General features: G+C 66.2%; 43 protein-coding genes and 1 pseudogene. 24 read left to right on the top strand and 20 right to left on the bottom strand.

Translation table 11 applies throughout. The annotated features are described in order from the left end of the window. The 3 genes from AC1DWT_RS26500 to AC1DWT_RS26490 all read left to right on the top strand — a co-directional run. Positions 1-332: calcium-binding protein (locus tag AC1DWT_RS26500; protein WP_477922919.1), on the top strand; the 332-nt coding region annotated here is incomplete at its 5' end. Then, positions 329-1,675, top strand: a complete 1,347-nt coding sequence (locus AC1DWT_RS26495) for a helicase-associated domain-containing protein (protein ID WP_095870751.1) — start codon at positions 329-331, stop codon at positions 1,673-1,675. The genes AC1DWT_RS26500 and AC1DWT_RS26495, both read left to right, overlap by 4 nt. A 205-nt stretch (positions 1,676-1,880) precedes the next feature. Further along, on the top strand, positions 1,881-2,507 hold the full coding sequence (locus tag AC1DWT_RS26490; protein WP_477922917.1) for a hypothetical protein: 627 nt from the start codon (positions 1,881-1,883) through the stop codon (positions 2,505-2,507). Here AC1DWT_RS26490 and AC1DWT_RS26485 read toward each other — a convergent pair. Together AC1DWT_RS26485 and AC1DWT_RS26480 are read right to left on the bottom strand one after the other, a co-directional pair. After that, on the bottom strand, positions 2,491-2,676 hold the full coding sequence (locus AC1DWT_RS26485) for a hypothetical protein (protein WP_120661685.1): 186 nt from the start codon (positions 2,674-2,676) through the stop codon (positions 2,491-2,493). The two genes, AC1DWT_RS26490 and AC1DWT_RS26485, sit on opposite strands and share 17 nt — an antisense overlap. A gap of 107 nt (positions 2,677-2,783) precedes the next feature. Continuing rightward, the gene (locus AC1DWT_RS26480) at positions 2,784-3,011 is read right to left on the bottom strand and encodes a hypothetical protein (RefSeq protein WP_120661684.1); all 228 of its coding nucleotides are present in this window, start codon (positions 3,009-3,011) and stop codon (positions 2,784-2,786) included. 273 nt (positions 3,012-3,284) lie between these two features. On the opposite strand from AC1DWT_RS26480, the gene AC1DWT_RS26475 reads away from it, so the two are divergent. After that, positions 3,285-4,223: a phospholipase D family protein gene (locus AC1DWT_RS26475; protein WP_477922916.1), complete on the top strand. Its 939-nt coding sequence runs from the start codon at positions 3,285-3,287 to the stop codon at positions 4,221-4,223. 209 nt (positions 4,224-4,432) lie between these two features. Here AC1DWT_RS26475 and AC1DWT_RS26470 read toward each other — a convergent pair whose 3' ends face one another. From AC1DWT_RS26470 to AC1DWT_RS26415, 12 genes are all read right to left on the bottom strand, one after another. After that, on the bottom strand, positions 4,433-4,687 hold the full coding sequence (locus AC1DWT_RS26470) for a hypothetical protein (protein ID WP_095870747.1): 255 nt from the start codon (positions 4,685-4,687) through the stop codon (positions 4,433-4,435). A gap of 133 nt (positions 4,688-4,820) precedes the next feature. Beyond that, a complete protein-coding gene (locus AC1DWT_RS26465; protein WP_477922915.1) occupies positions 4,821-5,996 on the bottom strand; it encodes an alpha/beta hydrolase family protein in 1,176 nt (391 codons plus the stop codon). 301 nt (positions 5,997-6,297) lie between these two features. Then, entirely contained in the window at positions 6,298-6,537 is a 240-nt protein-coding gene (locus AC1DWT_RS26460; RefSeq protein ID WP_477922914.1) for a hypothetical protein, read from the bottom strand. Next, positions 6,534-6,821: a hypothetical protein gene (locus AC1DWT_RS26455; protein ID WP_477922913.1), complete on the bottom strand. Its 288-nt coding sequence runs from the start codon at positions 6,819-6,821 to the stop codon at positions 6,534-6,536. The genes AC1DWT_RS26460 and AC1DWT_RS26455 overlap by 4 nt, the downstream gene beginning before the upstream one ends. Before the next feature lie 41 nt (positions 6,822-6,862). Beyond that, complete coding sequence (locus tag AC1DWT_RS26450) at positions 6,863-8,803, bottom strand: cutinase family protein (protein ID WP_477922923.1); 1,941 nt, start codon at positions 8,801-8,803, stop codon at positions 6,863-6,865. A 1,086-nt stretch (positions 8,804-9,889) separates the two neighbouring features. Further along, positions 9,890-11,104: a DUF2637 domain-containing protein gene (locus AC1DWT_RS26445; protein ID WP_477922911.1), complete on the bottom strand. Its 1,215-nt coding sequence runs from the start codon at positions 11,102-11,104 to the stop codon at positions 9,890-9,892. 409 nt (positions 11,105-11,513) lie between these two features. Continuing rightward, positions 11,514-12,224 (bottom strand): DUF8176 domain-containing protein, encoded by a 711-nt coding sequence (locus AC1DWT_RS26440; protein WP_317570434.1) that lies wholly within the window; start codon positions 12,222-12,224, stop codon positions 11,514-11,516. Positions 12,225-12,248: 24 nt separating this feature from the next. Next, positions 12,249-13,472 (bottom strand): insoluble domain protein, encoded by a 1,224-nt coding sequence (locus tag AC1DWT_RS26435; RefSeq protein WP_477922909.1) that lies wholly within the window; start codon positions 13,470-13,472, stop codon positions 12,249-12,251. A 108-nt stretch (positions 13,473-13,580) separates the two neighbouring features. Next, positions 13,581-14,978: a nucleotide-binding protein gene (locus tag AC1DWT_RS26430; RefSeq protein ID WP_477922907.1), complete on the bottom strand. Its 1,398-nt coding sequence runs from the start codon at positions 14,976-14,978 to the stop codon at positions 13,581-13,583. Beyond that, entirely contained in the window at positions 14,978-15,334 is a 357-nt protein-coding gene (locus AC1DWT_RS26425; RefSeq protein WP_242323922.1) for a hypothetical protein, read from the bottom strand. Before AC1DWT_RS26425 ends, AC1DWT_RS26430 begins: the two co-directional genes overlap by 1 nt. A gap of 58 nt (positions 15,335-15,392) precedes the next feature. After that, entirely contained in the window at positions 15,393-17,138 is a 1,746-nt protein-coding gene (locus tag AC1DWT_RS26420; protein WP_477922906.1) for an FtsK/SpoIIIE domain-containing protein, read from the bottom strand. Continuing rightward, complete coding sequence (locus AC1DWT_RS26415; RefSeq protein ID WP_269591550.1) at positions 17,135-17,803, bottom strand: hypothetical protein; 669 nt, start codon at positions 17,801-17,803, stop codon at positions 17,135-17,137. Before AC1DWT_RS26415 ends, AC1DWT_RS26420 begins: the two co-directional genes overlap by 4 nt. Before the next feature lie 631 nt (positions 17,804-18,434). Here AC1DWT_RS26415 and AC1DWT_RS26410 point away from each other — a divergent pair. The 8 genes from AC1DWT_RS26410 to AC1DWT_RS26375 all read left to right on the top strand — a co-directional run bounded on the left by AC1DWT_RS26410 (position 18,435) and on the right by AC1DWT_RS26375 (position 28,231). After that, positions 18,435-18,722, top strand: a complete 288-nt coding sequence (locus tag AC1DWT_RS26410; protein WP_061045636.1) for a hypothetical protein — start codon at positions 18,435-18,437, stop codon at positions 18,720-18,722. Positions 18,723-18,874: 152 nt separating this feature from the next. Continuing rightward, on the top strand, positions 18,875-19,297 hold the full coding sequence (locus AC1DWT_RS26405; protein ID WP_477922905.1) for a hypothetical protein: 423 nt from the start codon (positions 18,875-18,877) through the stop codon (positions 19,295-19,297). Between the two features lie 3 nt (positions 19,298-19,300). After that, positions 19,301-22,411, top strand: a complete 3,111-nt coding sequence (locus AC1DWT_RS26400; protein WP_477922904.1) for an ATP-binding protein — start codon at positions 19,301-19,303, stop codon at positions 22,409-22,411. 25 nt (positions 22,412-22,436) lie between these two features. Next, positions 22,437-24,593, top strand: a complete 2,157-nt coding sequence (locus AC1DWT_RS26395; protein WP_477922902.1) for a hypothetical protein — start codon at positions 22,437-22,439, stop codon at positions 24,591-24,593. Further along, positions 24,590-25,414 carry a hypothetical protein gene (locus AC1DWT_RS26390; protein ID WP_283336408.1) on the top strand — a complete coding sequence of 275 codons (825 nt, stop codon included), beginning with the start codon at positions 24,590-24,592 and terminating at the stop codon, positions 25,412-25,414. The genes AC1DWT_RS26395 and AC1DWT_RS26390 overlap by 4 nt, the downstream gene beginning before the upstream one ends. Beyond that, complete coding sequence (locus tag AC1DWT_RS26385; RefSeq protein ID WP_477922900.1) at positions 25,411-27,003, top strand: peptidoglycan DD-metalloendopeptidase family protein; 1,593 nt, start codon at positions 25,411-25,413, stop codon at positions 27,001-27,003. The genes AC1DWT_RS26390 and AC1DWT_RS26385 overlap by 4 nt, the downstream gene beginning before the upstream one ends. 19 nt (positions 27,004-27,022) lie before the next feature. Further along, positions 27,023-27,598: a hypothetical protein gene (locus AC1DWT_RS26380; RefSeq protein WP_283336410.1), complete on the top strand. Its 576-nt coding sequence runs from the start codon at positions 27,023-27,025 to the stop codon at positions 27,596-27,598. A gap of 27 nt (positions 27,599-27,625) precedes the next feature. Next, the gene (locus AC1DWT_RS26375; RefSeq protein ID WP_283336411.1) at positions 27,626-28,231 is read left to right on the top strand and encodes a hypothetical protein; all 606 of its coding nucleotides are present in this window, start codon (positions 27,626-27,628) and stop codon (positions 28,229-28,231) included. Between the two features lie 109 nt (positions 28,232-28,340). On the opposite strand, the gene AC1DWT_RS26370 is transcribed toward AC1DWT_RS26375, so the two are convergent. After that, on the bottom strand, positions 28,341-28,871 hold the full coding sequence (locus AC1DWT_RS26370) for a GNAT family N-acetyltransferase (RefSeq protein WP_477922921.1): 531 nt from the start codon (positions 28,869-28,871) through the stop codon (positions 28,341-28,343). 119 nt (positions 28,872-28,990) lie between these two features. On the opposite strand from AC1DWT_RS26370, the gene AC1DWT_RS26365 reads away from it, so the two are divergent. Both AC1DWT_RS26365 and AC1DWT_RS26360 read left to right on the top strand, forming a co-directional pair. Beyond that, positions 28,991-30,154, top strand: coding sequence for a cytochrome P450 family protein (locus tag AC1DWT_RS26365; protein WP_477922898.1), 1,164 nt, complete (start codon positions 28,991-28,993; stop codon positions 30,152-30,154). Positions 30,155-30,257: 103 nt separating this feature from the next. Continuing rightward, positions 30,258-31,331, top strand: coding sequence for a GAF domain-containing protein (locus tag AC1DWT_RS26360; protein ID WP_283336414.1), 1,074 nt, complete (start codon positions 30,258-30,260; stop codon positions 31,329-31,331). Between the two features lie 346 nt (positions 31,332-31,677). Here AC1DWT_RS26360 and AC1DWT_RS26355 read toward each other — a convergent pair whose 3' ends face one another. Beyond that, positions 31,678-32,199: a helix-turn-helix domain-containing protein gene (locus tag AC1DWT_RS26355; protein ID WP_477922897.1), complete on the bottom strand. Its 522-nt coding sequence runs from the start codon at positions 32,197-32,199 to the stop codon at positions 31,678-31,680. Between the two features lie 329 nt (positions 32,200-32,528). On the opposite strand from AC1DWT_RS26355, the gene AC1DWT_RS26350 reads away from it, so the two are divergent. From AC1DWT_RS26350 to AC1DWT_RS26305, 10 genes are all read left to right on the top strand, one after another. Continuing rightward, on the top strand, positions 32,529-32,939 hold the full coding sequence (locus AC1DWT_RS26350) for a hypothetical protein (protein WP_477922896.1): 411 nt from the start codon (positions 32,529-32,531) through the stop codon (positions 32,937-32,939). A 307-nt stretch (positions 32,940-33,246) separates the two neighbouring features. After that, complete coding sequence (locus AC1DWT_RS26345; RefSeq protein ID WP_477922895.1) at positions 33,247-33,741, top strand: hypothetical protein; 495 nt, start codon at positions 33,247-33,249, stop codon at positions 33,739-33,741. Beyond that, positions 33,738-34,055, top strand: a complete 318-nt coding sequence (locus tag AC1DWT_RS26340) for a hypothetical protein (RefSeq protein WP_283336418.1) — start codon at positions 33,738-33,740, stop codon at positions 34,053-34,055. Before AC1DWT_RS26345 ends, AC1DWT_RS26340 begins: the two co-directional genes overlap by 4 nt. 736 nt (positions 34,056-34,791) lie before the next feature. Further along, positions 34,792-35,742 (top strand): Rep protein, encoded by a 951-nt coding sequence (locus tag AC1DWT_RS26335; protein ID WP_477922893.1) that lies wholly within the window; start codon positions 34,792-34,794, stop codon positions 35,740-35,742. 257 nt (positions 35,743-35,999) lie between these two features. Continuing rightward, on the top strand, positions 36,000-37,004 hold the full coding sequence (locus AC1DWT_RS26330; RefSeq protein WP_477922892.1) for an acyl-CoA dehydrogenase family protein: 1,005 nt from the start codon (positions 36,000-36,002) through the stop codon (positions 37,002-37,004). Positions 37,005-37,659: 655 nt separating this feature from the next. After that, on the top strand, positions 37,660-38,043 hold the full coding sequence (locus AC1DWT_RS26325; protein WP_206016785.1) for a TA system antitoxin ParD family protein: 384 nt from the start codon (positions 37,660-37,662) through the stop codon (positions 38,041-38,043). Beyond that, positions 38,040-38,630: an ATPase gene (locus tag AC1DWT_RS26320; RefSeq protein WP_477922891.1), complete on the top strand. Its 591-nt coding sequence runs from the start codon at positions 38,040-38,042 to the stop codon at positions 38,628-38,630. The genes AC1DWT_RS26325 and AC1DWT_RS26320 overlap by 4 nt, the downstream gene beginning before the upstream one ends. 136 nt (positions 38,631-38,766) lie before the next feature. Next, the gene (locus tag AC1DWT_RS26315; RefSeq protein WP_477922890.1) at positions 38,767-39,024 is read left to right on the top strand and encodes a hypothetical protein; all 258 of its coding nucleotides are present in this window, start codon (positions 38,767-38,769) and stop codon (positions 39,022-39,024) included. 54 nt (positions 39,025-39,078) lie between these two features. Beyond that, the gene (locus AC1DWT_RS26310) at positions 39,079-40,050 is read left to right on the top strand and encodes a hypothetical protein (RefSeq protein WP_477922888.1); all 972 of its coding nucleotides are present in this window, start codon (positions 39,079-39,081) and stop codon (positions 40,048-40,050) included. A gap of 38 nt (positions 40,051-40,088) precedes the next feature. Next, positions 40,089-40,457 carry an antitoxin Xre/MbcA/ParS toxin-binding domain-containing protein gene (locus AC1DWT_RS26305; protein WP_206016783.1) on the top strand — a complete coding sequence of 123 codons (369 nt, stop codon included), beginning with the start codon at positions 40,089-40,091 and terminating at the stop codon, positions 40,455-40,457. 533 nt (positions 40,458-40,990) lie between these two features. Here AC1DWT_RS26305 and AC1DWT_RS26300 read toward each other — a convergent pair. The 4 genes and pseudogenes from AC1DWT_RS26300 to AC1DWT_RS26285 all read right to left on the bottom strand — a co-directional run. Next, positions 40,991-44,239 carry a protein kinase domain-containing protein gene (locus AC1DWT_RS26300; protein WP_477922887.1) on the bottom strand — a complete coding sequence of 1,083 codons (3,249 nt, stop codon included), beginning with the start codon at positions 44,237-44,239 and terminating at the stop codon, positions 40,991-40,993. Between the two features lie 425 nt (positions 44,240-44,664). Next, positions 44,665-46,257, bottom strand: coding sequence for an AMP-binding protein (locus AC1DWT_RS26295; RefSeq protein WP_477922920.1), 1,593 nt, complete (start codon positions 46,255-46,257; stop codon positions 44,665-44,667). A 63-nt stretch (positions 46,258-46,320) separates the two neighbouring features. Continuing rightward, positions 46,321-46,474, bottom strand: a pseudogene (locus tag AC1DWT_RS26290) (nitronate monooxygenase); the annotation flags it as partial. A 64-nt stretch (positions 46,475-46,538) separates the two neighbouring features. Further along, the coding region (locus tag AC1DWT_RS26285) for a hypothetical protein (protein ID WP_477922886.1) at positions 46,539-46,735 on the bottom strand (197 nt) is incomplete at its 5' end.

The following is a 46,735-nucleotide window of genomic DNA, read 5'->3' as shown; positions in this document are numbered from 1 at the left end:
TCCTCGGCGCGGTGAGGTCACCGAATCGTGCGGCGCTCGCGGCCCTGGTCGCCGAGGCCACCGTCGACTGCTACAACGACAGCGAATGCGTCACGGGTTTCTACACCATGCTCGACGAGCATCTCGAGCTGCCGTTCCAGACATCTTTGTTGGGGACCGAGGTCACCGTGTCGGGCATCGACCTGGCCGACGAGCACATCGTGGTGATCTGCGCTCGTGGCCGGTCGCGACAGCGCATCCCCATCCTCGATCTGCCGTTGCCGACGCCTCCGCCCGCCGGTGCGCAGTGGATCGAGGCATACCGCCACTGGCTGAGGTACGTGAGGGCATGAGTGTGAACACCGGCAACACCGGACCCCTGGGCGTGATTGGCGAGCACCGGATACGAGCGACCGAGCAGGAAGCCTCGCTGAACCTGCACACGGTGCTGCAGCTATGCGCGGCGGGTGAACTGCGGTGCAGCGAGAAGACCCGCCGCCCCTCCGCGGCGACGGTCGCTGCCGTGGGCTCTCAGCTCGTGCACGGCGACTTCTACCTGCACGACCCGATCGCGTCGTTCGCTTGGCCGCTGATCATCCAGGCCGGTGGGTTCGCCAAGATCGAGGGCGGGCGCCTCCAGCTGACGCCCAAGGGCCGCACCGCCCTGCGTCGGCCGCCGGCCGAGGTCATCCGGCAACTGTGGCAGCGCTGGCTCACCCACGCCGTGATCGACGAGTTCAGCCGAATCGAGCAGATCAAGGGCCAGCGCGCACGCAATGTCCTCACCTCGGCCAAGACTCGCCGACAGACGGTCGCGCAGGGACTGGCAAGCTGCCCACCCGGAGAGTGGATCAGCGTGGACTCCCTGTTCACGACCATGCGGCGGAAAGGGATGAGTCCCACCGTCGCCCGCAGCGAGATGGCGCTGTGGAAGCTCTATCTCGTCGACTCCCAGTACGGCGGTCTGGGCTACGACGGCTACCACCGGTGGGAGATCCTCGAGGGCCGCTACACGGCCGCGGTGCTGTTCGAGTACGCCGGCACGCTGGGACTGCTCGACCTCGAATACCTCCACCCCACCGGCGCCCGATCGGACTTCCACGACAACTGGGGCGGCGACGATCTGGACGCGCTGAGCAGGTACGACGGACTGCAGTCGATCCGGCTCACCGCCCTGGGCTGCTACGCCCTGGGCCTGACCGACACCTACCACGCGCCCACCGACGACGAGACCACCGCGGTGCTCAAGGTCCTGCCCAACCTCGACGTCGTCGCCACCGGAACCCTGTCCCCCGGTGATCAGCTTCTCCTGTCCGCCTACGCCGCGCACACCGCGGACCGGGTCTGGACCATCTCCGCCGCGAGTCTGCTGACGGCGATCGATACCGGCCGCAACCTCGAGGACCTCACCACCTTCCTCGCCCAGCGGACCGAGCACGAGTTGCCCGGCTCGCTGACGACGCTCATCACCGACGTCACCCGCCGAACCACCCAGCTGACCGACCACGGCCACGCCCGGGTGATCGAATGCACCGATGACGCACTGGCCGCGCTCGTCACCCGCGACCGCGCACTCCGCAGGCTGTGCCGCCCGATCGGCGACCGCCATCTCGCGGTCCCACCCGAACACGAACTGAAATTCCGCAGGGCCCTGTTGAAACTCGGCTACGTCCTGCCGAGACAGACCACCCCCTGAGCGACGTCGTCACACACCGCCAGCTCTGCACCCCATTCTTCCGGAGCTGCGCCGTCRCGATGGCCGAGTTCGTCTGGTACAGGCGAGCGTTGACGGTGAACGCCCCCGTCCGCCCCCGTCGATGACCATCGCATTCGACGTCACGACGGAATCCGGGTAGGTCGTCGTAGCCGCGACCATCGGCGTCGTCCGCGTCGCAGTCGCGGTGTTGTACATCGATGAGACCACAGCCTTCATCGATTTCATTTGCACAGCAGCCACGGTCGGCGTGCTCATGGCAGCCATGGCCGTTGCCTTGGCTGCGGGGACTGTCGAGGACGCGGACCGAGCCGGAGCAGCTGCCGCAGCGGACGCGATCATCACCGGAGCGGCGACCTTCGAGCCGCCGGGACGACCGGTGCAGGGAAGGGTCGCGGACGCCGTCATCACCGGTGCAGCGACGGTCGCGGTTCCGGTCGCTGTCACGACGGCCGCAGACATCGCCGCCGTTGCAGTCATCGTGGGCGGCCGCAGGTTGGCAACTACCGACACGGCGTGGTCGCCGATCGCCGCGGTCGCGGTCATCGCAACAGCCGAGTCGTGCACCCACGAAGGGGACCACCTCTCCCCGCACCCACACATTACTGAACTGCTCGGGCACGTCGACCCGAGGAGACCGTCATGGCCCCGGCATCCCGGATTCGGTGCCCCCTTGGTCGAATGCACTCGGTTGCTGCGGTCGGTTCCGATGGGCGGGCGTCACGCGTGGTTCCATGACCACCGCAGCTTCCTCGCGAAACCGAAGGCGGCGGTCCTGCAGGATCAGGCCGGACACGTCATTCCACCAGCGTGATCGGCACCCCGGGGGTGATGAACAGGTGGTGCCGGGCGCCGTCATGGGTGAGCGACATCGCCACTCCCAGGGTGTGTCCCTCGGCGAACCGTGCGAGCAGCTCGCGGGTGGCCTCGAACCTGGTCTGGCTGATGCCGTAGGTAACACCGTTGACGATGAGGCTGGGCAACCTACCTCCTTTGCTGACGGTGGATCGTTGCCGAAAGTTTCGCTGACACCGACTCCTCCCCGAGGACGGACACACCGTCGCGCCGACGGAGACATCTGGAGGCGGGGTCACCAGCGGTGGACGACACTCGGGTTCGGCTCGTCGCTGCCCCGAATCGCGACCGGAGTCGCCGGCGTGATCAGCAGGCGAACCGTCGTGTTCTGGCTGACGAAACCGACGAATCCACCATTGCCGTTGTCTTCGAAGAGGCCCCGGATGTCGTCTTCAAGGCCGTGGGCGGCGGCCGCATCGGCGAGCGGGTAACGGACCCCGTCGTAGATCGCTTCGTAACTCATGATCCTTCTCCCGCCGGTCTCGTCTCGTGGTGCCCATAGCGTACGAGCGCCGGGCCGCCGGTCGGGGCCGACGCCGACACCGACGCCGACACGTTGTCCGCAACCGAGAATCGACCGGATCGCTGCACCCCAGGCGACCGCGGTCAACCCGCCCCCGCGCCGCCGTCGACCTCACCGGGGCACGCCGGACCGACGGCGCCCCCGTTGAGCTTCTTTTGGCGTTGCCAGGGACCGCCACCCGGCACAAGGCCTGGCCGGTTACCGTCTGTCGGTATGGGGACCACCTTCCACGGGCCGAGCCCGTGGCCACACATCACCCGCGCCATCCGCACCCGCGGCGCCCGATACGCCGCGATCGGCTACCTCGGACAGGACGCACCCGACCTGCTCCCGCTGCGCGCCGGGGACCTGTTGGTCGTCAACGCCTCCAAGGCCGCGATCCGGGCGCACGCCACCTCCCCCGCCGCCCTCGCCCACTACCTGAACAAGGGAGTACGGGTGCTGTCCTCGCCGACCCTGCACGCCAAGGTGATCGTCACCAACACCCGGGCGGTGATCGGGTCGGCGAACGCATCCGAGAACTCCACCCTCGCCGACGACGCCGTGGTCATCACCGACGACCCCGACATCATCGCCTCCGTGCGGAAGTTCATCGACAGCCTCGACGAGATCACCGAGGTCGATCAGGTGTTCCTCGACGACGCGATCCTGGAGTGGGAGATCGGCCGCGCGGTCCCACTGCCCGGGGTCACCGGCCGCGTTCGCACCGAGACAGATTTCCTGCCGAGACCGGTGACCCGGATGTTCGTCAAACACGCCGTCGACTACGAACCCACCCACACCGAACAACAGGTCCTCGACGAACAGCGGGGCCGGCACCACAGCCGCGGCGGCCCGGCGGCGAAGTATCAGCTCGAATCGCTTCGCCTCGACAAGCCCAGCGGGGTGAAGCGGGGCGACGTGATCGTCCTCGCGGATGACGAGTGGATTTACGCACCGGCGGTCGTGGTGTCCGACCCGATGAAGATCCCGCGGTCCGGTGGAGCGGTTCTGTACTTCCTGCGCCTGCGCACCGGCCTGTCCCCGCTCCCCCTCCCAGGCGCCGAGAAGGCGCTGACCGATCTCGGGCACCCCGGGTCACGGCTGCGGACCGACCACTACGTCCGCTCCCCTGGCCTTAGGTCCGCGTTGTTGGGGTTGTGGGACCTGTGATCCTCAGCGAGCCTCTGGCAGTGTGAGAGTCAGCTGCCTTGGTGGATCCACCCCAGAGCTCGCGTTGGTTTGCCGCGACCACTGGCAGGCGGGGCTGCCCTACCGTCGGAACCGCGCCGTCGGAGGTCTCGCAGAGCAGCACGCGGCTCAACAAACTCATTCGACATGTCAGCTCCAGACACTTCCCGCTCATCGGTGCGGACTACCGATCACCGCTCCTCGCTCGCCCCTCGCTGGGCGGCGGACCTGGTGACAACACCGAGAACAATGTTGCACAGCAGCACCAGACCCACTGCAACGCCGACCGTCGCAGCCCACGGCACGCTGAGCGGAGTTGTCAGCGTTGCGGACCCAGCTGCGACGATCGCGAGCGCCCCGTATCCGATCGCGACGCGGGTCGCCGGGCGGTGCCCCATCGGGCTGCGGTGCACCACCGCGGCCGTGAGGACAGGGACGACAGCCACCAGGACGTCATCCCGAACAGATATCTGTCGGCATGCGGGACCCCGGTGATATCGGCGTAGGTCATCTCATTCCATTCTCGTGCTGTCGGCGTGGCCCCCGTAACCAGACCCCACCTCCGCGTGGCGGGTGCGCTCAGTGCAGTACGCGGGCGGCGAAGTCCAGCGATTCGGGCATCGAGGCGGTGAGGGTGTGGGCATGGTCCGTTCCGGAAAGCTGCTGGAACTCGACGTCGACACCGCCGGAGCGCATTTCGGTGAGTTGTGCCCAGGTCAGCGGGATCGGGACCTTGGTGTCGGCGAGGCTGTGCACGACCCGGATAGGTCGGTCGAACCCGTCAGTGGGGACATGCTGCATCTGGTCGAGCACACCGCGTAGATCCGGGGAGTCGAGTGGGGTGGTGAACAGCTCCGCAACGGTAACCGGGTGAGCGCTCAGATATTCGTTCAGGTCGTTGCTACAGGTTGCCTTCGCCTTTTCCATCAACCCGATTCCGGTAGGGGTCAGATATTGACGGATTCCGTGTTCCGGGCGGCCGTCGTCGAGTCCGGCGAGGGTGTAGAGCACGTAGTGGGCGATCCCGGCGACCGGCACGGAAGGGAAGTTCGGTCCGGCCAGCAGGAAGAGCTGGTCGAGGTGGGTGGGGGCGGCGACGGCGATTGCGCCGCGGAAGTCGAGTTCGGGTGTGCGGGTGGTGGCCTGGTGGGCGGCGAAGTAGCTGGCGTGACCGCCTTGGGACAGGCCGGTGACGATCCACCGGTCGCTGAGTTGGTCGCCGTAGAGCGTGTGGGCGGCGCGGACGATGTCAACGGCGTTGGCGCCGGCTGCGGGTCCATCGGTGTACGCGTTGACTCCGTCGGTACCGATCCCGGCGTAGTCGGTGGCCGCGACCGCATATCCGGCGGCGAGCCAGTGCTGCATGAATTCTTGTTCGACGTCACTGGATCCGGTGACCGACGGTGCACACTCGTCGTCGATTCCGACGTTGCCATGCGCGTAGGACACGACGGGCCATCCACCGGCAGGTGGTGCGCCCTGTGGCAGGAACACCGATCCGGTGGACTCACCGGCTTCGGTCGCGGTACGCAAGGTGGAATAGCGGATGACAGCGCTGGTATCCGCGGCACCGACTGGGAGAACCGCAGTGGTGACAGGCTGCTCGGCGAGCAACGCGCCCGCCGGGTGCATGTCGTCAGGCAGGGCGGCGGCGGGTGCGGCAGTGAGAACTATCCCGCCTATGCACACGGCGACGGCCAGTACGGACTGTCGCCTCAGACGTGTGCCTCTTGGCGAGCCAGCGAACATTGACATCGACGATCCCCTCCGATGAACTCCGTGCCCGTTCCCCGACGAACACGAAGCGGATCGTACCGATCGATCAGATGTCCACACCCACCAGTCCGGCACACGATGAGGCGACGAGTGCTGGATTGTCTCCACTACTCATGCCATCGAGTCTCGACGCAGCACCGTGAGAGAGCTGCTCGAGGGTATGTGGTCTCTCATGACTCGCCCCGGTCGAGAATGTCGAGTTGGACGCGGTTGCGGTGGCTGATTTCCCGCCGGCCGGTTTCGAGGTCGTCGAGGAGGTCGCGGCACCGCTCATCGGTGCTCACGTCCACGCTTGCCCGATCACGTTGATCGGGCCGCGGATTCCGTTCCGCCAGTCGATGACGGTGTAGACGAAGTCCCCTGTGGTGGCGAAGTCGCGTTGGCGGGTGCAGAGGACGAAGTGCTCCGAGAGTGTGCGGACGGTGTAGGGGCGGCGGGGTTCGATGCCGAAGCGGATTCGGTCGCCGGGGTCGAGTGGGATCGGGGTGGTGGGTGATCCCTTGGCGTTGATCAGGGTCACCGCGCACCCCCGGCTGTGAACCTGCCTTCGGAGAGTGCCGTCCGCTGATTGTCGGCGAGCGTGTCGCGGTCGATGGCGCCGCGGCCCAACCCTTCTGGCCGGTGCCCGACGTGGAAGCGGTCGCCGTCCTGGTCTTGGTGTGGGCAGGGGTAGATCGACAGGCCCTGTCGCTTTTCGTGATGGGTGCGTGCTGCGCGGGCGTCCTTGCGTGTGAAGTAGGTGCGTTTGTCGCAGTGCGGGCAGGTCACCCAGCAGGAGGTGGGGCGGTGTACTCGAGCGGCCAATTTTCCGGTGCTCCTCTTCGACTTCGGATGCGGTCGGATCGTCAGACGGCGCGGGTGATCTGCAGGTTCAGCCAATCCGAGACCCACTGGATGGCGTTGCGGCCGGCGTTGTCGACGACGAGGTTCTGGTAGCTCTGGTGTGCACCGGAGGCGAAGAAGCTGGCCGCGTTCAGGCCCTCGCCGACTACCGCGGCGAGATCCTCGGCCCCCTGCGACTGCGCCATCGTCGACACCGACCCGGCGAGTCCTGCGAGGTCGAGGGTCTGCGCCTGCGTGGTGATCGCGTTGCCCACGGGATTGGTCTGCTTGCCGAGCAGCGCGGGGTCGGTCTTGCTGGCTTTGCCGGTGAGCATGTTCGCGGCCACCGAGGCGAGGTCGAGGCCGAATGGGATCAACGCCGTGGTCTGCGCGGCAGCACCGACCGGGTCGGGTAGTACCCCGGGCGGGGGAAAGAGCTTGTCCGCGGCGGCCCACGCAATTTCCTGGGCTTGACCGGCGATGTTGGCCAGCTTGATCACGTCGACGTTGCCGAGGATGCTGGTGACCAGCGCYGCGATCTGGGTGTATCCGGACGGGTCCGGGATGATCGCGAGGATCTGGGAGATCCACYTGAGGTCGACACCGGCGACCATCTTCACTATGGGCTCGAACTGCACGTTCAGCTCKCGGGCGGTATCGCGGGCGGCGCGGACATCGCCGGCGGCRATYYTYTGCGGGAGCACGATCAGGTTGTGCAGGATCTTCGGAATATCGAGGGCAGTGACGCCGGTGASGACGTTCAGGGCYTGGTCGACGACGACTTTCGGTTTGAGGACCGACAGCACGCTCGACGCGGAGGAGAGGGCATCTGCCGGGGTGGCGGCGACGGGTGCGATTTGGCTACCGAGTGATGCGGCKGTGCCCGMGAGTTGAGAGATTTCGGGTGCGGTGGCCGGCAGTGTGGTGGCGCCGTTATTGGCGAGTTTGGCTGCGGTGTTCGCGATCGTGGCCGCCGAGTCGAGTGCACCGGTCAGGTTCGCGTGGCTGGCTGTGGTGAGGACTTGTGCGGCCGCGTTTTCCGGTGTGCCCACTGGGGCTGCAGCCAGGCGCGCGGTGGCGGCGGTGTTCGCGGCGCCGGACTGCAGCAGGTCGACGAGGGGGCTGAGTGTCTTGCTCAGCGAGGTCGCTGTGTCGGCGATCTGGTTCACATCGATCGAGCCGCCGGTGTCGGTGCCGCGCAGTTGCTTTCCGAGCGCGTCGACATTCGATCCGAGACCGGGCAGGTCTGCGTCGGTGAAATACGAGGTCAGTGCGGTGGCGACCGCCGCGTTACCTCCCCCGGCACCGGTGCTGGTGTTGCCGGGGGTTTTCGACAGGATCGACCCGAGCGATCCGAGGAAGGGGTTGGTGCCCTTGCGGATCGAGCAGTACAGGTCTTTCGGATCGCAGATCGAGGCGACCCGCCCCGACAGTTTGCCCATGCCCTGCGACCGGGGGCCGGCGATCCCCTCCCCCGACGTCGTCGGTCCGACCGTTGCGGCGCCCTTCGTGCCGGCACCCGGGTCGGCGATCAGTGCCACACCGAGGACCTGGTCCGCATCGACCGGACCTTGATCGTTTCCGATCGCCGACGCGAGATCGCCTGCAGCGTCAGCGCCTTGGGAGTATCCGGTGATCGTGATCTTCGCGCCCCGGCATTTGTCGGCGTAGGACGTCAACACGGCGGTGGCCTTGCTGACCGCGTCGGTCTTGCTGTCGGCGTAGGTGTGGCCATTGTCGAATGCGCGCGCCATGTACGGCAGCGTGTATATCTGCGCGCGGGCACCATTCTGTGCCTTGATCGCCTCCGCGACCGGGGCGATCATGCCTACGGGCTGGTTCGGGTCGGCGTTCTCGTTGGTCTCCCACGTGCCGGGGATAAACAAGTTGAATGTCGACGCACAGTTGGCCGGGTTGGCATGGGCGATCACCGGCCCGGTGAGCAGCGCAGTCCCGCACAGCATAGTGGTGGTGACCGCCGCGAGCCCACGTCTCGCTAACCATGCCATGTGCGGACTCCTATCGCGCTGCAGCCTGTGGCTTCCGGCTGTCAGTCTCGGTCGCAGTCCGTCTACCAGCAACGACCCCCGCACGCGGTCGGGCGTGTCGGTGGAGCGCCGACGTTCTGACGTACGGCGGTTGGGCGCCCACATCCAACAAGTGGAAGTCGACGAAACCTCAGGCGCCCGGCCGTCGTGGTCGACGCGGCCCAGAGATCGGCTGATCTGCCGCTGTGCTCGGTCGAAGCCATTGCGGAGTAGTCGAGGGTGGCGTGCGGCTCCCGGCACCGCAACGATGCGGGCGCTGGTGTCGTTAGGAGGCTGCCAAGTTCGTGGGCCCTCGTCCTGAACGTGGTGTCGGAGTTCGCGAACTGGAACGCGGTAGTCATGCCCGACCTCGGACCGTTGTGCACGGCCACATCACCTTTGACTCTGACCGCGGCCTTCGCCCCGCTACCGTCCGGCCGAGGGCCTGTCCGCTTCGAGGACTCCTACGCGGGCCTGGTCGAGTTTCTGGCTGGCCGGCCCGTGCAGATGTTGGGTTTTCGCGAGCCCGCTCACAGTTGAGCGGGAAACGGCCGATCAGCGCGGCGACGGCATCGACACCACCCTGACGGGCCGTATGCAGCGCGGCGTTGCGCCCACTCGGCAACGTCCGCATGCACGCTGCTGCCCTGTGGCACCCTCCGGCGAAGAACGCGGTCAGACAGGGGATTGCGTGCAAGCTGACCTCCTCCCCGCTGGCAACGGCCTCCCACACCGCTGAGACGTTGCCTGCGCCGCACCGCAACGCCGGTGCCCGTCGGCAACGAGATCCGGCATTGCGGCGTCGGCCTCGTCACCGACGTTGCGTTGCACTCTCGGGCCTTTCGTACGACCTCAGCCGACCGGTCTGCAACATCGTCCCGCGTTAGGCAAAAGTTCCTGGACGTGTTGCGGATCGCTGTTCACCGGTGCCGGCGGAATTCTTCTGTCGCCTATTGATCGGCCTTCTCGCACTCAGGCTGCAGTGCAGGAACTGGTCCTCACCGCACTTACCAGGGCAGGTCATCACCGTGCCCCCACCAAGGTGTACTGGTGGTCAAGCGTTGCCGCATTGCGTTCCTCGGCAATGTCCTCATGCTCGGGCAACGGAGGCCTCCGGAAACCGGCCTCCACGGCGCGTTGCGCGACCTTGTCGAAGCGGCGCATTGCCGTGCTCGCGGCCTTGGCTTTGGTGAGCGTGGCGATCTCGGCGTAGCTGCGCTGCTCAGTTATCCGCAGCCGGGCCGTCTCCTTGACTACCGGTTCGAAGTCGGCGCAGGTATCGATGAAGGCGAGGAGGTTGTCGATGGTCTGGGCCTTGTCCGGCATTACGAACCGCTCCTGCGAACCCTTCGGCGGATTGCCGATTTCTGGCGCGTGGGCATTGCCACTGTCCGTTGCATTGCGTGCAAGGTGCTCCTCGTGTTCCTTGGCGTGGGCTCTAACATCGGTGAGTTCACCAGGCTTCGCAGTGGTCGGTTGTGGGGCGTCCGCAACAGCAAGACGACCCTCCGGCTCCGGAGCGGTGGTTTCCGTACGGTCGTCGAGAGCGGATGAATCGGGTGCCGACGCAGCGAAGACGATGGGTGCAACGGTCGGGTCAACGGACGGCGCAATGCGTCCGGCGTTGCGGTTGACCGACGACATCGGCCCTGGGGCCGTCATTCGGTAGTCGGTCGCGGTGTCCTGGTCGGACCGCTGCTGTTTACGGTGTCGGGCGTCGCGCACGACCGCGGTGCACTCGGTGTGGGCGGTGCCGATGGCCTTGATGAGGATGCCGACACCGTGGGTGAAGGCCAACACCAGCAACGGCGGAATGATTGCAATGAGCGAGGCGCCGGTCGGCGACAGCGGGGCGTAACCGAGGTCGATGCCGGCTGCAATGGTGGTCGCGGCGGCTTGCCCGGAGCGGTGTGCGTGGTAGGCGTTGCCGAAGACGCTGATGAAGACCACGACTACGGCGAGCCAGAGGAAGAACCGTTTTCCCGTTGCGCTGCCGCCGATTTTACTCAATGCAACGACCGCGATCGTTGCGCCGAGGATTGCGCCGTCGACGATGGCCGGGAAGATCCAGGTGAGGTATTGCGGGATGCCCGCCTGCAATGCCAGGTCACGTTGCACGGCGAAGGACAGTACAAAGGCGCCTGTGGTGATGCCGATCGCAATGGCGATCGCAACGATGAGGGCCGCGATCAGGGCGTGAAGTTGGATTCGTGCTGCTCGGATATTGAGGTCGATCATGCTCGGGGTCTCCTTCCACGGGGTCCCACTCGATTAGCCCCGCTGGTTGCTGCCGGTGGGTTTCCTGTGTGGCATTGCGGACGGTCGTTGCGGTGTTGCGGAGGGTGTTTGCGGTGTTGCACTGTCCACCGGGGCACCACTTCACACGCGGCAATGCGTGTTATCGCAGCTGGCAGTGCTGGCCCATTTACCAGCAACGGCCCGTCCGAGGTCGGGTGCGTCGGAGGGCGGGGCGACGACGTTCTGGCGCACGGTGGCCCGCCGCTCGTCAGCGCTGCGCCGAGCACATCGTGTGCGGAACTCCCGCGCCCACGGCGCAATTGCGGCTGTGCTGATGATGCGCGTGCTCTGCACGGGATACGTCCTCGTTCGCTCGGGTCCGTTAGCACTCCGCCTCGGAGCTAGGGACTCAGGTGAAGACATCGACGTACCAGCGCCCGTCGATCTTGTGGGTGGTGACGGTCTGGGTGCCGCGTTTGACTGGCTGGGCGGGCTGCATCACGGACAGATCGACCAGGTAGACCCCGTCGGACAGTTCGACGGTGCGGAGGCAATAGTTGGTGCCGATCGGGACCGCGTCGATGACCTTCTGCAGCTCGGGGCCTGGCAGCACTGATGAGCTCGGTGTTGCGAGCGCTCGGGCGGCTTCACCGTTGCGCAAGCTGTAGTACGCAAAATTGAACGCTGCGATCACGCCCGCCCCGCTCTTCTGGTCACCGCGGTCGGCCCGGCACTCCCCGTCCGACGCGGATGTCTGTTCGACCTGTTCGGGTTCGGGCAGGTTGAGGGCGGGCAGCCCGTTCTCCTCAGCCTCTGCGGTGGCGCTGGTTGTGGCCGCGGTAGACGCGGTTTCACTGTCTCCGCTGCGCAGCTGGCTGACGGCTACCCCGGCGGCCACGGCGACGGCGACCGCTGCGACGGCGGCCATCGTCTTCTTTCCCGTCCCGCGGCCGCCGCGGGGGGACGGCAGAGGCGACCGGGGTGGGGGCGGTGGTGTGGCCGGGCCGCCGCGCGCCGTGGTGCGGGCGCCCGGCGGGTGGTCGGCGGTGGGTGTGGTGCCGAGAAGGTCGATCACGGCGGGATGCCGCGGCGTCGATCGGCCGAGGGTCGGCTTCTTCATGGTGTGCACCCGCCTTCTTCGGTGTCAGTTCGCGGCCGGAATGCCGCCGCCGATGGCGCCCGACAACAGGTTTCCGGCCAGGCCGGGCGTGGCGTCGGTGAAGAACGTGTTCAGGGTGGTGTCGACCTGCTCGATGATCTGCTCGCCGCCGGGCTGGGCAGCGACGAAATCGCGGGCCTGCTGGTCGATCGCGGGCGCAGCTTCGACCGTGTCCTGTACGGCGTCGGCGGCCGCCTGCCCCACGGGGCCGGAGTTCTCCCAGTCGGTGAGCACGGTCTCGGTCTGGGCGGTCACGGCTTCGGAGTCGATGTCCGGTACCTCGATCTCGCGCGGTTCTCCCTTGTCGCCGGCAGCGATCGGGGTCACCGCCGCGACGGCGGCCGCGCCGCCGACGACCGCTCCGGCCGCAGCGACGGGGATACCCACCGCGGCACCGAGGCCGGCACCCGCGGCGGTGCCGACGATCCCGGCGGGTACCCACCCGAGTCCGGGAAGGAAGACGTTGCCTGCGGTCATTCCGGCGAGGCCACCGATGGTGCCACCGACCAGTGCGCCCGCGGTGGCTGCCGCCCCGCCTGTGGTGACTGCGCCGAGCGCTGCCCCGGCGGCACCGGCACCGACCTGTGCGGCGGCGATCCGGTCGGCCCGAGACGTTTCCACACCGATCGAGCGCCAACCTGTCGAAACCCCGGCCTGGACCACGGAGAGGGTGTTGTTGGTGCGGTCCCGGTCGCCGTCGCTGATCCAGTTCGGCTGTTTGAGATGGATTTCGCCGATGCGAAGGGTGTCGCGTGGGGCGATGAACGGGGCGGTCGGTTCCACCGGCGTGGGCAGGTGCAGCTGGTCGAGCTGCACCGGCTCGATCGAGTAGTTCTCCGGCTCGACATACGCATTGGTTTCGTAGTCGTAGTTCGGGAGCGGCTGGTACTCGATGTTCTGGTACTCGGCGGGCGGCTCGACCCAGTACACCGGTTCCGTGGGGGTTTCGGGCACGTAGGCGGTCTCGGGTGCTGGTGTGGGGGCGGTGGTTGCGCTGGGGGTGTCCGCACCGGTGACACCTTCCTGGGTGCTGTCGCCGGTGACGCCGTCCTGGATCGGGTCGGCGAACGCGGACGGGGACAGGGCGATTCCGGAGGTCAGGGCGGCGGTGATGACTGCCAGCGCGGTGGCTGCCTGTCTGGCGCTCTGTCGGCGGTGCGGGCCTCGGGCGCGGCGGGCGGCGCGGTTGCCGGCGGTGGCGTTGTTCATTGTGTGCCTTTCGTGAGGTGGCCAGTAAGGGTGGTCAGATGCGAATGAAGGTGGATGTGCCCGTCGAGGGTGGCGTGAGATGTGTTCGGTCGGTGGGTGATGGCTGGGTCAGGGGCCGGTGATTGTCTTGACGACTTCTTCGGTTAGTCGGGTCAGCGCTGCTCGGGTGTGGGGTTGGAGCCGGGAGAGTGCAAGGCGTTCCCCGGAGGCGAACAGCGGCTCGAACGGCATGCGCGCCACGAGCGGTACTCCCAGGTCCCGGAGGGCTTCGACGGTGTCCTGTTCGACCATCGGGGCGTCCCCGGGGCCGGCGGTGATGACAACGATCGTGCGCTGGAGAACATGGGTGGTGGTCGACGCCAATTCGGTGATCATTTCTTCTGCGGCGTCGGCGGCGTCCCAGCGCAAGGGGACGGGGACGACGACGGCGTCCGCTGTCGCCACTGCCCACTGCCAGGTTCCCGCGAGGGGGTTGTTGCCGGTGTCGGCGATGAGGATGTCGCGGTGCTGGGCCACGATCGCGGCCAGATGCGCCGCATGGTCTTCGTTCAGAACGGACGTCCTGTCGCCGCGGCGTCCCGCGATGATGTCCTCACCCGACGGTTGACGGGTCAGGTGCTGTGAGAGCGCTGAGGGTCGGATGGCGACATCAGGGTTGGGATGTGCTGCCAGTAGGGCGGGGATGTCGTTGCCCGGTGACGGGCGGACGGCGACCCTGTTGGAGAGACTGCCGCCGACCTCACCGAGATCCGCGCACACCACGGTGCTGGCGCCGCGCAGGTCGGCCAAGGTCTGGGTGAGAGCCACGGCGAACGGGGTCTTGCCGACCCCGCCTTTCGGGTTGGCGACGGTAATCACCGAGAAATCGGGCAGCGCCCGGGTGATCACCGACTCGGCGGCCCGCAGCCGCATCTCCGGCGACTGCGCTTTCGGGGCGAGACTCAACCCGAGCATGGCGTTGAGTCGACCTCGCACACCCAGCCGCGCAGGCTCACCGGTCCCGGGAACGATCTCGGGTGCGGCCAGCCCCGATACCGGCCGCCACGGCCGGGCGGGGGGTGTGCGGTCGTGTCCGCCTTCGCGCTCGGCGGATACCGCTGCCCGTGCGGGTGTCAGATCGGTCGCCGGCAGCCGCACAGCAACCGTGGGCTCATTGCCTTCGTCCTGGATCCGGACGACGGGAGTGCCGCCCGCCGGGCGGCGCTGGGGCCGTTCCCGGATGGGCGCCCCGGATTCCTGCGGCGGTGCCTGCTCCGGGGCGGGGCGGATGGTCTGGTCGGGGTCGACCTCGAGCCGCATCGGCGCGGTGTCGGCGCCGCCGCTGACCGCGACGGTGATCGTCCGGCCGCTGCTTCGGGCTTCGGCGTGGGCCTGCGCGAACACGGCGGTCATCAGGTCTTGCTCGGTGTCGCCTCGCAGGTCGAGCGTCGCGGCCTGCGACGGCACATACGCCGTAGCGTGACGTCCTCCGCCGTCGATGGCGACGGTCATCTGCGGGGCGGACATCACAGATTCCCGGCGCCCGAGGTGGTGCCGTCGAGCTGGGCGAGCATTTCGGTGATCAGCTCGTCGAGGCTGGTGAGCTGATCGAGTGCCTCGGTCTTGACCTCGCCGTCGGGGAGCGCCCCCACGAGGTCGCGCCGATGACCGATCGCGGTGAGGAGCTCGTCGAGACGGCTGCGGGAGACGGTCTTGCTTTCGGTGTCCAGGGCGGCCAGCCACCCGGGTGTGGAGGCCCGTAGCGCTTCTCGGAACGCGCGAACGACGGGGTCGGAGTTGCCCTTGTTGACGAATGGGCGGTGCATGGCCTCGATGTCCTCGGGTTCGAGGATTACTGCGCGTTCGATCTGCCGGACTGCCATCGGTGGCCTCTCTCTCGTGTTTTCAGTGGTGGAGCGGATAGAGCCGGGACATCAGGGGTCAGACGGCGGCAGCGAGGTCGACCGCGGCGAGGAAGACGGTGTCGAGTCCGCTGTATTCGAGGATCAGGACCTCGGGCCGGCGGCCGGTGGATTCCACTGACACCTCCACCCGCACCAGACCCTCCTCGGTGACCGTGCCGTCGCTGTCGCGGGCAATCTTGCGGATGGTCTCGACGGTCAGGACGGTGCCGGTGCGGTCCGGTTCGTCGTCGAGGCCGAGGACGATGTTCATGCCTTCCTCGAGGGCACCAGCCGGGATCGCATCGGAGATGTGGTCGATCAGGGATGTCACCGACGACCCGGAGACTGCGACGGGCTCGCGGACGTCATCGGCCATCGTGGTGATCAGGTGCTGTTCGTCGGCGATGAACTGCGCCAGCTCGGCCGAGAAGCAGTACACCGGGGTATCCCTTGTCGGGCGCAGGCTGTCGACGGCGTGTGCTTCCTCGGCGGACAGGTCGCTGCGGGCGGCGGGGTGGTCGTCGATGGTGGGGGTGAACCACACCTGTGCGAGGGCGGGGTCACCGGAGGGGTCACTGACTGTGGCGCGGCCGCGGATCTTGGCGTCGATGTCGCGGCCGACAGTGGTCTCACCCCACATCATGTAGGCGCCGTCACTGCTCAACCGTGCGAGCGCTGCTCGGGTCTGGAAGTTGTCGCGAACACTGCCGGAGTCCCGTCCGAACAGGTGCGCATCGGGGCGTTGAACTCCCACGGCGAGGCGAATGCCTGCCGAGCGGGCCAGGGCGACGAGTTCGCCGATTCGCCCGAGTGGGTTGCAGCGTTTGATGACTTCCTTCTCCTCGTCGGTGCCGGACTTGGCCAGCTGTGTCCAGGCCGCGGAGAGGATAAAGAACTCGTCGAGCACCGCCACTAGTAGCGGCATGTTGCGTGCCTTCAGACGCTGGGTTTGCATGTACTTGGTCCGTGCGTGCATTTCGCGCCACAGCGCGTAGATGAACTCTGCGGCCCGCAGGGGTTCGAAAACAATCGCGGGGACCCCGGGGTAGCCGAGGAATTGGTGCAGTTCGATGCGTTTGGGGTCGACACCGATCACCGGGACTCCGCGGAGTGTGAGTTCGGTGATCACGGTGGTCAGCAGAACCGTTTTGCCGCCGCCGGTCGGTCCGACGACCAGCATGTGCGGTGCCGAGGAATCGTCGGAGATGTTCCAGTAGGCGTCGACGACGCCGGCATCGGTTTCGCAGGACGCGTACGGGACATGCAGGCGTTGCCCGGGCACGCTGGGGTCGCTTCCTGGCCAGGGCATCTGCTGGCGTCGCGCGATTCCGCGTTCGTCGAGTTGTGGAACAGGAAGGTCGGCGGCCGGGATTTTCAGCGAATGCATCACCATTGTCGCGAGCGGCTTTCGGAGCGAGAGGGTGATGATGGGCTTCTCCGGGGCCCAGTCCACTCGCCACAGCTGCCCTGATTCGTGGGTGCCGAGGGCGGCGAGCAGAGCCTCGGTGAGCTTGTGCCGGTTGGCTTCCATGCCGGTGGCCAGCGTGGGCTTGTAGTGGATGCGGTAGGAGGCTTCGGTTCCGTCGTAGGCGTAGGAGTCGACCGACACCGTCACGTCCTGCAGGGCCTTGCCGTCGGAGAACAGCTCGGCGAGCATGCGGTGACGTGCGCTGCGGGTGTCCGGGAGCACCGGTCGGCGGGTGATCGTGATGGTGCTCTTGTCGGCCCGGAAGGCGGTGACGTACTTCCAGTCGGTGACTGTGGGTCCGAGGAATCGGCTCATTGCTCCGCCTTCGGCGTCGAGGGTGTCAGGCTGTCGGGTCCCGGTTCGCCCGCTGGGACGCTGTGGATCTGCGCCGGCGTCTTCCGCGGCAGAAATCGCAGGGGGCGGGTGGGGGCGAGGGCCGGTAACGCGGCGCGCAGACGGTGCCACAGCGGCGATCCGACGATCAACGCATTGACTGCCGAATCCAGACGCGCCTGCCGGTTCGCATCGACGACCGCTCCCTGCGGCAGGCGGATTGCCGCCCACGCGGTGCTGTGCCACCCGGTACGCACACTGAGCCTGATCCGCACGGGGATGTGGCCGGTGGTCTGTCGCACCACCGCGGACAGGATTCGCCGCTGCCGGTGCCGCAGGAACCGGCTCAAGTCCAGGAGACCGACGAGGGCGACGGCGACGACGAGCCTGGGCCGAAAGTCGATGAGCCACTGCGCCCAGAGCGGCGAACGCGGCCACAGCTCGGTGATCTGAGCGGACTCCAGCAGGGTCGGCGCCCACCACACGGCGATGGTGACGGCCAGGACGACGAGCACCCACGGGGTGAACCGCGCTGCCTCTTCCTCCCCCGACTGCTCGGACCGCCTGCGCCCGCCGGCGGCCGACGAGGCACCGGAAGGACCGAACACATCCCGGAAGAACTCGCCCACAGGGTCATTCGACGGCATCGCGGAAACCCTTTCTCGGTCGGACATCTGCGTGATGCTGATGCGCACACAGTGAATCCGCTCGCCGGAGGATTCACCAAGGACCCCCGCACGCGCTCGGGCGTGTCGCCCCGCCCGCAGCCCCTGCGAGTGCGTCCCAGGCCGCTGTGAGGCGAACTCCTCCGGTATCTCCAAAACCTCTCTGCCAAGTGGTGTTTGAACCACTGTTCGCTGAAACCGGTCCGGGGCGCTATTCTCAACTTCGCCTCCCCCCGTAGGGGGGAGGCGTCTCCCGAAGGGAGTGGGGGCGCAGGCATCGCCGATCCCCCAATCGTCGACATATGCCCCACATGGGGCCAATCACGTTCTTCGCGAGGGTTGCCCGAAGAGAGCGTGCCCGGAGGGCAGCACCCGTCCCCGCAGCGACCGGCCCCCACCCTGAGCAGACCCCGCAGCGACCGGTCCCCGCCCTCAGTGCCCCGCCGCGATACGACCCGACCTCGTGGACCCACCGCCAACCGGTCCCACCCTCAGTGGACCCCGCGGCGACACGCCCGAGCGCGTGCGGGGGTCTTCGTGTGCCGAAGCCGCCCTGTGCCACTGTTTCTGACGTCACCGTTCGGTGTTGCCCGCGAATCTTTTGGGAGAGAGCATGCTTCATGAGTCTTTCGAGGCTGCGTCGCAGCTGACGTTCCTGGCACAGGAGGGGATCGAGACCAGCGGGGTGGGAGATTTCCTCCGCGAGCAGGTAGTCCCTCCGATCCTCGGCGTCGGAGCGATTGTGCTTCTGGCGAAGGCGATTCGCTCGTCCTGGTCTGCCGTCATCACCATCGCCAGCCTGTCCCTGATCGCGTTGGGCTGGTTCGGGTTGTCGGCGAACCCCGACGCGGCGATGAATGTCGGCACCGGACTTATCCGGCTGATCGTCCCCGGCGTGTGACCTGTAGCGGACACAGCCCCATTCGGACTCACCCTTTTCGAAAGGACCTCATCCCATGTCTGCCATGACGATCATCTTCGGCGTGGTCATCGCCGCCGCCATCGTGTTCGCAATCGGTCGCGCCATCAGCGAGCGCCGGTGAGGGGCGTGCGGTGATCGAGACCGATGACGACCTGTACCGGGTGGATCAGCACTGGCTGGGTCCTCCGGGACGGGCGTTCCCGAGACCAGTCAGATGGCAGGCAGTGGGTATCGGTGTGGTGTTGCTGGTGCTCTCGCTCATCCTGGTCATGGGAGTGCTGTCGGTGCCGTGGAGCGGCTGGTCCGTCACCGTGGTGCTGGGGTTGACCTATCTCGGGACGAAACGGATCGTCGACGGGCTCGGCCACGAACGCACCATCCGATCGCTGGCCCGGTCCGCGATCAACGACCTCACCTCCCCACGCCCTGCGGTCAAGCGCAACAGGAAAATCCGGAACGCGCCGCGGACGGTGTCGATCACCGATCAGATTGCGCGCGTTCGCCTCGCCCCCGCCGCCGGCGGTCACACGACTTCTTCGACTACGAGCAGGTAAGTCATGAGCTATCCCGGTAACCGGTTCGACCCGGCTGACCTCGTCCCACCCCCCGGGGCACTGCCGCCGGTGCTGCCCGAGTCGTGGCTGCGCGCGGCGCGCCAAGCCGGGCTGCAGACCGCCGACCCGCACACCGCCGCAACACAAGCGAGCTTGGGTGATGCTGTGCTCACCGACCCCTCCCCGGTCACCAACCCCGACTATGACGAGGACGTGCCCGCAGAACCCACCCACCGCAACGGCAGCAGGCGGCGCGGGAAGAAGTCCCGACCAGCCCCGGAGGGGCACTCGACCAATGCGGCCGCTGAACGCGGGAGCAGGGCGCGGTTGCGGAAGCAGTCCAAGTGGCGGCTACGGGCGGTGCTGAACAACGTCACCATCACCGACGACACAGCCACGTTGTGGTTCGTGCAATCGCCCGGCACGTGGAGCATGCGGGCGATTGCGGATCAGTCGCGGTTCATCCGGGATGAAGCGTTGGTGCTGGCGGAACTTCGCGGCAAAGGGGTCTCCGGTATCCATCGGCGCACTGTGCGCGAGCCCTGGCCGGTCAAGGAATGGGGCCGCGCACACGCGCAGCTCACCGAGGACCGCCTCCCCGACGTTCCCGGTGCCCTCGCGTGGGACGACTACCTCGTCGGTCAGCAAGTCGCGCTGCTGGACTCCGCCCCTACCCGCAAGCGCCGTTACTGGGGCATCGAACTGCCCCGGCGGTCGATGACCGCGCAGGCGATCGTCGCGGTGGCCGACATGTGCTCCGGGGTGAAGGGTGTGGGACCGCGGTTGTCGAAGTGGTCCGAGCAGGTCCTGCACGCGGAGCAGGACGCGGCGGCCGAACACATCGCCGAGATCGAGCGCGTGATGCTCTCCCCCGGTGTCGAAGCCCTGCCGGCCGACAGCGGTCAAGTGGACTATCTGCTGCGCCGCTCGGCCGCGGTGGGGATGCCGTTGACCGAACCGGCGACCGCGAACGCACCGTCGGGGTGGGGCCTGTCCGACCTGTTGTCGCTGAGCAACCTGACGGAAATGCACTACACGCCCGGCGCCGGACACACCGTCGTCGAGGGCACCATCGCCGGCCGAACCTACCGGTCGTACGTGACGGTGCTGACGGTGGGGCGGATGGCACCACTTGCCATCCCCGAGCAGAAGATGCCGTGGCAGCTGCTCGGTGACCAGCTCGGGCTGCCCTTGGAGTGGTCCGAGCGGATCACCCTGCACACCCCGGAAGAAACCCTCGGCGAGATCCAGAAGCAGCGCAACGCGATCGAGTCACAGTACCGGCACTACACCGTCGAGCACGACGAAACCCCACCCGACGAGTTGGCGGCACAGCACGGGTTGTCCCGCCGGCTGCGGACGGAGATGTCGAACGGTGGGGCATTAGCCACCCGGGGATCGGGGTGGTGGCGGATCGCCGTGTCCGGTTCCTCCCCGCAGCAGGTACGGGACCGTGTCTCGAAGCTGCAGCAGCAGTACGCGCCGGATGTCGAACTCGAAGTCGAGAACGGCCAGTACCACCTGCTCAAAGAATTCATGCCCGGTGAAAAGCTGGCCAACACCGCCCACAAGCGCAGGATGAGTGTCCTCGCCATGTCGGCGGGGATGGGGGCGGCGGCCGACCGGATCGGGGACGAGGAAGGCATCATCCTCGGCGAAACCTCGTCGATCTCGGTCCGCCCGGTCGCCTGGAACCTGTTCRCCGCCCACGACTTCTTCGACAAGGGCGGCCTGACCCCGCTGGTCGGCGTCCAGGGCGCCGGCAAAACCCATCTGGCCGGGATGATCACCTATCAGGCGCTGCGCCTGGGCGCGCACGGGGTGATCCTGGATCCGTCCGGGCCGCTGCGAGCGCTCGCCGATCTGCCCGAACTCAAGCCGTTCACCCGCGTCTACGAGCTGACCGGCCGCGGCGCCAAGCCCGGCGTCCTCAACGTCTACCGGGTCGTGTCCGAGCCCGACCCGGCCGACGAGATCTACCGCCCCACCCATCCCGAGTACGCGCACGAATCCGACCCGGCCGCCGCCGCAGCAGCGGCCTACGAGGACGATCGCGGTGCCGCCCATGCCGAACGAGTCCAGCTCGCGTCCTGGGTGCTGATCTCGATGCTCGACACGGACGACCGCAGCGACCGGGACGCCAAGAGTGTGGTCCGGATGGCGGCGGCGATGGTCGGGGGCCAGCCGACCAACCATCTTGGCAAGGTCCTCGACGCGATCGACCACATCGCCGCCGGCATGGTCTACACCAACGGCCACGGGGCCGCCCACGGCACGACCAACGGCCAGACCAACAGCTCCGAGAACACCCCCGTCATCGGCGAACGACTGCGCGCCGCAGCGGGCCGGATCGGGCCGATGCTGCGCACGATGTCGCAGCTGCGCGATGCCCGGGTGCTGTTCCCGTCGGCCACGGCCGGCGACGATGCCGCCGCCGAACTGTTCGACTCGGTCCTCGACGAGCGACTGACGATCCTGACCATGCCCGGCCTGCAGATCGACGACAAGGCCGAGGGCAGTGCGGCCACCGACAGCCAACGCCTGGCCGGGCCGCTGATCCACCTGGCGGCATGGTTGGCGACCCGGTTGGTCTACGACAAGCCGCGCGCGCTTCCGAAACTGCTGTTCCTGGACGAGAACAAGTACCTCAAGCAGTCCGGGGCCGGCCGCACCCTCTACGTCCGGCTCGGCCGCGACACCCGCAAGTTCCGCACCCGCGCACTGGTGTGCAGCCAGCTCGCGGGCGATTTCCTCGGATTGGCGGACGGCGCGGATGACCAGGACCAGTCGCAGCTGACCGACGAGATCATCATCGGCCGGCTCGGCTCCTCCGAACGGGCGATCTCCGACGCACTCACACTCCTCGGCCTCGAAGAGGGTGAGGGGTACGAGACGATCCTGGCCAACCAGCTCGGCGGGGGCCGCAACGACACCTATGACCCGCGCGCGAACAAGGCCCGTAAGCAGCGCGCCGCGAAGACCGGCGCCGACGAAGCCCGCACCTACGTCGTCCGCCTCGGCGGCGACATCGAACTGGTGCGCGCGAACTGGACGAACTTCACCCACATCGCCCACGTCGCGCAAGCACTGAACTCCCGGGCCACCGCCGCCTGACCCCCTTTTGGGAAGGACATTCTCGATGCCCGCCACCGCCCGCACCACCAGCTCGCCCGCACACCTGCTGCAGCGGATCACCCAACTGTGCGCGGTCATGATGCTGGTCGGGCTCAGTGCCCTGTGCGGGCAGACCAGCGCCCACGCCGCGGGCTTCAACTGCAAGGATGTGCCGGCACCGCAGTCCCCGAACTCGGCGGCGCCGGCGTTCTTCGACTCCGGGTCGGTGGACAGGCCCGCGGAATCCCAGCTCTCCGGCACTGGGTACGGCGGCCACGGCTGGGCCGGTCTGACGTGGCACATCTACGACCTCGGCTGCGGCGAGGACATCACCGGGGTATCGCTGGTGCGCAACAAGACCGACGTCGGAAACACCTTCCTCACGATCGGGCAATCGTTCGCGGCCGCGGCGTTCTGGCTCGACGAGCAGGCCAACATCCCCGCCGAGGGCCGCGAGACCGGCCGCGAGGGGGCGATCGCGCAGTTCGACGAGATCGTGCTCGCGGTCTCCGACTCGCTGCGGCTGACCGTCTACGGGCCGTGGCTGGGGCTGGGGGTGGCCGCGGCCGGGCTGATCATCCTCTACCGCGGTCTGCGATCAGATGCCCCGGCGGTGTTCCGGCAGCTCGCGATCGGTGCCGGCGCGCTGGCGATCGGTGGGTTGATGGTCGGTGCCCCGGCGAAGGCGATCCAGATCTCCGACGACACGTTCAGCGCGCTGATCACGAAGACTCAGCGCGAGATCTTCAACTCCGCGGGCATGACCGATGACCCGCGGTTGGTGATCACCGACCGGATCATCATCCCGGACGTGCAGCGAGGGTATTTCGGCACCAACGCGAACGACACGACGCTCGACGATCTGTGGCCGAAGTTGCGGGAGTCGATCGCTTACACGTATGACGAGCAGGCCCGGATCCAGGCCGACAACGCCGCACAGAAGGAGATCGACGAGGCCAAGGCCGAGAAGTTCCGGCGGGAGGTCGTCGAGCCGTTGGAGAGTAAGGGGCTCTCGTTCTACACCTTTCAGGGCAAAGACTCGAGTCGGGTCACGACCGGGTTCCTGTCGATGGTCAAGACGTCGATGCCCTCCATTTTGTGGATCGGTTCCTCGGTGCTGAAACTCTCGGCGCTGCTGGCGGTCCGGCTGGCGATCATCACCGCGCCCGTGTGGGTTCCGCTCGCCATCGTCTCCGGATCGATCCTGCTCCGTGTCGGGCGCATCCTCGGCGGGATCTATCTGTGGGCGGTCGGTGCCGCGGTGCTGATGTCGGTCTACCTGCTGATCTTGATCAAGCTGTACCGCAATGTTGCGGTCGACGGGACCTGGCGGCTGTGGTTCCTGGTCATCCTCACCATCGTCTTCTGGATGTTGTTGCGTCCGTTCAAGCGGCTCTCGCAAACCATCACCCAGTCGCATCGCGGCATGATCGGCGGTGCGATGGACCGGCACAAGCACGGTTCCTGGAAGCAGAAACTGCTCACCGCCAGCTCGATGGTCACCAATCCCGCCATGGGGCTGGCCGAGAAGAGCCTCGAACTCGCCCGCGGCGGCATTAACCGCTCCGCCGACGGGGCCGGTCGTCAGTGGTCCGACATGATCGGCGGTAACAAGCCTCCGATCATCCGGCAGGAAGGTCGCGCGCTGTCGGCCGCACGCATCGACGACTACCGCGGCCGGGCCCGTCAAGCACAGCTGGCCGCCCTACGCGGCGGCGCGGGCGGAGTGTTGGCGGACCTGCGCAAAGCGTCCCCGGAGGGGCCCGAGTCCGGCACCCGACTCCCCGGTGTCAACCTCACTGCCGGCCCGGCCGACGGCACTGGGCGCACCGGGCTCGCGGATCTGCGCAAACACACCCCTGAAACGGGTTTCACTGACGGTTTCGAGTCCCTCGACACCGGTGACAGTGAGGTCTTCGTTCCTCATCAGGACGCGTACCGGTGGGACGGCGGGCCGGACGCGGTCATCGCACCGACCACCATCTACCGGCCGAGTGAGGAACCCGACGCGTCCGGAAAGCCGCCGCGTCCGTGGGTGTCGATCACCCGCCCCGCACCGGCCTCGTCGGCGAGGACCGTCAGCAGTGATCTGCCCCGGGCGGGATTGAGTGAGGACACCGCGTCGGCTCAGTCGACGGGAGTGCTCGACCGGCCGAATCGGGACCTGGGAGTGAACTGGTGAGAACAGGTGCCAACCCGATCACCACCGCGATCCGTAGCTGGGTCCTGCGCAGTCCCGGTCGGCTCGCCAGCGGGCTCGCGATCATGGTCGCGGTCCTCTACATCGCCCGCCTGATTGTCACCGCGGTCACCGGGGCAGAGAACAGCGGAAGCGACGTGCGCGCCCACGACGCAGACACCAGTAACACATCAGTGACCTCGACGCCTGCGGCAGCCGAAGAAGTCACCGAAACCGCGGTGGCGACAATGTCGGCCAGTTCGATCGGTCGTAGCCCCGCGACAGCGGCGATGTATTACGCGCACGCGTTCGTCGACACCACCGCATCGCCAACTCAGTGGGCGGTCGCGCTCAGCCGGGTCACCCGCCCCGAGCGCGTCAACGACACCCTCGCGGCGGCCCGGCCCACCGCACCGGTGTCGATTCTCGGGCCGACCCGCACGCTGCCAGGCACCGGCACCACCGGAACGATCGTGGAGATCGATACCAGCGCCGGGACCATGACCGTCGCGGTCACCGACACCGACGACGGCTGGCAGGTCGCCTCCCCCCTCCCCACTCTCGACCTCGACGACGTGGCCGCGGCCACTCCCACCGCCGGGCGCACCACAGCGCCCACCACGACAACCACCACCACGACGCCGACCACCACGCCGTCCCCGGGCACAGCACCGAGCCCGCAGCGCATTCCCGAGTCCCCGTCGTCTTCGGAGCCTGCTCCGCCCGCCCAGCAGGCCACCAGCCCCGCCCGCATCCCCGTCCCGGTTCCCGGCACCATCCCGATCCCCGAACTCGACACACCTTTGCCAGGCCCGATCGCATGACCGCTCCACGTCTGACTGCGGCTGTGCTTGGCGCGTCATTCACTATCGGGCTGGCCAGCGCCTGCACCGGCGGGGCGATCATCGACCTGCCCAAACCTTGCCGGCCCGTCCACTCCGATTCCGGGGGCACGCGCGCAGAAAGCACACCCGGTGATCGGCCAGCGGCGGCGCTGACCCCGTCCGGGCCGATCCAGCAACCCACCGCACCGGGAACCACCACGTTCACCTCCGGTTTCGGACCCCGCTGGGGAGCGATGCACAACGGTGTCGATTTCGCCGGTCCGGTCGGCACCCCGATCTACGCCGCCCTCGACGGCCTCATTGCCGCCGCCGGCTCGAGTGGGGAGGGACCCGGTGTCGGTTTCGAGAACTGGATCATCATCGACTCCGTCGTCGACGGCCGCCCGGTCTCCACCGTCTATGGGCATATGTACGCCAACGGCATCCATGTCAAACCCGGGCAGACCGTCAAGGCCGGTGACCACATCGCCGAGATCGGCAACGCCGGCGGATCCACCGGTCCGCACCTGCACTTCGAGTACTGGGACGGCGGCCGCCTGCAGGGTGGCACCGCGATCGACCCGACCACCAAGTTGGGCGGCGCCCCTGCACCATCCGGACAGGACGCGAGTGCACCGGGATCGAATATCGATCTCATGGCCGCTTCCACCCCGGTCGACTGCGGCAAGGGCTTCGGCACCGCGGGCGGCGGTGATCTCAAGCCCGGCAGTGTCCCACCGGCATTCGAAGAATGGTTCCGCAAGGGCGGATCGCTGTGCCCGCAGATCAGCCCGGCGCTGCTGGCCGCGGACACCAAAGCCGAAAGCGGCTTCCGGGCTGTCACCAGCCCCGCAGGCGCAAGAGGCTATACGCAGTTCATGGATGRCACCTGGGCCGTCTACGGCCGCGACGACGACGGCAACGGCCGGATCTCCCAAAGCGATGTCGGAGACGCCGTGATGGCTCAGGGCAGATACTTCTGCGAGATCGCGCGATCGGTCGACAGCTGGATCGCCGACGGCTCCGTGAAGGGCGATCCGCTTTCGCTCTACATCGCCAGCTACAACGCCGGTGAGGGGGCCATCAAGCAGGCCGGTGGGATGCCCTCCGGTGGTGACTATTCCAGCGAAACCCGACCCTACGTGCAGAAAGTACTCTCCTACATTCCCGAGTTCGAGCAGCCCGGAGGCCGCGGGGAGTTCGTTCCCTCCCCCACCGCTGGCGGCAGCAATGTCGTCGAGGCGGCCAGCCAGTATTTCGGCACCCCGTACGTGTGGGGCGGCGGCGGCGCGGGTGGCCCGTCCGGGGGCGGGTTCGACTGCTCGGGACTGACCCAGTACGCCTACACCCGGGCCACCGGCGGCAAGACCGTCCTTCCCCGCACCTCCGAACAGCAGTGGACGGTCGGCACCGAAATCCCCCTGTCCGAGGCCAAGCCCGGCGACCTCGTTTTCGGATCCTGGGAGGCCGGCGGCCCCGGCCACGTTGGCATTTACGCCGGGAACGGTCAGATGGTCCACGCACCCACCGCCGGTGACGTCGTCAAACAGGCACCGGTAATGGCAGGCATGCGCGCCCGCCGTATGTGACCCCAGAAGGAGAGGAACGATGCGAAAATCCCTGATCCTGCTCGCAGTGATCATCGCCGCGACCGCGGCACTGCTCTACTCGTGCCAGGACAACGCCAACCCCTCAGGAACCGCGACACCGCAGAGCACCACAACCGCACCGACACCCGCACCGACACCCGCACCGGAAGCGGGCACCAGCGCACCTCAGCGACCGAAACCGACATCGCCGGAAGAAGTGGCCCGCCAAGCCGTGACCGTCGCATTCGCCTGGGCCCCCGCCACCGACGAAAGCCCTACCAGCGGATTCCGTCGCGCGACACAATGGTTCACACCGGACCTGGCTGCACGCCTGACCTCCGATGTGCGAAACGAGCGCGGACCCAGCCTGCAATGGCAGCAATGGGTCAACGACAACGCCCGAGTCATTGCCGACGTTGCCATCGGTTGCTCCGGCTGCCCACCCGACACCGACACCACCGCACACCGGGTCGCCACGATCACCCAAACCGCGCTCACCGGCGACACCATCCGCCCCGTCGAACCCGACACCACCGTCTGGCTCACCCTCACCGAAGCGGACGGCCGATGGTTGATCGATAGCCTCACCTACTGAACACAACCGAACGAACGAGGGGGAACCTTGAACTACCGCATCACCACAGCTCTGACGGTCATGGTGCTCGCCACCGTGGTGATCGCGGGGTGCGGCAACAACTCCGACGACGACACCGCATCACAACCAGCACCCACGAGCGACGCCACTACCCAGGTTCTCGATCCCTTCGTCGACGACACCGCCGACGGAGCGCAGAAGGAAACCGTCACCCGCATCATCGATCTCGGCAACCAGAGGAAGGCGTCTGATAACGCCATCATTGCGGCGCTCGTCGCCTCGCGGGCTGAAGGATTCTGGCGAGTTCACCATTCCGGATCGGGAGGGCGGAACCTCTTCGGTTGGAGCCAGATGTGGGACAACCGACCTGCCCTCGACGACGGAGCCGTCACTGACGCAATCGAGAACTTCTATGCCGGTGCGGAAAGCCCGGAGAATGCCGCAAAGAACGACGATCCGGTCGACTACGCCGTGGCGATTCAACTGTCCGACCACTTGGGTGGCCGTGTGTACTTCGAAGACCGCGAAGCCTACGACGCTAACCTGCCTGATTTCCGTACCGAGGACACTGTTCGCAACACGTACACCGAGGCACTCCCCTACGCACGTGCAGCCTACGAACAACTCGGTTAGAAGCGCGCCAAGGAGGATTCTGTTGGGAGGCCGTACACGCGGGACAGCAACGAGATGTGTCCATCTGGGCAGCTGGCTCGATTTGCCCGGCCTGGTCCCGCTCACACTGTCAGGAGGGCGTTGCCGGATCCCGCCACATCGACCACATCGTGGGGCCGGACGCGGGCAGAGTGAACACCTCTGTCACTCGAAATCCGTACTTCTCATATAGCGAGAGGTTTTCTTCCCGGGTGCAGACCAGGTAGGCAGGCATTTGCGTCTCGTCACACACCGCGAGGCGGTTGTCCAGCAAAGCGCCTGCGAATCCTTGTCCGCTGAGCGCTGGTCGTGTCCCGATGTTCACGAGATACCAGTGCGGCGCTCTGGGGTGGTGATGGTCGAGTGTGCGGCGGATTCGCAGCGCGGCGAGTGTTCGCGTTCCGAGCGCCTGTAGGAGATGGGGAGCGGCCCGGAGTGTGCTGGTGATGGGCTGCTGCCAGTGGTCCGGTGGATCCCACACCGCAACAGAGGTTGCCTCGCCGTCTTGACCCACAGCGATTTCGACTCCCCCACCTGCCAGGTGATGGGAACGCAGAGATGTACGGAAGTAGAGCGGTAGCGAGCGTTTCCGCTTCCCCGACTCGGGCCAGATCTGGGCCATCAGCGGATCGTTTGCAAAGGCGGCTGCAAGGAGTTCAGCGCACCGGTCTTCATCGTTCGTTTCCGCACTTAGGATCCTTGGCTCCATCAATCCCTCACTCAAGTGGGCACACTGTCGGTATGACTTCGAGCCTGTGCCCGTTTGCCGCTGGCACCCATGCCGTTGGCCGCATTCATGACCGTCTTCGTCAAGATACTGGTGTCCACCGCGATAAGCTTCCCGACGGCTCCCCAGTCTGGATTATCGGTGGCTATGAGGCTGTAACGAATCTCCTTGCTGATCATCGCATGTCGGCCGCCAAATCAGACTCTACTACCAATTTTCGCGGCCAGAACCTACCCAGAGCATTGGATATGAACCTGCTGAACATCGACGGTGAACAGCACCGGCGAGTGCGGCGACTCGCGACTACGGCCTTCGCTCCCGAACATCACGCTGCGCACAAGCGCGTCGTAGGCGATGCAGCGAAGAGGCTCATTGGCGATCTGCCGGCTTCCGGTGAGCTGGATTTGATGAGCGGGTTGTGCGAGCCCTTGCCGCCGCGTGTGATCGGCACTCTGCTCGGGCTTCCTCAGGACAAGCTGGACCGGTTCCAAACCGCGGYCCGCCCCATGTTTGCGATCGACACATCCGAGGAGGGCTACGCGATTCAGGGGGCGCTCGGGGCCATGCTGATGCTGGTCGCCGGTGCCATCAACGACAAGCGACAGCATCCGGGAGATGACATGCTCTCGGGATGGATCGCTGCCCGGGACGGTGAGGACTGCTTGAGTGAGGAGGAACTGATCTCCCTCGCCTTTGCGACGATCATAGGGGGATTCGAGAATGTCACCGCTTTGACCGCGCTCGTCATTGACGAAGCCGTACGATTTCGCAGCACGGAAACGCGTTTGGCGGTAGATTCCGCCGACTCCGGATCTCTACCAAAGCTCGTGCGCGAGATCATCAGTGACGTCGCCCCAGTGAACTATGCTCTGCGCCGATTTCCTCTTGAAGACATCGCGGTCAATGGAATCACCATCCCCCGAGGTGAGACAGTAATTCTATCGCTGCGTTCGGCGAATACCGACCCAGCGCGAGGTGCACGGCCCGATCTGGCCTTCGGTCGTGGCCGACATTTTTGCATCGGCGCCTCGCTCGCTGAGACGGAGGCCATTGAAGCGTTGCGCCACGTCTTTCGTCGTTGGCCACGACTGCGTCCGACGAAGGAGCGATCGGACCTCGTCCTGCGACACTCGTGGCTCGCTTATTCGCTTGCTGAACTCAGCGTATACGCCGATTGACCACTTGCCATTGCACGCTAGAACAATAGGCCTGTGTAGTCTCCTCGAATGACATTGGATTCGATCGCATTCAGGGGGCCACCTGTTGTCTACGTCGGGATGGGTGCTTGTCGAGACCCTGCAGACGAACCGTTTGACTGTCATCGAAAAGGATCGAAAGCCCAGCAGTCGAACCTCATTCGCTGGAATCCTCCGAGAGGTCAAGGACATCGGAGGGAACCGGCCTTCTAAGCAAGCTGCAGCGTGGATCGACGATCGCATCACGGAGATGCGGCAAGATTTAGTTCCCCTCGATAAGCCCGTCACGCTGGACAACGGCCGTGTTGTGCGCGTGATTGGAAGGCCAGTTGTCGGTCCCGGCGATGCACTTCACGCTGTCCACCTGTGGGTGGGGGTCGGAGCGGATACAGCACCGACGGACAAACCGTCGGCCGCCATCGGATTCACTTGGAATTCCGACCGACGGCTAGTCGATCTGACGGAGACAGCCGCTGGCGCGTTTGGACGACCCGAATGGGCCACTGCCGGCCGCGGCCTCACCGCCCCGGAAGCCCTCAGATTCGTCAGGGTTTCGGACGGCCTTTCTCTCATACGCACGATCCTCACTCGTGAGCCAGGCAAATCGTGGGTGGGGCTGGCGACTGTATTCACGCCATTGGGCCAGAGTGCCGCCCAACTGGTTGTGGGATCGGACGAATCCCCCGATGGCCGCGCAGTGTGGCGCGGTGTCCTACACGATGTCTCCGCGACCACCACCCCTCCGGCCCAGAGTCTCGAGTCAAGTGCGTTGGCCGCCCTGCGGCACGTATCGCAGAGTCACATCGTTCTCCTGGACATTGGCAAGATGCGACTGATCGACTGGATCACCGATCCGATCCCACAGATCCAGTGGAAGGGCATGGTCGACAACAGGGACACACCCCATCCAGACGACGTCCAACGCATCTTCGACACCGCAGGGCAAGTCTTCGGCGGCCACACCCCGCGCGGTGAGGTGAAAGGGATTCGACTACGCCGGTACGGTGGCGGCTGGACCGTTGTCGACGCTTCCGGAGGAGTGTTGCCCACGGCAGGAGAGGGTCCTTTGCTGGCATTGGTTCAGTTCGACGTCACCGGCATGTCCAATGAACCTGACCCGGTACCCCCGACCGATAACGGCCACCCAGGCCTCGAATGAGAGGATCGTTCGTGTTGCGAGCCACCACATGAGCCTTATAGCATCCGTGTAACTCACGCATCCTCGATGCGTTTTCCCGGCACAGGTCGCTGACGGTACCGGACGAGAGTTGAGCGTCATTCGTGACGCTCCCTTGTCCATGCCGTTTTGAAAAAGCGAGGTGCCGATGAATTCGCCGACCTACCCACTAATCACGCTGCGAGATGCCGCGGTTGGTCGCGCGACTTCATTCTTGATGTTGCCCTCGACCTCGCCGAGAGATGGCTGGTCGTCCCAAGTCACCTCGCGGCGAATCTCTTCCAACGCAAGCGCCCACGAGTTCGCACCTGAACTGACCTACGCCGGTCTACGCAGGGGTCTGCGGGGGCCGGTTTCGAGCACGAGCGTAGGCTGCTCGCAGGTCATCGACCGTAATGTTCAGCGCGGCAGCGATTCGTGCTGTCACACCGGGGTCCTCCGGCCAGGTCTCACCACGTTCAAGTCGTCCGAGCTTCGCGACGTTGATTCCCGCGGCATTGGCAAGCTCGAATTGAGTCAACTTGGCCAACGTCCGCCAGTCACCTGGAAATCGTTCGTCATGTGGCACCGAGACCACGGTCCCCAAATCTTCGACCTCGAGCACTCGGAGCACTGTGCGCAGCGAATCGATTTGGGGGGTGCCACCGCCGTTTTCCCATCGCCGGAGCGTCGTCTCTCCCACGTCCGACTTGCGGGCGAGGTCGGATATGGACATGCCAGCAGTCTCACGCGCAGCAGTCAACGCAGATGGCACAAAGCCGCGCGTCACACGCCGAGTCAACTTCGACCGCCGACGTTCTTCCCTCTCATAAGCGGTCACGATGCCTCGCTTCTGTTGACATCCGCACATACGGCGGATTTAAATGGCGGATATAGATTATGGTGTACATGCATCCTTCCACGATCCAGCACCTACTCAGAACGGACGCCATGACCTAACAGAGGGAAACCCCCGCCCGGTTGCAGCCGGACGGGGGCCGTACCGAACAGGGTTGCAGCCCTGATCAGCGTGCTTCTTCAGCTAGCAGAACTGGAGGTCTGCCAATGGAAACGATAGGCGTCGTCGACGGGGGTGTCGACGAAACAGATGTGTTGGATTGGTCGAACCATCAAATCCGAAGGTTCATCCAAGCCCACGACTCGATGTGCGGATGCTCTACAGGTACAGAGCGGTGCGCGGTGTACCGAGCAGCGCATGAAGAAGCCTTCTTCCGCCGGGTCAGCACAAACCTCCCCGATCGCGTCGACGGACCGCAGGCCACCGATGAGCGACTCCCGTGCACGCGCAATCCCCGCGGATGGGACACCGACGTCGCCAGCACAGGTCAACTCCTCGCCGCCATCGACGCGTGCAAGAGTTGCCCGTTCTTAGCGACCTGCGAGGAACAGGCGCAGGAAGGCCGGGCACGATCGATGGTGTGGGCCGCGGTGGCTTACGACCGCGACGGCGAGCCGATCGGAATCTCGGGGCTGTCCGCGTGGGTGCGAACGCGGGACGGCATCCGGCTGCGCGACCAGAAGCAGACGTCGCAGGTCACCGCACTACGTGTACCGCACACGATGTCGGCGCCAGCGGGGCGGGCATCTTGACGGCGCCGCAGATCTACCCCGTCCGCCTCCACGAGGCCACTAATGTCGAACTCTCGGCGTCGAATGTGGTTGGGGGTCCCAATCGGGTCACCTTCGATGTGAAGCGTGACTGCTCGCACTGCCCGCGGTTGGAGGCCTGTCGCGCGGATGTCGCGACGGTGGAGTCCGCGGGGGACACGCCGCGTTCCATGATCTGGACGGGTGTCGTGTGCCGGCACGACGGAACGGTGATCGCGACCGATCGTGAGATCCGGGTGTACTGCAACCAGGTCGAAGGCCAACGAGCAGTCGAGCGGGGGTCGGCGGCATGATCAGTCTTTCCGACCGCGTCCTGCTCATGGCGACCGGCGAGATCGAGTGCCCCGGCACCGAGGAGCCCGCTTCCCTGCGGTGGAACTGGCTCGCTGACATGTACTCCCACCCGGTGTGGGGTCTGGTCACCATTCCCGGCTTCTCCGTATCCGTGGGATGCGAGATCGCTATGTTGTGCCGCGATATGCCGACCGGCACGGTCAACTCCCTTGCTACCCGTTGGGATGCGGTGCACCGGCTCGGGGCGATCGGCGCCAGCCGCGCTCAGTCGGCGGCGCTCTACGCCTGGTCCGCGGTCGCCGATACCACCGTCGATGCTCATGACTACCTGAGTGGCCATCAGTTCAGTGGTGCGGAAGCTGTCGCTGCCGCGTTCTGGGCGCACCTCGCCGCCAAACCGGGCTCTGTTGCCGAGGCGTGCGTCGCCGCGGCCATCGAGGCATGGGATTTACGACTGCACCGTCCCTCGACGAGAGGGGCAGTCGCATGAGGGGTCTTACCGCCACCGACCGTCACGGGCGAACGTGGGACATCATCGCGATAGAGAGCGTCATCTGYGCACTCCTCGTCACCGACACCAGGACGCCGACCGTGATGTCCGCTCCGGATCTCATCGACACGCACGGCCCAATCCGCCTCGCACCGGACAGGTGTCGTCTCAGCCCGGGAGCACGCGACGCGCTCGTAGATGTCGTCGACCTCGTCGCATCGGAGCCCGAAACAGCCACGATTGAGCAGATCCGTGAGGTCGCCGCCGCGGCGCACCTGTTGCTCGGTGTGCAGCCGGCACCGCGGTCGGCGTAACCGAGGCGGCTGCGGCCACAACCACCCTTCCCGGTCCCCTTCAGCGGACACGCGCGAACCTCCACAGTTCGCGGTGACCGCGCTAGTGGATCGGCACCCACCCACGCCCATAGCGAGGCGATGCCCCTGACCGCGTAACCCTCGCGCTACCCGATAACCCAAATTCCATAGCAGACCCTCAGAAACACGAAAACCCCCTTGGTGGGGGTGGTTTCAGATTCACGAACCGCTCCGCGGCATTTTGTTGAGGAGGACTTGCCGGTCCTCCTCAACCAAGGGGGTGAAGGCCTTGCCGAGCCGTCACATTCTCTGAGGGTGAGTGTCGGAAGTTACCCGCTTCCGACGCTCGTACTGCATTCCCCGAAGGGACTTACCTGTGACAGGTACGTCTGATACTAACGCATGCGCTGAATCAGCACCTACACAACCTGTTTCGCCCACCAACATCCGGTCATCCGTCCACGGCGGTACGCACATTCCGCAGTCGGCAGAAGTCGACACCTGGGAAGCCTCCGTCCACGCCGCCACCCACGCCATCAACAAACTGCACGAATACAACCGCGACACCGGGCAACGCGGCCGATCCTTCACCCTCCCCACCACACCCGGACGCGAAGCCACCATCCCCGTATGGTCCGGCCGCACCGAATGGCTACGCCAACTCCGCCACCACATCACCCACACCACCACCGGCCAAGCCGCACTCACCGCCCACAGCATCGGTATCGAACGCCTGATGGCCGTCGCCACAGCCCACGCCCGATTCGCGGATTCCACCACCGGCCGCGGTGTCACCGCATCCCGGCAACTCATCGCACACCACGCCGGAGTCTCACTCTCCGTCGTCAACCGCGCCCGCCGCGTTCTCAAAACCCTGAGCATGGGCGTCGAACTCGAACGTGGCCGAACCCTCCGCACCCACGAATACCTGGCAGCCGAACTCCACCACGGCGGCCAACAACACCAAGCCGCATCCGTCTGGGCACTCAGCTCCCCGAAACACATCGTCGACGCCACTCCCCCACCCCCACAACGCCCACCGCGTCCGTGCCGCACCCGCGCCGCCCGACGTCTCGCACGCCACCGCACCCGGCCCCAACAGCCCACCACCGCGGCCAGCACAACTCATCCCCAGGCGACCGGTGCTGACACCCTATCCCCCGGTACTTACGTTCCTTCACATACTCTTTCGTTACGAAGTGCTCACCAACGCGCACACGCGCGGCCCACCACACCCACCCCACAACCCCGACCCTTACACCTCCAACGAGCCGCCGCCACCCTCATCGCCCGCTCCCCCGTTCTCACCCGCGGCCATATCGGCAACATCTGCGACACCATCCAGGCCGCCGGCATCGACACCACCCGCTGGACCGGCCACGACATCGCACAGACCCTCGAGCGCGACACCCGAGAACGTGGCTGGACCTGGCCCACAGCAGACCGGATCAGCTCACCGGTCGCCCTCCTTCGCTGGCGACTGACCCACATCGACTGGACCGGCCCCTCACCCAGCCAGCACCGCGCCGCGGCCGACGCCCGGCGCCGCCGCGAACAACAAGCCCTCCGCACCGCAATCCACCGTCGCAACGCCATGCGAGCAACCCCGGAGCAGCGGGAAGCCGTCCTCGCACAGATCCGCCGGACCCTGCGTCACAACGCACATCGCCGAGTTGATGTCCGATGAGCCGTCCAGCGGGACGTTCACCAGTCTCGCGGGTAGTCCTCCACCATCATCGAGCCGCCGCACCTCGGGTCACGGACCGACTGCTACTGCCGTGGGACTACACCGGAGGCGATCCGGGGAACATCTCGATCGCAGTTGCGGCAGTGGACCGCTGCCGCAGTGGTGCGAGTTCTCAGAAGCTGGACGAGTCTCACGGCGTCCGCCCACCATTGGATTACGTCGGCTGGGTGCGGCGCAGTGTGGATACGGTGTCAGCCATGACCGACTGGGTACAGCAAGCGCAAACCCTCACCGACCAGGTGCTGCGACCCGCCGCGGCGGAGGTCGACACGTCGGGGAAGATCCCGCCCTCGCACTTTTCCGCACTACGCGACCGGGGCTTCTACGGCCTCGCCTTCGCCACCAAAGATCCCGTCAACACCCTCGCCGACGTCGGCGAAATCCTCATCAGCGGCTGCCTGGCGACCGCATTCGTCTGGGCACAACACCACGGCACCCTCCTCCGAATTATGATGTCGAGGAACAACACCCTCAAAGCCCGCTATCTCGCCGACCTGCGCAGCGGCGCCATCACCGCCGGGGTCTCCGGCAGCGGCTACGCGAACCCGGACAACCCCGTCATCGTCGCGACCGAAACAGACGATGGATACACCATTACCGGGCAGGCACCGTTCGTGACCGGATGGGGCCTCGTCGACACTATTGGCGTCACCGCATTCGACACCCGAGCCCAGAAAACCGTCACCTTCCTGATGGACGCAACCGACGGTCGAGGTGTCCACGCGAACCGAATCTGCCTGTCCGCGGCCGACGCATCCAACACCGTCGAACTGACCTTCAACGGATACGAAGTCCCCCACGCCTCGGTCATCCACGTCCGAATGGCTCGTCGCGGCGGACTCAGCATCGCGGACCGCGCCATTCTCCGGATCAACGGCTCCCTCGCCCTCGGCGTGGCACGAGCGTGCCTGACCGAAGCCGACCGCATCGGACACCCCTGCCCGCAACTGCGGGAAACACACACCACGATCCGCACAGCACTCAACAACGCGGCCACAGGCGACGGAGACATCTACAACGCCCGCGCCCAGGCCAGCCAATTCGCCGTCACCGCCGCCACCTACGTCGCCACCGCCGCGGGGAGCCGATCGGTCACACGCGGTGAGCCCACCGAGCGGTTGGTCCGGGAAGCCGCCTTCAGTGCCGTCTGCACCACCACCCCGGAAATCAAGTCCCGCATCCTGACCGCACGCCACCCCTAGTGGAACCGCCGGACCGAGACGCATGACGGCGATCCCAGACCCCGACTTCCCGCACCCTCAGTTCCATCGCAATCCTCCCCGTCTCACTCCACCGGAACCGGCGATCAGGCGGACCGACCCGCCCCTCTGATCAGTCAGCAGAACAGCGCCCGAACCAGAAGAATCGTCCGCCAGGTCGCCGCCCACCGTGATGCACGGTGCATCACCCAACCCCCCGCCGTGAGTCCCACCTACCCCGGGGCGACCACTTCGCGGTAAGGCGAGTTGGCGAATCTCGGCCAGTTACCCTTGCGCCCTCGAACCATGCGTGGAGCACCGCGCTCAGGGATGGTTCGAGAGCGGCTCAGCTACGCGACTCGCAGCGGAGGCAGGAGTCAGCAAACCCGGCGGGTCGTATCCCGGAATGCCAAGTCTCGACCCGACGGGATACGGCCGCACCCTCGACGTTAAACCGCCTCCGGACTGACCTCAATGGCCAGTTGGGGGCGGCTTTTTGTCGTCTAGGGGACCTTCACCGCACCCGGCGGCGTGGTCTCGAAGGGAGGACCGACGATCGTCGGCGGATTCGGGCGGACCCCGACAACAGGAACCCGACAGCGCCTGTAGCTATCAGCTACACTTGTAGCAAGTAGCTACACCACCTGAGAGTGAAGCGATGCACAGCACTGGCGACAAGGTCACCCGCCTGGCAGCCGACCTGGTGGCCAGCGCCATGGCCGAGGGAGAACGGCAACACCGCACCGGACGCCAACAACTCGAACACTGGGCCCGGGTGGGACGTGCGGTCTCGAGCCGACAGACCGCGGCCCGCCGCCGAGTAGAAGACGCCCTCGCCGGCCGGTTGCCGCTCGGCGAACTCGGACCCGAAGAAGGCACAGTGTTCAACGCCGAGATCAACGCGGCGATCGAGGAACAACTGGCCACCACCGACTACGGCTCTACGCTCGCCGCCCAGGGAATCACCACCGTCGCGCTGTCCGAGGACGGTCAGATCATCGAGTACCGTCCCGACGGCACGCGCACAATCCTGCCCGAGTGAAACGACTCGACCTGGTGGCCGGCTGCAACGGCGCCGGCAAGTCCACCTTCGTGGCCTTCACCCTCGCCCCCCTGCTGCCAGCCAGCCCGCTCGTCAATGCCGACGAAATCGCCACACAACGATGGCCGGCAGATCCGGCCATCCACTCCTATGAGGCGGCGGAGATCGCCGCGAAGACCCGAGCACACCTGCTGACCCTGGGGAAATCGTTCATCGCCGCGACGGTGTTCTCCCAAGCGTCGAAACTGGAGCTGATCGACCAAGCGCGCACACACGACTACACCGTCGTCTTGCATGTGCTAATGATTCCCGAGGAACTAGCGGTCCAGCGTGTGCGCTGCCGGGTGCAAGCCGGCGGACACGACGTGCCCGAAGACAAGATCCGCCAGCGATACCAAAGAATATGGGGCCTCGTCGCTCAGGCGTTCCCACGTTTCGATCACGCGAGCGTGTACGACAACAGCTCGAGCACCGGCCCGCGCATCGTCGCCCAGTTCACCGACGGTCACGTCGTCGGCGAAGCCACCTGGCCCGCCTGGACACCCACAGAACTGACATCGCACACCAGCCGGGGCGAGCACCCATAGGCGCAGCAATAGCCCGGCGGATCCGAACACCCAGAACACGAGAAACCAACAGACACGGCCACCGACCACGACGCACCGAAAGTCACCGACTCCGACGAGACGGACACCTCCCTCCAACAGCTCACCACCAGCCGGGGTGGTCGCGGTGATCGAACATTGTGAGGCACGCGAGTTCGTCCACGAGGTGTTCGACCACCATCGCGGCGTTCAACGCAATTTCACCGCCGATGCATTCCTCGCCGCCTACCTGCTCACACCGATGCTCGGCCTACCGATGCACCAGACAAAAGTCGCGACGGTGGTGCGGGGATGGACCGATCGGCAACGCGCGGCACTTGAGCTGCCGGACGGTGTGCCCATCAGTTACGAGGCCATCAACGATGCGTTACGGTGACTGATGAACGCGTGCCGATCATCTCGGTATCCCGAGTGGGACGAGCATCGCTTCGTGCAGGCCCTGCTCGATGCCTCCCTGTGGGGTCACCCGTCGACCGGGGCCGTGGCTCTGGATTCGACCGACCTCTCGACGTGGGGGCGGGTGCGCCACCGCAAACCGCTCGTCGACGCCGACCCCGACTCGCCGCCGCCGCCGGATCATCCGCTCGCGCCGCCGGATCCGAACCATCCGCATGCCCGCAGGAGCGGGCACCACCTCCCGGACGCCCCGACCGGGCCGGATCGCCGCTACATCTGCACGGCCGACATGGACGCGCGGATGGGCTGGCGCAGCAGTGAGTTCGAGGAAACGATCTTCTTCTGCGGTTATGGCCTGCACGTGATCACCGATGTGCCATCCGTGCCCGGCCGTGGCCCGGTGGTACACGTGGCCCGGGCGATGAACCTCTCCCCGGCCGGGTCGCACAAGGGCATCGGTGGCCTGCCCGCCGTTCACGCGCTCGGTGACACCATCGGCAAGCCGCGGCAGCTCATCGCCGACCGCGCCTACAACTACGTCACCAACGACACGTTCGCGTTGCCGGTCTGGCAGCTCGGCTACACCACCATCTACGACCTGCACCCCAAACAGCGCGGCATACACCCCGGACCCGACGGTAGCGACACCCTCTGGATCGACGGCACCCTCTACCCGACGAGTCTTCCTGCGGGGCTGCACGACATCGAGCCGATCGACACCAAGATGGACGCCGGCGTGCGCGGGCGGCTCGACCGCCGGCACCAGGCCCGCCAGGCCTACGCCTTCGTCCCACACGGCGCCCGCCAACCCGACGGATCCCGGCGTTACCGCGGGCCCGCCGTTCCTCCGGCCCGGGTTCGCTGCCCGAACAATCCCGTCTCGATGCGCGCACCGCACAGCGTCCCGACCACCTCCTGCACATCGGGAACACCGTGCGGGTGCGGGCGCACGATCACCCTGTCCGACGCCGATTACCCGGACCTGCGGATGCCGTTCCAGCAGTAGCGTGAACAGCACACGGGGGCTGACCGAGGAGAGGCGAAATGGTCGACACAGGCACCGGACCCGACACGGCAGCGCGCACCCTCATCACCGAATTGCGGTCACTCCTGGGCGCGAAACTCGTTGCATACCTGGCCGAAGCGCCCGACACCGCCACCGTCCACGGATGGGTGGACGGCACCACCCCACTACCCGACCACGCCATCCTCGACCGACTCCAGGTCGCCCTCGACGCCGCACGACGAATCGGCGCGCGCGACACCCCCGCCGTCATCCAAACCTGGTTCCAAGGACGAAACCCCGCACTCGACAACCAACCACCCGCACAGCTACTCCGCGAACCGAACCTCGACACCGTGCGCGACACCATGCTCGCTGCCGCAACCGAATTCGCCACGCACGGCTCCTGACCGCACATCATGCAACCAGAATGGAGCGGCCGCAGTCCAGCAACCAGCTCTCTCGGTAGTTGCTCTTTCAGACGCATCGGCAGATCGTAGCTATCTTGAAAGTCGAGATAGGTGGTCAGCAGCACATAAGCGGTGCGCGAAGACTACTCACCATGAGTATTGTCCTTCGTGTCATTTCAGGAAGCAGTGGTTGCCGCCCTGAACCCCACATGGGTCGGAGACGATCGTATTCGGCCGCTTTGATCCCAAAGTGCGCTGAAGGCCCGAACGTCGCACGACCACTGTCGATTCCGTCAGGAGGTGCGCTGTTCCGATCGAGGGTTCATAAACGACCGTTTTAGGAACCCGCTTTCAATATCAAACGGCGACTGCACCGCTAGCTGGCACGTGCGACCGTGTGCAGTCGGCTTTTGGTGATGGCATTCAGGAGTGGACTACACGGCCAGCACAAGTACCCACGAAACCTTCCATGGCTCGATGGAGGCGGGTCCGATGTCCGGCTGACCGTGCCTCCCCGTCACGCTGAGCGTAAATTAGGATGATTGTCTCTCTTCGACAACCCAGGCAGCGACCTGTGCTCTTGAGGTGAATCCGAGTTTGGTGAGGATGTGTTCGACATGTCCCTGAGCGGTGCGCTGCGAGATGACGAGGCGGGCGGCGATCGCCTTGTTGGTCAGACCCTCGGCGATCAGTTCGGCGACCTGTTTTTCGCGTTTCGTCAGGGTGGTGGAATCTGGAGGACTCGTCTTCGGGGTCTGCTCGCGGAGTGCGTAGGAGACAGCGGACGTGAGATCCATTGCCCTGCCGTGTTGCCAGGGTTGCTCGAAGGCGCGTTCGGTGAGCATCCGGCGGGCGGACCGCTCGCATTCTTCGTGATAAACGAACAGGTCGGGAACGATTACGGACGGGCTCCCGGCAGCGCGGCCGAGCGTCTCCGCGGCCCCCATCAGTGTGCTGGCGCGTTCAGGGTCACTGGTTCCGGCGATCCAGGCGAGTACTTCGACGCAGTTCGCGCAACTGACCGGGTCGTCGACGAGTCGAGCGAGCCGCACTCCTTCTTCGAGTAGGTCGGTTGCGCGGCGCTGATCACCCAGTCGCCATTGTGCGACGGCCATGGCCCACAGTGCGTAGGCCCGATAGACGGATTCACCTTGAGCTTCCGTGATCGCGAGAACTTCCTCGTAGCATTCGACTGCCCGGTGGGGTTGGGTGTCGGCCAGTTGATACGTCAATCCCAGCAGCGTCAGGGACTCGATCCGCAGTGCGAGTTCGTTCTCGGCATGTCGCAACACAGGCTGTGCCCGCTCCAGACGTGACGCCGCGCGTGTGAGATCGCCGGTGAACAATCCGACGATGCCGTCCGCGTGGTCGACGATCGCGTGCGCTATCGGGTCGGTCATCTGATCGGCGAGGATCCGCGCCCGCTCGACAAGGGCAGCACCTCGCTGATGGTCCTGCTGCTGTTCGGACATCAGGCAGTCGGCGTACAGCGCCCGGATGTAGGTGATGGTCGGGCGTTCTTTCTGGAGTGACAGGAATTGGTCAAGCCAGCGCCTCGCCTCGCTGAGCTGGCCTCGCGACCCCCAGAGCTGCAACAAGGGTGTGGCCATCTGCAAACCGGCGTCGGCATCGCTTTCGGCGAGGCAGAAGTCCATCGCGTCCCGCAGATTGGGCTGCTCACTGCTGAGTCGCTCCATCCACTCGAGCTGCCTGGGACCGATGAACTCGTCCTCGGCGGTGCGAGCCAGCTGGCGGTACCAATCCCGGTGCCGCCGGCGCAAGTCGTGGTAGTCGTCGATTTCCTGGGCCTTTTCTCGTCCGTAGGCGCGGAGGGTCTCGAGCAGCCTGAAGCGGACCGCGGTGCCGTGCTCTTCGCGGATGAGGATCGACTTGTCGACGAGGGATGCCACCGAGTCCAGCAGGTCGCCGGTATTGTCCCCGCACACGTGTTCTGCGGCATCGAGTTCGAAGCTGCCGGTGAATACCGACAGCCGTAGCCACGTGGATTGTTCGAGCGGGGTGCACAGGTCGTAGCTCCAGTCGACGCACAACCGAAGCGTCTGCTGGCGCGACGGCGCGCCTCGGCTCCCGCGAGTCAACAACGCATAGCGGTCGGAAAGCCGTTGCAGAATCTGTTCGGGCGACATCGCACGCAACCGCGCTGCCGCCAGTTCGATCGGCAGGGGCAATCCGTCCAGCCGGTGACAAATCCGCGCTACAGCGGACTTGTTGGCATCGGTCAACGCGAAGGTCGAGACCGCGGTGGTGGCGCGTTCGGTGAACAGCGACACCGCGTCGTAACGGGGCAGACCCTGCAGGGACGGCTCGCGGTCGGGGTCGGGGACGGTGAGTGGGGGAACGCGCAGTGCTGCCTCGCCGGCAATTGCAAGGGGTTCGCGGCTTGTCGCGAGGATGCGCAGATTCGGGTTCTGCTGAAGCAGAACCGTCGCGAGGTCGGCAACCGCGTCGATCACTTGCTCGCAGTTGTCCAAGATCAGCAACAGTTCTCGCGAAGACAGGAAGTCCAGCAGAATCTCGCGTAGCGACCGGTCAGTTTGGTCCCGCACACCGAGGGTTGCGGCCACCACGTCGATCAAGCGGGACGGGGTATCGACCTCGTCGAGCTCGACGAACCATGTGCCGTCGGCGAACTCGCGGCGGATGCTCGATGCAAGTCGAAGTGCGAGGCGTGTTTTCCCGACTCCGCCGATTCCGGCCAATGTCAGCAGGCGCGACGACGTCAGTAGATTCTTCGCTTCGGCGAGTTCGTGCCTGCGACCGACGAAGCTGGACAACTCCAGGGGGAGATTCCCCCTCTCGTGGCGGGAAGGGTTCAGGTGAATCCTCTCCTGCGGTGCTGGTTCTGTATCCGGGGCGGGTCGCACGTGGAGCGCCATGTCGTCTGCAGATATCCCGCGGCGACGTCGGATCTCGCGCAGGTTCTCGCCCAACGCTAGGGCTGAGGGTTGCCGGTCCTCGGGGCGACGGGCCATTGCCTGTTCGATCACGGTAGCGACATCGTCGGCGAGGCCGTGATCCCGAAGATCCGGTGCCGGTTCCTTTGTGATGCGGATGAATTGGGCGACCAACTGTTCGCCGCTGCGGCGCTCGAATGCGGCGTGGCCGGTGACTGCGCAGAACAGGGTGGCTCCGAGTCCGTATATGTCCGAGGCGGGGCTTGGGGCGGCGCCGCCGAGGACCTCGGGCGCAGTGAACGCAGGTGAACCGGTGACGATGCCGGTAGCGGTCTCGAACCCGCCGGATATATGCGCGATCCCGAAGTCCGTGAGTGCCGGCTCGCCATAGTCGGTGAGGAGAATGTTCGCCGGCTTGATGTCGCGGTGGACGATGCCCTCGCCGTGGGCAACCTCTAACGCACCTGCCAGTTTCACCCCTAACTGCAGTACGTCGTCCACACCTAACGGGCCGTGCCGTCGGATACGTTCGTCCAGGGAGCCCTGCGGGTGGTACGGCATCACGATGAATGGTTGTCCGCTGTCGGTGACCCCGACCTGGAGGACGTTGACGATGTTGGGGTGGCCGGTCAGGCGGCCCATCGCCCTCTGTTCGCGAAAGAAGCGCTCCCGGTTCTCCTCCGCGAGATCGTTGGTGAGCACCTTGACGGCGACGATCCGGTCGAGTGCGGGTTGCGTGCACCGGTACACGACACCGAAGCCTCCACGCCCGATCTCCCGGGCGTCGTCGAATCCGTCGGCTGCCAGTTCCGACGCGACTGACGGGGTCACATCGCGATGGGTCTCGAACGGATCGATATCGGACATCGTCCGGATCGATTCATCCGGTCCGCGATATGTTCGATGAAATCTGCACGTTCAGCCTCTCGACGACGTGTTTCCAGGATATCGCTGACGGTAGCCTGAACGATGCGGGCTACGGTAGCCTCGAACCCCGTCACGACACCGACAGACTCGATGCTGCACGAACACGTGTGGCAGCGCAGATGCTGCGTTCACGCTGGCGGCGGCGCCCTTATACCGTCGACCGTGGCGCTCTGGGGTGCTCGGTGTGGATCTTGTCGTCGGCGACAAATTGGTCGAGCAAGCCGAGGCGCACGGCCTCGGTGGCCTCGTCGATCTGGGTGAAAYCCATCGACATGCCTGCGGCCGCCATGGAGATGGGCAGCTGCAGGACACCGTCGATGAGGGTGGCGGTAGTGGTCGGTTCGATGTGTGCCTTGTCGGAGGGCCTACCTCCCGGCAGTTTCGGCGGCGCGTAGGTCCTTGCGGAGGATCTTGCCCGCGGCGGACTTCGGCACCAGGTCGATGAACTCGACCTTGCGGACCTTCTTGTGCGGCGACACCCGCTCGGCGACGAACGCGATGACCGCGGCCTCGTCGAGTTCGGCACCGGGCTGGCGGACGACGAACGCCTTCGGCACCTCCTCACCCTCGTCGTCGAGAACCCCGATGACGGCGGCGTCGGCGATCTGCGGGTGCGTCAACAGCAACGCCTCCAGCTCGGCGGGCGGCACCTGGTAGCCCTTGTACTTGATCAGCTCCTTCATCCGGTCCACGATCGTCACGACGCCCTCGGAGTCGACGGTCGCGATGTCGCCGGTGTGCAGGTACCCGTCCCCGTCCAGGGTCTCCGCGGTGGCCTCGTCGTTGCCGAGGTACCCGGCCATGATGTTCGGGCCCTTGCACCACAACTCACCCGGCTCACTGACCCCGTCGGTCGGGTAGGCGACCTCCTCGCCGGTGGCCGGGTCGACCAGCTTGCATTCCATGTTCGCGATCGACGGACCCACCGAATCCAGGGCGATGTCGTCACGGTCGAACGGAATCGCATGCGAGACCGGGCTCATCTCCGACATCCCGTAGCCCTGCCGCACCCGGCAACCCAGCCGGTTCGCGACGGCCTTGCCCAGCTCCTGATCCAGCGGGGCGGCGCCGGAGAAGATCGAATGCACACTCGACAGGTCGTAATCGTCGACCAGCGGATGCTTGGCCAACGCCACCGCGACCGGCGGGGCGATGAACACATACGTGCACTTCTGCCCGGACACGATCTTCAGGAATTCGACCAGGTCGAACTTCGGCATCGTCACCAAGCTCGCCCGGTTGTACAGGGCCGCGTTCAGCAGCACCGTCATCCCGTAGATGTGGAAGAACGGCAGCACCGCCAGGAGCTTGTCGTCGGCGCCGATGCCCATCCGCGGGTTGATCTGACACACATTCGCCACCAGGTTGCGGTGCGTGAGCATCACCCCCTTGGGCCGGCCGGTGGTCCCGGACGAGTACGGCAGCACCGCCAGCTGGGTCGCCGGATCGAACGACACGTCCGGGGCGGGGGCGCCCTCGGCCAGCAGATCTTTCAGCGACGGGTGCCCGTCGGCGCCGTCGAGGACGATCACGTTCGCTACCGGAATCCCGACCTTCGCGGCCGCGGCCTTGGCCTGCGGCAGCAGCGGGGAGACGGTGAACAGGAACTTCGCCTTCGAGTCGGTGAGCTGCTTGGCGATGTCCTCGGCGGTGTAGAGGGCGTTGATGGTGGTCGCGACGCCACCGGCCCGCAGGATCCCGTGGAACACCGACGCGAACGCGGGAACGTTCGGCGAATGCAGACCCACCACCTCACCGACGGCGAGACCGCGCGCGGCCAACGCCCCGGCCACCCCGTTGATCTGGGCGATGAGCGACTGGTACGTGGTGACCGCGCCGGAGGCACCGTCGATCAGCGCGGGCCGGTCCCCATCGGCCGTGTCGACCTGGCCGAAAAGGAAATCGTAGACACTGAGGTTCGGAATCTCGACGTCCGGAAACGGGCTCTTGAAGCTCACTGGGGCCTCTCCCTCGAAGTGTTGCAGCAGTGGTGAATTGGTCTCGTAGCCCGGTCGCCGGGCGCCGGTGGCGAGTCCGCCGCTCGCGCGATGATCGGGACGGACTGCGCCCGGGCCGCGGCGGGGATCAGCACGAGCCCGGGACGTCGTCCTCGCCGGGGTGTCCGGCGCACTCGAAGCCGTCGATGCCGATCGCGTCGACCCCGAGTTGTTCGGCTGAGGGCGTGCCCGGACCACGCGGCAACGACCCCGCGCCTCCGGCAAGCTGGCGAAGCGACTGCTCAAACTCTGATTGCCGAGTCCTTCTCTCTCGCGGCCTGGCTCAGGCTCGCCAGTACGGCCTTCGCCGCTCGCTCGCCCGACGTCGCTGCGTCGGCGAGCGACGGCAGATCGAGCTGGTAGTCGCCGGCGAGGTAGGTCAGTCTCTWATACACATCTCCGAGCCCACGAGACATAWAGTTATCKCGTAWGCCGTCTT

This window comes from Rhodococcus sp. P4_B6 (assembly GCF_056402215.1).
Note: the sequence above shows the minus strand (reverse complement) of the source record. Positions and strands in the feature narration are given on the sequence as shown.

Excerpts from the sequence above, each read along its gene's own strand:
- AC1DWT_RS26415 (WP_269591550.1), bottom strand. The coding sequence starts at position 17,803 with ATGCCGTCGAATGACCCTGTGGGCGAGTTCTTCCGGGATGTGTTCGGT.
- AC1DWT_RS26475 (WP_477922916.1), top strand. The coding sequence starts at position 3,285 with ATGGGGACCACCTTCCACGGGCCGAGCCCGTGGCCACACATCACCCGC.
- AC1DWT_RS26355 (WP_477922897.1), bottom strand. The coding sequence starts at position 32,199 with ATGTGCGGATGTCAACAGAAGCGAGGCATCGTGACCGCTTATGAGAGG.
- AC1DWT_RS26445 (WP_477922911.1), bottom strand. The coding sequence starts at position 11,104 with ATGATCGACCTCAATATCCGAGCAGCACGAATCCAACTTCACGCCCTG.
- AC1DWT_RS26305 (WP_206016783.1), top strand. The coding sequence starts at position 40,089 with ATGGTCGACACAGGCACCGGACCCGACACGGCAGCGCGCACCCTCATC.
- AC1DWT_RS26325 (WP_206016785.1), top strand. The coding sequence starts at position 37,660 with ATGCACAGCACTGGCGACAAGGTCACCCGCCTGGCAGCCGACCTGGTG.
- AC1DWT_RS26410 (WP_061045636.1), top strand. The coding sequence starts at position 18,435 with ATGCTTCATGAGTCTTTCGAGGCTGCGTCGCAGCTGACGTTCCTGGCA.
- AC1DWT_RS26465 (WP_477922915.1), bottom strand. The coding sequence starts at position 5,996 with ATGTCAATGTTCGCTGGCTCGCCAAGAGGCACACGTCTGAGGCGACAG.
- AC1DWT_RS26335 (WP_477922893.1), top strand. The coding sequence starts at position 34,792 with ATGGCCGTCGCCACAGCCCACGCCCGATTCGCGGATTCCACCACCGGC.
- AC1DWT_RS26480 (WP_120661684.1), bottom strand. The coding sequence starts at position 3,011 with ATGAGTTACGAAGCGATCTACGACGGGGTCCGTTACCCGCTCGCCGAT.
- AC1DWT_RS26330 (WP_477922892.1), top strand. The coding sequence starts at position 36,000 with ATGACCGACTGGGTACAGCAAGCGCAAACCCTCACCGACCAGGTGCTG.
- AC1DWT_RS26435 (WP_477922909.1), bottom strand. The coding sequence starts at position 13,472 with ATGAACAACGCCACCGCCGGCAACCGCGCCGCCCGCCGCGCCCGAGGC.
- AC1DWT_RS26440 (WP_317570434.1), bottom strand. The coding sequence starts at position 12,224 with ATGAAGAAGCCGACCCTCGGCCGATCGACGCCGCGGCATCCCGCCGTG.
- AC1DWT_RS26430 (WP_477922907.1), bottom strand. The coding sequence starts at position 14,978 with ATGTCCGCCCCGCAGATGACCGTCGCCATCGACGGCGGAGGACGTCAC.
- AC1DWT_RS26380 (WP_283336410.1), top strand. The coding sequence starts at position 27,023 with ATGCGAAAATCCCTGATCCTGCTCGCAGTGATCATCGCCGCGACCGCG.
- AC1DWT_RS26370 (WP_477922921.1), bottom strand. The coding sequence starts at position 28,871 with ATGGCCCAGATCTGGCCCGAGTCGGGGAAGCGGAAACGCTCGCTACCG.
- AC1DWT_RS26395 (WP_477922902.1), top strand. The coding sequence starts at position 22,437 with ATGCCCGCCACCGCCCGCACCACCAGCTCGCCCGCACACCTGCTGCAG.
- AC1DWT_RS26495 (WP_095870751.1), top strand. The coding sequence starts at position 329 with ATGAGTGTGAACACCGGCAACACCGGACCCCTGGGCGTGATTGGCGAG.
- AC1DWT_RS26420 (WP_477922906.1), bottom strand. The coding sequence starts at position 17,138 with ATGAGCCGATTCCTCGGACCCACAGTCACCGACTGGAAGTACGTCACC.
- AC1DWT_RS26345 (WP_477922895.1), top strand. The coding sequence starts at position 33,247 with ATGATCAGTCTTTCCGACCGCGTCCTGCTCATGGCGACCGGCGAGATC.
- AC1DWT_RS26425 (WP_242323922.1), bottom strand. The coding sequence starts at position 15,334 with ATGGCAGTCCGGCAGATCGAACGCGCAGTAATCCTCGAACCCGAGGAC.
- AC1DWT_RS26300 (WP_477922887.1), bottom strand. The coding sequence starts at position 44,239 with ATGTCCGATATCGATCCGTTCGAGACCCATCGCGATGTGACCCCGTCA.